Origin of the sequence: Adhaeribacter aquaticus DSM 16391, assembly GCF_000473365.1 — a bacterium.
Lineage (GTDB): Bacteria > Bacteroidota > Bacteroidia > Cytophagales > Hymenobacteraceae > Adhaeribacter > Adhaeribacter aquaticus.
In genome coordinates this window covers 4747162-4804832 of record NZ_KI421517.1, presented here as the reverse complement: position 1 = coordinate 4804832, position 57671 = coordinate 4747162, and the positions used below count along the sequence as shown (strand labels likewise).

Here is a 57671-nt window from a genome sequence, read left to right as displayed (position 1 = left end):
GGCTTTAAGCGGCCTCTTATAAAACAGTTTTGGTAGGATATTAATTTCTTTTTATTCAAATTTCTCTTTTGTTAAAAAAAGTAATTATAAGTAAGCACGAAACAAGTAAATTTCTTGTTAGCAAGTTATATTAATAAAACCAGGAATATTTAAAACAACTAATGAAGGTATTCTTTACCTACGTAGTTGCTTTAGTAACAGGAAGGTCGTAGTTTTGAGAATAAAACAAGTAAATACTTGGAAAATATTGCTAATAATTTGGAGGTAACTTCTGACAAAATTTTAAATTTGTTAAAAGCCCAGGGGGCGAAAACGGTTGCTGATCTTGCAAAAATCTTAGGATTAAGCAGTGAAGGCGTGCGGTTGCACCTGGTTAAGATGGCCGAAACGGGGCTGGTGAAATCTATTTCTGAATCAAAAGGAGTTGGCCGGCCTATACTTAAATGGAGCTTAACCGAAGGTGGCAATGCCCGTTTTCCTAATGCGCACGATGATTTGTCTATTCAGTTGCTTCAGACCATAAAATCTGAGTTAGGTGATTTTATGCTGGAGAAAATAGTGGAAAAACGAGGTGAGGAAATTCTCCACCGTTACCTGGAAGCGCTTAAAACCTGTACTACCTTAGAAGAACGCATTTCCGGGTTTGCCCTTATTCGTCGGCAGGAAGGTTATATTGCCGATTGGGAAAAAGAGGAGTCAGGCTACTTGTTTATAGAAAACCATTGTCCTATTTGTGCTGCTGCTACAGCCTCGCCGGTCTTATGTAAATCAGAACAAAATATTTTAAAACAGGTGTTAGGTAATGGGGTAGAAGTAAATAGAGTTGACCATATTTTGAACGGTGACCGGCGCTGTGCCTACCGAATTACCCACTTAAATAAAGCTAATTGAAGTAATACTTAATTAGCTCCAGCTCCTTCAGCAAAGCTCATTGCCTCACGCAACTTATTTTTCAACCTGTCAAAAAGTTTCTAAAAATTTAAATTCCAGTGTTTTTTGGGTAACATTTATCTGTTCCTGAATTATTTTTTTGAAATCCATATTAGTTTCCCGAACTAAGTATTTCCAGATTTATTCCAACCATTTTGATCATCCAGGTTGGTGAATGCAGGGATTTTATTTTCCTTCAAGAGCCAGTTGAAATTCTTCTGATCAAACTGAATTACGAGCCATACACTAGTTTTGTAATTGCCCGGCCAGGCAGCATTCTGCTTTACTTCATATTGTGGCGGTAATATTAGCTTATTATATTGTTGAAAAACTTCTAGCCGATTGTGTTCAATAATTTTATTGAAAGTAATAATGGAAAGCAAAACCAGCAGGCTTACCAGCACAAGTGCTTTGGTAATATGAATATTTAAGCCCATAGCTTTTATTTTTTATTGTAAAACCTTACCTCTTGGTTGCTTAACTCATCATACACCAGGTTCCATGGGTGGTACGCAACTCAAAAATGAATAGGGGAATGATTCAATTATATTAATTAATCCAAGAAGATTTTAAGCAGTTAATCCAATGGGTTTTAGATGAATAATTATTAATTGGTCTGGTTCTTTGTTTCCCTTTCCTCTTACAGAAGAGAAGTTTCACTAGTAAATATTGTTTAAACTATACTAAGAACTTTTTTTTACCTCCAAAATTTTGAATGGTTTATATCTAATATATACTAATGTATAAATTACTATTCTATATATTAAGTTAATCCAAATTTGCTTATAATCTTTTGGTGTAAATTAGGATTGTCGGCTTGAGTCATGACTGTTAAAACAGTATAAAAACTTGATCAAATACTTCGTTTTTGTCCAAGTTTTCAATTAATTTATAATTATTTATTATCCAATCTAAAGTATAGTTATCAATATTTTTATAAATCAACATTCCTGTTTTAATCTTTAAAAAGTTATATTTAACTTTATGTTTTATACCTGTTAAATTTATAACCCTTTTACTGTTTACTATTTGTAAAAATTTTACATGCTCTTTAAAATTAAAAATTTGTTTGCCCTTATAATAGGGTTGTTATTTCTTTTTATCCTATTTAATAGCCAGGCCCAAACAATAAATACTGTTGCCGGGAATGGATCTTCCCAATATAGTGGAAATGGTGGTTTGGCCACAAATGCCTCTTTAACGTTACCGGTTAGCGTTGCCTTAGATGAAAAAGGTAACATTTTTATTGCCGATCATTATGCTAATGTTATTCGGAAGGTAAATGCCAGTGATGGGGTTATCCATACGGTGGCCGGAACCGGTTCGGCTGATGCGCATAGCGTAGGTGGGGGATTAGCGACAATGGCCGGGTTAAATGGCCCAACTGATGTGGCGGTGGATGCAGATGGCAATCTGTATATCCTTGATGTTGGTAACTATTGTGTCTGGAAGGTGAATGCCAGTGATCAGAAAATAAATAAATTATATTCTTACCCGGGCCCCTTTAGTATGGAAGGAGACATAACGGTAGATGCAGTTGGAAATGTTTACCTGGCTAAAAATAATAGGGTTATAAAAATTAATCCGCAAACTGGAACAAGTATTACTGTAGCAGGAAATGGAACCGCAGGCTTTAGTGGTGACGGAGGATTGGCTACGCATGCCTTGTTACGGAGCTTAAGTGGCGTAGCCATTGATGCTATTGGAAATATTTATGTAGCTGGTGATTTTCGCATTCGGAAAATAAATGCCAGCGACGGGAAAATTAATACAATAGCTGGAGATGGAAGTGAAGGGTATAGTGGAGATTTAAGTCTAGCTACAAGTGCAACGATCCATAATGGCACTTTGGCGGTAGATGGTGAAGGAAATATTTACCTTACAGTTGCAAGAGGAAATCGTATCCGAAAAATAAGTGGCAAAGATGGCAGAATGTTCAGATATGCTGGAAATGGAATTGCCGGCTTTTGGGGAGATGGTAGTCATGCTTTTGATGCTTATTTAAATGTACCTGCAAATGTGGCCGTAGACTTAAATGGTAATGTTTATGTGGCCGATGTTTATAATTACAGAATTCGTAAGATATTCAATCATACGGGGCCATCTATTACTCAGCATCCAGCCTCAGAAATAGTTGAGGTGGGTGAAAAGGCAATGTTTCAGGTAACCGCTGAGGGAACTAACTTAACTTATCAGTGGCAGGAGTTTACCGGTTCCGGAGGTTACGCTAATATAACAGATGGAGGAAGTTATGCTGGAGCAACAACAGCCATTTTAGAAATGAAAGGCTTGGGAGCGAACTTCACCGGGAACCGGTATCGGGTTTTAGTTAGTGAGAATGGCCATACTACTATTTCGGCAAGTGCCAAGCTTACGGTTAATGCCCCATTACCTGATTTGGGAGTCTGGAAAATTTTAGGCGAAGAAGGATTCACGGCTGATGCAGTTAGTTATAATTCTTTTGCTGTTAGTTCTAATGGTATTCCTTTTATTGCATACTCCGATAAAACCTACCAACATAAGGCTACGGTTATGACATTTAATGGTACTGCCTGGGATTTTGTTGGAAAACCTGGCTTTTCAGAAGGAAATGTAGCTTTCACTGCTTTAGTTCTTGATTCCCGCGGTACACCTTATGTAGCATTTGCAGATGGAGTCTATACCAATAGAATTTCCGTAATGAAGTATAATGGAACGGATTGGGTAAAAGTAGGAATGGCTGGCTTTTCGCCAGGTTCTGTTTTTGATCTTTCGCTGACTTTAGATAGTAATGACATACCTTATGTAGCTTTTGGGGGTGGTTTAAATAAAGCTACTGTCATGAAGTTTAATGGTACTAATTGGGTAAATGTGGGCAATGTTGGTTTTTCAGCCGGTGCTGCTGCTAATCTTTCGCTGGCACTGGACAAAAATTCAGTGCCTTATGTAGCCTATAATGATGGGGCCAATGCTAATAAAATAACCACTATGAAATTTACCGGTAACCAATGGGAGAATGTGGGAATTGCCGGTTTTACTGCCGACTATGGTAAACTTTCTTTGGCAATTAGTCCGGATGGAGCTCCTTATGTTGCTTTTGGGCATTTAAACTATAATGCAACAGATGATATTGGCAAAGCAACTGTTATGAAATATGATGGTATTAATTGGATAACAGTTGGTGCTTCCGCATTCTCTGTGGGTAAAGCCTATAATTGTTCGTTAATGATTTCGCCTAACGGAACTCCTTATGTTGCCTACCCTGATGAAGGATTAGCGGGCAAAATCGCAGTCAAAAAATTTAATGGCAGAACTTGGGTTTATGTGGGAGATCCCGGATTCTCAACCGCAAAAGCCCTAGACGTGTACCTTAGTGTAAGCAAAAATGGTACTTTGTTTGTGTCTTACAAAGATGGTGCTTATAACAGCCAAGGTACAGTTAGAAAGTTCTCTGTAATTCCTCCCACGGTTACAAATGCGGTACATTGTGGACCAGGAATTGTTAATTTAACGGCAGCAGGTGGAACAGATGGTAATTACCGGTGGTATACTACGCTAGCAGGCGAGGAGCCAATTGCAGGTGCTACAAACTCCAGCTTGAGTACACCAACTTTAAATGCAACAACTACCTATTACGTTTCTATTATGAGTGGTGCTTATGAAAGCGACCGTATAGCAGTAACAGCTAACATCAATCCAATTCCTGCAGCACCGGTTGTAACGCCTGAAGTTTCTTTATGTTTGGGAGGCACTGCTTCCCGGCTCGAGGCCACCGGAGAAAACCTGCAATGGTATGCAACTGCTACGGGTGGCGCTCCTTTAGCAGAGGCTCCCACTCCTAATACAGGAACAGCAGGTACAACAGAATATTATGTTTCTCAAGCTGTAAACGGATGTGAAAGCAGCAGAGCTAAAATAATTGTTAGGGTTAATAATTTACCAAATGTTACGCTAAGCCCATTTCCAACTGATATCTGTACTTCAGTTACTAATTTTCAACTTACCGAAGGTTTACCAGCCGGGGGCGTATACTCGGGTAATGGGGTTAGTAATGGGTATTTTAATGCAGGTTTGGCTGGGCCTGGTAACCATCAAATTACCTACACTTACAGCTTAAATGGCTGTACTGTACAGGCTTCCCAAAATATAACTGTTAACACCTGCACCGGTATAAAAGAAAGTTCTTTATCAGCAGCGACTTTAGTATATCCTAATCCTTCTACCGGTAGAATAACCGTAACAGTGCCTTTTATAGGTAACAATCAGGTTTTGGTAAAAATTTACGACGCGCAGGGAAGGGTGGTTTATGAAGAATTATTTAAGGGAATCCAAGGAACATTCAGTAATACTTTTGACCTGTCATCAAAAGGCAAGGGTGTTTACTTATTACAAATATCTACTGAGAACAGCTCAATAATTAAAAAGCTACTACTTCAATAGATTTATAATAAAGAGCTTGGAATAATCTGGATTCTCGGATTATTCCAAGCTCTTTATGGTAAGGTTGAATCCCCTGTTTTGACTTTTATTCTTTTTTATATTCTATTGGATAATTGCCAAAAGCTTGGGCTGTTTTCAAGAAGTTCTGGTAAATAACCTGGTTGGGGCTTGCTTTGGTGGTAGTATGTTCCCAATTATTATAATCTACTTCTTTGGTTCCCGTAAACATGTTATCTGTTGCCTGCCATTGTAATTTAATAGCCATATCGCCGGTAGGTGTTACCGCTGTATGTATTAAATAAACGAACTTATTATTGCCAGATGCTTTTGGCACGGTTGATAGTGTTAGAACATCAATATAACTTCTGTCAATCTTATAACCATTTTGTTCCAGGTGTTTTTCCCATTTTTTAAAAGCATTTTCTCCGGTTTCACCTGTTTTAATTAAGATAATATTGGCTCCTACTAAAGGCTTGGCTTGTTGAGCTTGAGTTAGAAAAGCAAAAAACACGGCTAATAATAGAAATAAAAAACTTTTCATACGTCATTCAGAATAATGTTCAGCTTACAAGTTAAAGATATTATAAGGCAAAAACTAAACCTCTAAATGAACAATTATAAAATATAAAACCAGCAATTGAGCGGAAAACATTAATTATAATCAACAGAAAAATAAAAAGGAAAGGGTTTGGCCAGAATGTTATAGAAATAAATTTCCCTCTAGTTAATGCGCGTATCAGGGAATAATGCCCCATTTATTTCAGGTGGTATTAGGAAAGCAGGGCGTATTAAAGTCTTTAAATGCTGTTTAAATGCGGAAACTGGCTAAGTAAAATTCTATGAAACTGTAGGAGAGTTAGAAGGGGACTTTCCGGCGATAGCATTAGATACTTTATAATCAAAAAATAGATTATTGCTTAGGAGAAGGAATAGAATATGTATTCCTTGTTTTATAATTTAATGTATTTCCTGTATTTTTAATTGCGTAGCAGATTCTTCCATTATAAAATAACAGAATTCTATCAATAGGATCTTGTAAATAAGTTCTTTTTGCAGTTAATAAATCAGGCGATTTAAAGATTAAAAATGCTTTTGTTCTGGTCTGGAAAATTGCCTTGAAGAAAATTTAAATTATATTTTTTATAATTAATAAGCCTGTTCCAATAGGAGCAGGCTTATTTTTTATAATTAATAATTATTGTATTTTTGACAATATCTTTATTTGAATAGAAAAATAATATTGATATACTTGTATCAGATTATACACCACAACCTATATACAAAGTAAAATGATCAAATATTTTCCTTTAAAGGGATCTGTCCTAACTTTAGGAATTACAGCTATTTTAGCAGGAGCCTGTGAGAATAAACGACCAGAAGGACAAAATGCTGCTTCTGAAGACAACAAAAATGCAGTTGCCGATAGTACAGCAGCAAGCGGTTCTAAATTATCATCGGAGCCTTTAGTTACTGATATTTATACCGCCGACCCTTCGGCCCATGTTTTTAACAACAGAATCTATATTTATCCTTCCCACGATGTAGAATCTACTGTGCCGGAAGACGATTTAGGTAGTCATTTTGATATGAAGGATTACCATATCCTTTCTATGGATAGTGTAGGCGGAAAGGTTACCGATCATGGCGTAGGGCTTGATATAAAAGATATTCCGTGGGCAGGACGACAATTATGGGCACCGGATGCTGCTTTTAAAAACGGTAAATACTATTTGTATTTCCCGGTTAAAGATAAGCAGGATATTTTCCGGATGGGCGTGGCTACCAGTACTTCGCCAACTGGCCCATTCAAGGCTGAGCCGAAACCAATAGCCGGAAGCTTTAGCATTGACCCTGCTGTTTTCCGCGACGATGATGGTAACCATTACATGTATTTCGGTGGTATTTGGGGTGGTCAGTTGCAACGTTGGAAAAACGGGAAATACGACGCCAATGGTTCTAAAACGGATTTGAATAAGCCAGAGGATCCAGCTCTAACGGCCAAAGTGGTAAAACTTAGCAGTGATATGTTAAGCTTTGCAGAACCAGTGAAAGATGTGGTTATCCTAGACAATGCTGGTAAACCTATTTTAGGAAAAGATCATGACCGCCGTTTCTTTGAAGCTTCCTGGATGCATAAATACAACGGTAAATATTATTTCTCTTATTCAACCGGCGATACGCATACCATTTCTTATGCTATTGGCAATAATCCATACGGTCCTTTTACTTATCAGGGAGTTGTTTTAAAACCAGTTACAGGTTGGACCAACCACCACTCTATTGTAGAGCATAAAGGCAAATGGTATATTTTCTACCACGACAGTAAGTTTTCCGGAGGCAAAACACATTTAAGAAGTGTAAAAGTAGCCGAGTTAAAATATAACCCGGACGGAACGATCCAGACCATCGACCCAGAAACTTTATAATTTCACCTACCACACAATGCCGCCCGGTTCCTGAAAAGGGGCCGGGCTTTTTTATTAGGTTATGCAAGGGAAAACAAGAAGTAATTAACCAAATTACCTGAATTCCGAATAACCTAAAGAAAGTGTAAGATAGTAGATACTTAAATTATCATGATCAAAGCTTATAAAATTTATACGGGCCCAGATGGCCATACTCATATTATAACAGGTACAGTAGCAGAAGACAAGGTTAATGCAGCCATTGGTATCCGCTTTAAAGTAACTGCAACGCATGGTGTTTATGATTGGCATCCGGCTCCCACCACCCAATACGTGGTAACACTTTCCGGAACCTTAGAATTTGAGACACACTCGGGAGAAACTTTTATTTTGAGACCAGGGGATGTTTTAATTGCAATGGATACCACCGGTTCAGGACACAAATGGAAATTAATAGATGATAATCCCTGGGTTAGGGTTTATGTACCTTTTACAGATGAAGCTGATATCAATTTTATTCCAGATTAGTTTAAGTTTTTTATTGTTTAAATTATGTTAAATAAAGTAGTGCTGCAGATAGGTAATACTTTAAAATAATAGGCCGGTTGTATATGAAAGGTTGAGGAATTATATTGCATTTCTCTTTAAACCTAAAAATTATATGGCGCATTTTAAGAAAGCATTCCTGTTTGTTTTTATGTTTTGTGTCTTTGGTAATTTTACTTTTGCTCAGCGGCATAAACCCATTGATGCCAAAGCCACAAAAGAAACAAAAGCGCTATACCATAACCTGAGAAAAGTAGCTAAAAAGCACACACTGTTCGGGCACCAGCATGCCACCGAGTATGGTCATGGCTGGACCGGAGAGGAAAATAAATCGGATGTTAAACTAGTCACAGGTTCTCATCCGGCTGTAATTGGCGTGGATTTTAGCGGTTTTTCCGGAAGATCACCAGACGCCATTGCCAGGGCTAAAGAAACGGTTCGTAAAAATGTTATAGATACATATAATAGGGGTGGGGTTACCACAGTGGCGTGGCATTTTGCTAACCCGGTTTCCAAAGGCGGTTTCAATTGGGTTGATTCGGTTTCGCTGCCAGCAGTTAAATATATAATTCCGGGCGGAGAGGCGCATGAGCAGTATAAAGAAATATTAAAAGGAATAGGTGATTGGGCTCAAACTGTTAAAGGTGCAGATGGCAAGTTGGTCCCTATGATATTTCGTCCTTACCACGAATTTGATGGTGGCTGGTTCTGGTGGGGCAAACCTCATTGTACCACTGAAGAATTTGTAACGCTTTGGCAATTTACAATTTCTTACCTGCGAGATACCTTGCAAGTACATAACTTTATTTATGCTTTTTCACCGGATAATAAATTTACTACCGAAGCCGAATACCTGGAACGGTATCCGGGGGACGCTTGGGTAGATATGGTTGGGATGGACAACTACGGTGATTTGGGGCGGAATGGCCGGTATGATTTAGATGCGGCCATTCTTAAATTAAAAATTGTATCAGATTATGCCCGTAAGGCTGGGAAACTGGCTGCTTTTACCGAATCCGGCCTCGAATCTATTCCCAATACGACCTGGTGGACGGAATCCTTGCTGAAAGTCATGAAAGCACAAGACCTGCGGCTATCGTATGTATTAGTGTGGCGCAATGATACCCGGAGTCCCACCCATTATTATGCACCTTTTCCGGGCCAGGTAAGTGTACCGGATTTTATTAAATTTTATGACGATCCTTATACCTTATTTGAGAACGACCTGAAAAATATGTATCGGCGAAAGTTTTTAGGTCTTTTCTAAAGCGCAATCAAATCTCTCCTTTTGTACCAAATGGTTGATGCATAAATAATTACTGCCTGTTTAGGTTAATCAGCGACAATAAAATCAGATTAAATATAGTTATTCTATATATTCTGATTTTGCCACCTTTTAACGCTAAACGTATGAAATTAAACTTCAGGGGTAACAGAAAGGCCGGAAGCCTGCCTGGGCCTAAGAAATCCTGGATCAGGGAATGGGCAGATGCCGTTATGTTTGCGGTAGTTTTTGCCACTATTATTCGGTGGGCCACTTTGGAAGCTTTTGCCATTCCCAGTTCTTCCATGGAGAATTCTTTGCTGACCGGGGACTATCTTTTTGTAAGTAAAATGCATTATGGATCGCGTACACCCATTACGCCTTTGCAGGTGCCGCTCACGCATCAATCTATTTGGGGTACGCAAATCCAGTCTTATTCTGATGCGGTACAGCTTCCTTTCCTGCGTTTGCCGGGTTTTTCTAAAATTAAACGCTACGACCCAATAGTTTTCAATTATCCAGTAGAAGAAAACCGCCCCATCGACCTGAAAACAAATTACATTAAAAGATGTATGGGCCTGGCCGGAGATACTTTAGAAATAAAAATGGGCAAAGTATTCATCAATGGGCAGTTTATTCATCCTCCGGAAGAGTTGCAGTTCAGGTATTATGTAAAAACAGATCGTTTTTTAGAGGATAGTTATTTTCGCAATCAGGATATATCGGAATTTTATCCGGTAACGGGTGGCTATTTAATGAATACATTACCCAACAAAGCAGCCTATATACAATCGCTAAAATTTATTAAAGAGGTTCAGTTAATCCAGCAATTACCCAAGGTACCAGATCCTGATATTTTTCCGCACAATCCTACCTTATACCCCTGGAACCTAGATAATTTAGGACCGCTTTATATTCCCAAGGCAGGGGCTACCATTGCCATAACTCCTCAAACCCTACCATTATATGAGAAGGTAATTTTAACGTATGAGCATCAAAAGAATGCTTCTGTGCAGGATGGAAAACTTTTTATTAATGGTCAGGAGACGAAGCAGTATACATTTAAACAAAACTACTACTTCATGGTTGGCGATAATCGCCATAATTCAGAAGACTCCCGATACTGGGGTTTTGTACCAGAAGACCATATAGTAGGAAAAGCCGTATTGGTTTGGATGTCGGTAGATGCCAATGCCTCCCTTTATAACAAAATAAGATGGAACCGGCTTCTGCAACCAATAGATTAAGCATTTGGTAAAAAAGAAGCTTTTGAAATTTTATTTATTATTGGTACAATTATTTTAAAAGTAAGCACTCCCTTCCTTCTAGAAAGGAGCGACTATTCAATTTTTATTTATGGAGATACTAAAGTACCGCAGAATATTTCAGGTAATTGATGGGGTAGAGAAAAAAGTAGGCGATGGTTTTGAGGTTATTAGCCCGATGCCAGGATCGCGTATCCGGCAGTTAAGCCCTTTTCTGCTGATTGATCATACTGGTCCTATGGCGGTTCATCCCACTGATAAACCATTAGGAGCCGATCCTCATCCGCACCGGGGTTTTGAAACTGTTACGATTGTTTATCAGGGATACCTGGCCCACCGGGATACCGCTGGGTATAGTGGTAAAATAGGACCCGGCGATGTTCAATGGATGACTGCCGGTTCTGGCTTACTGCACGAAGAAAGGCACGAAAAAGAATTTTCTAAACAAGGAGGTATTCTGGAACTGGTACAGCTTTGGGTAAATGTACCGAAGAAAGATAAAATGGCTCTGCCCAGGTACCAGGAGTTACCTGCCAATACTATCCCGGTAATAGAAACCGGAGAAGGCAAAGGCAAAATAAGAGTTATTGCAGGCAAATATGAAGATCAGCTAGGCCCAGCAGAAACTTTCTCGGCCATAACCATGCTGGATGTTGAGCAGGCCCAAGGATCCGAATTAAAGTTGCATTTACCGGCGCATTACAACGTAGGTATTTATGTCGTAAAAGGAGCCTTAAACCTGAATGGGAACCGGGAAGCTAAAACAAAACAATGGGTAGTTTTCGGTTGGGACTTTCCGGATATCGTTTTGAAATTTACAGAAGATACCAAACTGCTAGTTTTATCAGGAGAACCCATTGAGGAGTCATTGGCTACTTATGGTCCTTTTGTAATGAATACCAACCAGGAATTAATTCAGGCCATAGAAGATTTTGAAAGTGGCCGAATGGGAAGTTTTAAAGATTAATGGAAAGAAAATTTCTGCTTTCTTAAAAGATTCTTATTTACTCAATAGGCCATAAAAGGCTGATCGGCTGGTAAGCTTTCTGACGTGTAGCTTTATAAAATTTATATAGGAAGATACCATAATTTGTTCCGCTCCGTAAACTTTTACCATTTGATATTAAAGGAACAAATAATGGCAAACGAAAAAAATGCAGCTTTTAATCCGCAGTTTAATTTAGCGGGGGAATTCTCCATTAACCGCATGGGCTACGGAGCCATGCGTATTACCGGCGACGGCATCTGGGGGCCACCTAAAGATCACGATGAATCTATTCGGGTATTAAAACGGGCAGTAGAGTTAGGAATAAGCTTTATTGATACGGCCGATAGTTATGGCCCGCATGTTTCCGAAGAATTAATTGCCGAAGCCTTGCATCCTTATCCGGCAGGTTTGGTGATTGCTACTAAGGGAGGTTTGTTAAGAACAGGCCCAAACCAATGGCCTGTTAATGCCCATCCTGATCATTTGAAAGAAGCTTTGGAGGGCAGCTTAAAACGCTTAAAACTGGATAGCATTGATTTGTACCAGTTGCACCGCGTGGATCCGGAAGTGCCGTTTGAGCAAACGCTGGAGTTTTTGCAAAAAGTACAACAAGAAGGAAAGATTAAACACATTGGTCTTTCAGAAGTTACCGTAGACCAGATTAAAAAAGCACAGGAATACGTAAAAATTGTTTCGGTGCAGAATATGTACAGCGTAGACAACCGCAAATGGGAGGAAGAGCTGCAATATTGTGAAGAACAAAATATGGCTTTTATTCCGTGGTACCCGCTGGGGGGAGGTAATGTGAAAGCCTTAGAAAAATTAGAGCAGATTGGTAAGAAATATGAGGCTACTGCGCACCAAATTGCCTTAAGCTGGTTATTACATCATTCCCCAAACATTTTGCTGATTCCGGGAACATCTAAAGTAAAACACCTGGAAGAGAATTTTGAAGCGGCTTCTATTGCATTATCACCGGAAGACTTAACGGAATTAGATAAAATAAACCAGGCGGAGGTATCAGGTTAAATTATTTTGTATTATTTACTATTTTAAAAAATTATTCTTAACCTGATCTATTAGCAAAACTATGGAATTTGTAAGATTTGGCAATACCGGCATGAAGGTATCCAAAATTTGTCTGGGTTGTATGACGTACGGAACCCCTACAGAACGTTGGCCTTGGGCCTTGAACGAAGAACAAAGTCGTCCTTTTATTCAAAAAGCCATAGAGCTAGGCATTAATTTCTTTGATACTGCTGATGTATATACGAATGGAGCCAGCGAGGAAGTAGTGGGTCGGGCCCTAAAGGATTTTGCTAAACGGGATGAAGTGGTGTTGGCTACTAAAGTATTTAATCCGATGGGGCCGGGGCCAAATGATAAAGGCTTATCCAGGAAACATATTATGAGTGCCATTGATACCAGCCTGAAACGGTTGGGCACCGATTATGTAGATTTGTACCAGATACACCGCTGGGATTACGAAACCCCACTGGAAGAAACCCTGGAAGCCTTGCACGATGTGGTAAAAGCCGGAAAGGCCCGTTACATTGGGGCGTCTTCTATGTATGCCTGGCAATTTGCCCAAGCTCTTTATACAGCCGATTTACACGGCTGGACCCGTTTTGTTTCCATGCAACCACAATACAACTTGGTTTATCGGGAGGAAGAACGGGAAATGCTGCCGCTTTGTGAAGACCAGAAGATTGCCGTAATACCTTGGTCGCCGTTAGCACGCGGGTTATTAACAGGTAAACGAACAAAGGGAGGCGGAGAAACCGAAAGGGCCCGTACCGATGCGTTTGGTAAAATGTTATATACCCGCGACGATGACTTTGAAATTTCTGGGTTAGTAAATGCTATTGCAGAGGAGCGGGGAGTACCCAATGCCCAAGTGGCTTTAGCCTGGTTGCTTTCTAAACCAGTGGTAACATCACCTATTATTGGGGCAAGCAAGTCCGGACATTTAGAAGATGCCGTGGCCGCTCTTGATCTGAAACTATCGGAAGATGAAATCAAGCGTTTGGAGGAGCCCTATCTGCCACATCCTGTTCTGGATCATAACTAGATTTATTAGCTATAAAAATACATAAACAAAAAGAGGAAGCCTAAGCTTCCTCTTTTTGTTTCAGGTTACCTGCTTTTATTATTTATCAGCGTTATAACCAGCTAATTTTATCATTTTGTTGTAATTACCTAATAAAAGGAAAGAAGGTGCCCACTGTCCAACAAACAAGGCTTCTTCGTCTTTTTTCATTATTTTTAAAGTGGCTGAAACAGCCATTGAGCCTAAAGCTGCCCATAAAAATAAATCTGATGGTAGTTTAGAAGTATAATTTTCAATTGCCGCCGCAACTGGTCCTTCTTTATGTTCCGGATTTGCTCTATCGGCTTTGTTTTTTAATTCTTGTGCGTCCATAGTTTTATTTAAGTTTAAGATTAGTTTCTTGGCTATGAAAACGTATTATTTAAATATATTGTTTACAAAATTTTACCTTTTGTCGTTATTTAAATCCGTTTTTACTTCCTGCCCAAGTAAATAAACCAGTAGGACTTAAAGAAAACTAACTGTTAAAATGATATAGAAAGGTAATAACACCGGTATAAGCCGGCTTTTTAACTTCAGCAATTTCCAGGGTAACATCTATCTGAGCTTTGGCAATACCCCGAAGATTTTTTAATGAAAGTAATTTAGCACGTAACCTTACCTGGTTATTTACCAGCACAGCCTGGTTAAAACGCAGGCTTTCTATTTCATAGTTTACCTGCATTTTTAGATTTTCAACTTTTATTATCTGGCCCCAGAGGTAAGGCAGCAGCGAAACGGTTAAATACCCATGCGCAATGGTACTGCCAAAAGGCGATTCAGTTTTAGCTCGTTCAGCATCTAAGTGTATCCATTGGTAATCCAGCGTAGCTTCGGCAAATTTTGTTATTTGCTCCTGCGTAATGGTATGGTAGTCCGAAACGCCAAGTTCCTGGCCTTCATGTTGTTGAAATTCTTCAAAGTTTGTTATGGTAATAATGCTCATAAGGAGATATTTTTATCGCTGAAGTACATATCTTAAATATGCCAATTAAGCTTAAAATTGGTTCTAAAAAAAGAAAATACCGAACTGATTTTAAACGGTTATGGTTTAGTTATTGCTAATTAATTAAAAAAATTAGAAGGAGAAACAGTGTTAGAATATTCTATGTTTAATCAGCTTCCTGCCGGAAGCCAGGTGTCGTTATTATCCAAACAAGGCATTGCCCTTGCCCAGCGCGAGCATAAGGGTTATGTAATTACCTTATATGCTTTAAATAATTATTTTGTAGAGCTTTGGAAAAAGCACGATTTTGAAATTATTGGTACTTTCCACAAATCAGTCAATTCTATGGCCATATTAGAACCCTATATGGACAGCATAGATCTGCAAAATTTCCTGAAATAATAACTTTTAAGTTTCTTTTAAGATCTGATTTTATCAGGTAAAGATAAAAGTGGTATAGTGGTACGAAAGGTTAAGTGGTCGGTAATGCTTTCATGAAAAAGAGAACTGAAAAAGCCTTGTTTGTAATGTCCGATAGCCAAAACGTCTGTTTTATAAGTTATTACAAAATTTTCCAGGCCTTCAGCCACTGTTTTGCCTCTTAGTTCAATAATTTCCTGCTTCAGGTGAGGGTACCGTTGGTTAATAGCGGCTATGTATTCTTGGGAGATATTCGTTTCATTTGCTGCTTCGCTTCTAATGTGTACTAAGGTTACCTGGGCATTAAAGGCTTGGGCAAAAGGTATTAGCTGGTCTAAAAACAGGAAATCGTTTTCTACCACTTCGGCAGCATAGGTTATATGGCTAATAGAGTTGAATTTTGCCGCTGCCGGTATAATTAATACCGGACATGGAATATCATTAATTACCGAACCCGTATCTGTGCCTGCCAGTCGGTCGAGAAAAGAATTGGTGTTATTATTATCAATTAAAATTAAATCAATCTGCGCCTCCTTTACGACATTACTTATATTTTCATTTAAGGAACCCCATTTAAAAAGAGCCTCAATTGGAGTAGCGTTGCCATAGCTTTTTTGCAAATTTGCAGCAATTGTTTGTAGCTTATCTTTTTGCACTTGTTCTAGTTCAGTAAGCGGAACGGTAGAGCCAGGAAAGGCAGGAATGGCACCTAAAGCCACATCTCCGGTCATAAAAAGGTTAGAGCCAGCATAGGTACTGGAGTAATCAAGGGGGAGATCGGCATTATGAAATAGAAAAACTTTTCCCTGAACAGCCTGTCCTAGATTCATCGCATAATGGAGCACATAAGCCGAATCATCATTAAAATCAGTAAGAATCAATAAGTTTTTCATAACCAGCTACGTAAATAAGCAAAAAAGGAATATAGTGTTTTTGTATTATATACGGGTGGTTGGTAAAGTAGTTCCTGCTCGTTGCCTTTTCTGATGCTCCGTAATCTTAATTTGAAATAGCCCAGCTTTTACACCAATCAATAAGGTTAATGTAATCCAAATTCCGCCAGCAGAGATTCTTTACTTGGTTACCTAAGTTGGCTTTTCAGTTGTTTGCTTAACTCCATAAATAATTATTTACTTTTGCGGAAATAAATTATGAGCAAGACACAAAGCATCTCCGCTAATCCTGAATTAACAAAGGTAAATCTTTGGGTAATGGCATTAGCCACCGGTTTGGTAGTCGCTAATATTTATTATAATCAGCCTTTATTAGGGCAAATTTCTGAAGATTTTCAGATTTCAGAAGCTCGGGCCGGTATTATTGCTATGCTTACCCAAATCGGGTATGCTACCGGAATGCTGTTTATCGTACCCCTAGCCGATATGCTGAAGCGGAAAAGACTAATCATGACTGATTTTGTTCTGATTATTATTGCTTTGCTTTTGGCGGCCTATGCTCCTACTATTCATTTCTTAATGCTGGCTAGTTTCCTGATTGGGGCTACGTCTGTTATTCCTCAGTTGCTGGTGCCTATGGCTGCACACCTGGCTAAGCCAAAAGCAAGGGGACAGGCTGTTGGGTTTGTCATGAGTGGCCTCCTGATTGGTATTTTATTATCCCGGACTTTAAGTGGTTTTGTTGGTGCCCATTGGGGCTGGCGAGCCATGTTTCTGATTGCAGCGGGATTAATGGCTTTATTATGGATTGTTTTATACTTGTTACTTCCGGAAGTTTATCCAGATTACAAAGGTTCTTATAAAAGTTTAATGGTATCCCTAATTCATTTAATAAAGGAAGAACCAATATTACGCATTGTTACTTTACGCGGAGCCCTATGCTGCGCCTGTTTTGGCGGCTTCTGGACTACCTTGGTTTTTTTGCTACGAGAACCACCTTTTAATGCCGGGAGCGATGTGGCTGGCTCTTTCGGTTTAGTAGGAGCCGTTGGCGCCATTGCAGTTCCGTTTATGGGTAAAATAGCCGACAAAGGAAATGCGCAGAAATTTACCACCATTAATATTATTTTAATTATTGTTTCTTATTTCATTTTCGGGTTGTCAACGGCTAGTATTATTGGCCTCGTAATTGGCGTAATTTTATTGGATATGGGTGTTCAGGCAACCCATGTGAGCAACCAGACTTTAATTTTTAGCTTACGTCCCGAAGCACGTAACAGGTTAAATACGGTATACATGGTTATTTATTTTACGGGTAATGCTCTGGGAACCCTGTTATCTACCCGGGCCTGGTACTATTGGAAATGGTACGGTGTAGTAGGAGTGGGCTTTATTTTATCAACCTTAGCATTGGTTGTTCACCTTGCTAATCTGTCCACACTTTCTAAAGAAAAAACTAAATAACCCATATTCTCTGCTTCTTCTTTAAGTTTAGGTAAACTACTTAGTAAGGAATCGTATATAAATGTATTCTATAGAAAACCTAAAGCAGAGGCTATGGCTTCTTTATATACCCCACTTACTATCACCAGAATTAAAGAGGAAGTGGAAGGCGTTAAACTTTTTTTTTCGAAGGGGAAGACGCAGCCAGCCTGACCTTTCAATCTGGTCAATATTTAACGTTGGTACACCAGTCCCAACAGGAGGAAATCAGGAGGTCGTATTCTATTATTTCCAGTCCGGAACTGGGAGAGCTGCTAGCTGTTGGCGTAAAACGAATAGAAAATGGAATTCTCTCCCGTTTATTAATAGATCGGGCCAAGGTTGGCGATCAAGTACTCACTTCCGGGGCAGCTGGTTTTTTTACTTTGCCCAAGAATGTAGCTAATTACCGCCAGGTTTTTATGCTGGCGGCAGGCAATGGCATAACGCCTATTTTTTCTTTATTAAAAACCCTTCTGACCTTAAACCCAACTATAGCCATTGTTTTAATTTACAGCAATAGTTCTTTAGAAAGAACTATGTTTAAAGAAGAGTTGGATAATCTACAGGCAAGTTTTCCGGAAAGGTTTAAAATTGAATACTTGTTTAGTAATGCTACTAATTTAAGCCGGGCCCGTTTACATAAAGACTTACTAAAATTATTAATAGCGCAATATGCTGTAGCCCCTTATGCAGAAATCTTATTTTATATTTGTGGTCCTTTAAATTACATGCGCATGGCAAATTACGCCTTGCATGAGGTAGGAGTACCTCCCGACAATATTAAACGCGAGAATTTTAATACTGAGAAACCAATCATTAAAGCAGAACCCCCTGATAAAGGCCTTCATCAGGCAATTATCTATTTTAAAAAACAGCAGTTTGAAGTAGAAGTACAATACCCAGGTTCTATATTAAAAGCTGCTAAGAAAGCAGGTGCTGTTTTGCCTTATAGTTGCGAAGCCGGTGTCTGTGGAAATTGCGTGGCTACTTGTACTAATGGTCAGGTTTGGATGGCTTATAACGAAGTATTAACTGACAAGGAAGTAGCTCAGGGCCTAACATTAACCTGTGTTGGGTTTCCGGTAGGAGGTAATGTGGAGTTGATATTTCTCGGTTAAACTTAAAATAAAAAAGCCCGGAAGGTTATTCCGGGCTTTTAATAGAGGGCTATTTATTAAGAAACAGTTTTAAATACTTCTTCGTCAATAAAAGGCTGATTCTTTACTCGTTTGCCAGTTGCTTTAAAAATTGCATTGGCTACGGCACCACCAGTAGGCGGTAAGGCCGGTTCGCCTAAACCAGTTGGATCAATACCATTATCTACAAAGTGGCATTCAATTTCCGGAATTTCATTCATCCGGATTAAACGGTAATTGTTGAAGTTGTTTTCCTGAGCTAAACCATCTTTAAAAGTAAGCTTACTGTACATGGCATGACCTAAACCATCTACAATACCGCCCATCATTTGCTGCCGGGCACCACTTGGGTTAATAACAATACCACAATCGCCGGCTGCGTAAATTTTCTTTAATACCGGTTTGCCTTTTACCATGGCTACTTCACCAACCTGAGCTACGTAAGAAGCGTGGGAGAAATAAACACTGAAGCCCTGAAAAACGCCTTGTTTTTTACCCCAACCTGATTTTTCAGCTGCTAACTCAATAACGCCCCGCATACGGTCAATATCGTATTTAATGGCACCAGTTGGTTTGGCTTTAGCTTTTGTCAATAAATCCAGCCGGAATTTCACCGGGTCTTTTCCGGCGGCCTGGGCTACTTCGTCCAGGAACGATTGCTCAGCAAACGCCAAAAAGTTAGTAATTGGAGCACGCCAAGGTCCGGTTGTAATTGGAGATTTATGCTCAACCGAATCAATTAATAAGTTTTCTACGGCACCAGATGGGAAGTTATCTTCCCGGGTTGGATTACCGGAGTTTATGCCTACCCCGCGTAATTTATAACCAATCAGGTTGTTTTGTGCATCCAGCGCAGCTTCAAACCGGTAGCGTACAGCCGGACGGTAGCTTCCGCCAGTCATGTCATCTTCCCGGGTCCAGATTACTTTTACCGGAGCCTTTACCAAACTCGATAGTTCAGCAGCTTCCAATACATAGTCAGCCTGTAACCGACGACCGAAACCACCACCTAAACGGGTAATTTCAAGCGTGATTTTTTCAGGTGCCACACCTAATAACTTAGCTGTTTCGGTACGGGCACGTTCCGGCGTTTGCGTAGGACCAACCAATTCTACACCGTCCGGACGAACGTGTGCAAAAAAGTTCATTGGTTCCATTGGGCTATGCGACAGGAACGGACACTGGTATTCGCTCTTAATTACTTTAGCTGCACTTTTGAATGCCGCCTCTACATCACCATCTTTCCGACGAACCACAACCTCGTTACTGGTATCCAGTAATTGTTTAAATAAACGATCGTGGTCGGGGGTACTTTCTATATTATCAGCTTTTTCGTAAGCTATTTTAACTGCCTGACGCGCTTTTTTAACTTGCCAGGTAGATTTACCTACGATTGCCACATTGTTCTTGAAAGTAACAACATCAACAATGCCTGGCATTGCTTTCGCTGCTGCGGCATCTACTGATTTTACTTTCATGCCAAAAGCCGGGCGCTGAATCATGGCATGCAGCATACCTTCGCGGTATACATCAAGACCAAATAAAGGCTTACCGGTTACAATATTTTTTTGCTCTACGTTTCTAACCGGCTTACCAATTATTTTAAAATCCTTGCGGTCTTTTAACTGAACATCAGTAGGCACCGGCAGTTTAGAAGCATCCATTGCTAACTCGCCGTACGATAATTTACGACCAGAAGCTTTATGAATAACAGTACTATTTTCAGTAGTTAAATCATTTACGGAAACATTCCAGCGTTTAGCAGCAGCTTCTTTCAGCATTTGCTTGGCCGTGGCACCAGCTGTGCGTAAACGTTTCCAAGAATGAGGTACCGCGCCGCTACCACCGGTTAACTGGCGATCGAATTTTTTAGCGTCTAACGGAGCCTGAACTACTTTTACTTTTTTCCAATCTACATCCAATTCCTCGGCTACAACCATAGGGAAGGATGTTTTAATATTTTGACCTAGTTCCGGGTTAGGAGAAAAGATGGTTACGATGCCATCAGATCCAATGGATAGATAACTGTTAAATTCTACTCCACCGGCAGCTGCTCCGGCAGCTTCACCTAAAACAGAAATGGAATCAGCGGCCGCACTGGTCCAGCCGAAACCTAATAAAAGGCCTCCACCAGCGGTAGCGGCCAATTTCATGAAATCGCGTCTGCTTTTATCTGTTGTGGTCGCCATAATTAACTTTTCTTAGTGGTGGTTGAAGCTGTTTTGGTAGAAGCTAGTTTTACGGCTTCGCGGATGCGGTGATAAGTACCGCAACGGCAAATGTTGCCCGTCATGCCAGATTCAATTTCTTCTGCAGTAGGCTTCGGATTCTTTTTCAGCAGGGCTGCTGCTGTCATAATCTGCCCAGCCTGGCAATAGCCACACTGCGATACGTCAACTTCATCCCAGGCTAATTGCAGCGGATGGTCGCCGTTGGCAGACAGTCCTTCAATGGTTACTACTTTGGAAGTACCAATGGCAGAGACTGGGTAAACACAGGAGCGGGTTGCTTCGCCGTTAATGTGGACGGTACACGCCCCACACTGGGCTATTCCGCAGCCGTACTTTGTTCCGACCAGCCCCAGGTGGTCGCGCAGTACCCATAATAGTGGGGTATCCGGCTCTACGTCGGCCTGGTAGCTCCGGCCGTTAATTTGCAGCTTAAAAATGGCCATATGTTTAAGGTGTTTGGTTTCTCGCCAAATTACAAAAATTTATTCAAAATACCCCTTTTAAATCCTTTTTTTTCGGTAAAAGAGTTATAATTACAAATTTTTAAATAACTTTTACAATTGGTATGGTTTAGGCTACAGAAACTAGTTTAATTTGGAGATTAATCTACCAGAACCACCACTTTACCCCGCGTTTTAGCAGTTTCTACTTGTTGATGCGCTTCCCCTATATTTTCAAAAGGATATTCCTGGTAAACATGTGCCTTTATCTCGCCTGATTGTAATAATTGAGCCAGTTGTTCCATATCAGACCCGGAAGATTGAACCAGGTAATTAGCTGCAGAAATTCCTTTTTGCTCCGCCAGGTTTTTTATTTCTTCTGTAACGCCGCCTACAATAGAAATCAAATAACCGCCTGCTTTTAAAACCTCTAAAGATTTACGTGTATTGTCTCCTCCTAACGGATCCAGTACAATATCAATATTATGGGCAGCCGTTTCAAAATTGGTTTGTGTATAATCCAGGTGCTCATCAACTCCTATGTTTTTTAAGAAATCAGCATTGGCTGCAGAAGCAGTACCTATAACAGTAGCTCCATAATGTTTGGCAATTTGTACAGCAAAATGGCCTACCCCGCCAGCCGCCGCATGAATAAGCACCCGTTGCCCGGTTTTAAGATGCGCTTGTTGTACCAGTACCTGCCAGGCAGTTAAATTAGCTAAAGTTGCCGCGGCCGCTTCAGCATGGGAAATCTTGGTTGGTTTTATAGCTAAATGATTGGCAGGTGCGGCAACATATTCGGCATAAGCTTTTCCGTGACCTGGAAAATTGACCATGCCAAAAACTTCATCACCGGGTTTAAAAGAAGTAACGTCTTCGCCTACCTGGGTTACTTCTCCGGAAATGTCCCAACCTAAAATCAGTGGCTTTCCCTCTTTAATACGCCCATACACGCCCTTGCCGGACCGAGACTTAACATCAACCGGGTTTAAGCTGATAGCCTTCACTTTTACCAGTACTTCATCCTTTTGGATGGCAGGTCTTTCTATTTCGGTGATGGTTAAATTCTCTATGCCACCTGGTTCTGTTAAAACAATTGCTTTCATAGTTGTAAGGTTTATAGTTTTTATCGCAAATCAATTAAATTTGGATACAATGGTTAATTAGTAGTATTGAGGGGTAATAATTCTTTAATCGCTTTTGTGCCATCTTTTGCTTTTGTTAATTCAAAGGCATCAATAAGAGCATCGGATACCGAGTAAGACTTGTATAGCAATTTGTTTTCCTCGAAAGAAATAACCTGAAATAACTGACCTTGTTGGCTGGTTCGGGTTGGCCATGGTTTCTGAACATTCCTCCGATACGCTTTAGGGCCACTTATGGATACCACGTATACAGGACTCGTATTTACATATTGTTTTTCTCCTTTACTGGTTAGGCCAAAGCCGCGGGCATAGGTATGATCATGCCCCTGTAATACCAAATCTACTTTATACTTATCAAACAAAGGTTTCCAATATTTTATCAGGCTTTTGGTATCCTTTGCCCGCGAAGCAGAAAAAACCGGATAGTGGCAGGCGACAATAGTCCATTTTTTAGTGTTGCTTCTTAAGACCTCTTCCAGCCAGTGGGCCTGGCCATATATAAACCAGTAAGAGTTTAAAGTAATTATTCGAACATCCTGGTAATCGGTATAATAGGCTACGTCTTTAAATCCTTTAGGTCCGTTTTTAGGAAAATTAAACTGGGGGTTCCAGAACCTGGTTAGCTTAGGGAGCCCCAATTTACGGGCATATTCATGGTTACCAGGAATAACCAGATGTGATTTGGTGGTAAAAATAGCTGCTCCGGCTGTAAACCAATCCTGCCACTCCGTTTCCGATTCGGGACTATTCACCTGATCGCCAATGTGGAGTACAAATTTTGCTTGCGGAGCTTTAGTATGAGTGGCCTGTACCGTTTTAGCCCAACTGGTAGCTAACTCATTCTGGGCATCGCCTAAATAAATAAAGCTGAAAGGTTCTGGTTGGTCATTGGCCGTTTCGAACCTAAACCAATTGCTCCAGTTAGTGCCGTCGCCAACGCGGTATTGGTACTGGGTATTAGGCTGCAGATTAGTAAAATTAACAGCATGAAAAAGTGTTCCGCTATTTTCTGATTTTAGCTTTTGGGTTTTAGCCTTAAAGGTTTTGGTAGCCGATGAAGAACCGATAGGTAATATCTCTGCCACAGGAGTTTTTACAACTGTGGATGTTCGCCAGGTAACGGTTTGGGAGGTGGAAGGATCGGTTTGCCAGGTTAAAATAATGCGGTCTGGTTTAAGACCTGGAGCTACCTCTGTTGGAGCAATAAAGTTAGTTAAGTCTTGTTTCTGAGCATTGAGTGCTTGTGTTTTGAACAGAAAACAAATAAAGCTTATTGTAATAACTTTAATAAATAAACGAGAGACTTTAACCATAGAACTGGTGCCAGTAATACCGTAATGTGGTAGTTAAACGGTCTGGAGCTGTTACCGTTTTTGTTTGTTTTGAATGAAGAATTTATAGTGTTCAATTTGTTATTTCGCTTAATAAATAAAGGCCCCTTTTGTGGAGGAGCCTTTATTTATTATAGTTCGCGTAACCAGATATTCCGGTAGCTTATAGGTTTGCTTGGGTCGCCGTGATCTTGTAAAGTAATAGGGGCTTTGCTATGCGCTTTATAAGAAGGTAAACCAATGTATTCGGTAGGGCCTTTTATCTCAGAATTGTTCTGTACCAGTACTCCGTTATGTAAAACAGTTATACGGGCTGGGGTAAATACAGAACCATCTTCTTTGAAACGGGGAGCTGTATATATTACATCATACACGTTCCAATCTCCGGGCTTACGCATGGCGTTTACCAACGGAGGGTGTTGCTTATAAATACTTCCTGCCTGACCATTTGAATAGGTCCGGTTATTATAAGAATCTAACACCTGAAGCTCGTAACGGCTTTGCATAAAAATACCGCTATTGCCACGGGCCTGGCTTTTTCCCTGAATGTCCGTTGGAATCTGCCATTCTATGTGTAACTGATAATCGCCAAATTCCCGTTTGGTAGAAATATCACCGGTTCCTTTCGCCACCGTAAAGGTGCCGTTTTGTACTTTCCACTTCGCTTCGCCATCCTTTCCTTTCCATTCTGCTAAATCTTTTCCTCCAAATAAAATAATGGCGTCGGAAGGAGCAGTCGTGGTACCGTTACCCGGAGTTATTACTTTGATTTCTGGTTCCCAGAATTCTGTCATTTCCGGACGCATTTTGGGAGGAGTAGGCACGGTTTCCTGTGTTTGGGCATTTGCTTCAGAACATAAAACTAAACCTGTTACTAAAGCCGCAGCCGATAATTTTTTTAGAAATGAAGTAGAAATGGTGGTGTGCATTTTTTGCTTTAATTAAAATTAATCTGTGTCTTGGTCTTTGGTATTCTTGTAGAATACACAATAATATTAATAATAAAGTATACTGCAATAACAATCTTTAAGAAGATTAAAGCCTGCTGGTATCAGTGCCGGAGTTAAATTTGTCTAAATCCGTCGCCAATAAATTTTAGCCCGTTGATAATGCCGGTTCGCCAATAGGTCCAAGTATGGGCACCATCCCGTACTCTAAACTCATGCGGAATACTATATTTTGTCATTTCAGCGTGCAGTAGGGCGTTACCGATAGTTAAAAAATCATCGTCTCCACAATCTAAATAATACTTAACTTTTTTAAGTTCTTCTACTGGTTTGGTTTTTATTATATCCAGAATACTGTACTGGCGGTAGTGGGGGGTAAGGCGGGCTTCTTTTTGCAGGGCTTCGCCAAATAATTTACCTAAACCCGTTTCGTACCGGTTAGCTTCCATAGAGGCTATTTCTTCATCCGTGCGAACAGCAGCACTAAAAGCGGCACAGCTGGAAAACAGTTCGGGGTGGCGCATGGAGTACATTAAAGCACCATAGCCGCCCATGCTTAAACCCGAAATACCGCGGTATCTTTTTTCCGGACGGGTTCGATATTTAGAATCTATGAAAGGTATTAGTTCTTGTACAAACATATCTTCGTACCGGACTTTACCCTGATAATCGTTAATGTAGTAGGTGCGTTTGGCATCAGGGGTTATAATAATCATCGGTGGAATTTCCCCGGATGCAATGGCCTGATCTGCATAACGCTGGATTTCGCCAAACTGAACCCAGCCTGTATCGTCATCGCCGCCGCCATGTAATAAATATACCACCGGGTAATTACGCTGAGACGTATTATAATCGGCAGGTAAATAAATAGTGTACTTTACTTCTGTACCTAAAAGTTTGCTTTTCATTTTGAGACTTTCCTGTACCAGGCCTGCTGGTACCTGGGCCTGGACGGCAAGGAGAAAACAAAAGAAAACGCCTGTTAGAAGTAGTTTTAGTGGGTGCATAAGAATTATATACTTGGTGAATAATAAACCAAATATATTTATTCTGATTCAGATTGCGGTACCGGCTACTTACATGTTTTGGCTAATAAGCTGGCGGCCTGGTTGGAGCCAAGTTGCTGGGCTTTTTGTAAATCAGCACAGGCCGTTGCGCCCTGGTTTAGTAATACTTTGCTGTGCCCCCTTCCGTAGTAGGCATTAGCTAACTTAGGATTAAGGGTAATGGCTTGGGAAAAATCGGCAATAGCTCCCGTATAATCTTTTAAATCCATTTTTATGCCGCCTCTTTCTACCAGGTTAGCAGCATCATTGGGCTTTAAGGAGAGAGCTTTGTTATAATCAGTTAAGGCTTCTTTGGTTTTGCCTAGCTGGCTTTGCGCCATGGCCCGGTTGGCATAAGCCTCTGCCATCCGAGGGTTTATACTAATAACTTTATTCAGGTCTTGTACACAGCCAGCGTAATCGCGTTGGTTAAATCGTAACAAGCTACGGTTAAAATAGGCACCAACAGAGTTGCTGGCTAAGCCAATGGCATTATTGTAATCGGCTAAGGCTTCAGTAGGCTTTCCCATTTTTTCATAAGCCTGAGCCCGGAATAAATAAACTTCTGAGGTGGGAGCTTTTTTGGTTACCATTGAATAATCGGCGATGGCACCAGCGGCATCGTTGGCGGCTAATCTTAAATGAGCCCGTTCTAAATAAGAATCAGGAGCATCCGGATTAAACTTAATACTTTTCTCGAAATCGGCTAAAGCCTCCTTTGGCCGGTTTAAATTTAATTTAGCGACTCCCCGGTTGTAATACATGTCTGCATCCGAAGGGCTTAAAGTTAATCCCTTATCGTAGTCAGTTAAAGCGCCGGCAAAATCGTTCTGGCGTATTTTCAGGGTGGCCCGGTTTCGGTAGGCTTCAGCATTTTTAGGATCTAAACTTAATACTTTATTAAAATCAGTTAAGGCTCCTTTAATATCGTTCAACTCCAGTTTAGCTAAGCCCCGGTTGTTATAAGCCTGCGCAAAAGAAGGTTCTATGTAAATAGATTTGGAATAAGCGGTTATGGCTTCTTTGTAATTGCCCGCATCAAAATGTCTATTTCCCTGGTTAAAATCGGCGTTAGCTAAGCTTTGGGCAAAAATAGATAAGGAAGAAAAAAGGAAAAGTAAGGTAAATAATATCTTTTTCATCTGCTCGTAAGCAATAAAGGTGTTTTTTCAGGTTTTAAACCGAAATTATCTGATTCCGTTCAGGTAGCTTTCATTAAAACGTAAAAATAAGGTTTTATAGTATTTACCTGTTTTAAATTGAAAATATTAAGGAGATTGGTAAAAAAATTAGGGGCACCGACTACAAAAAAAAAGCGCCTGCTAATGAGGCGCTTTTTAAAGTTCTAAGTAAGAAGATTATTTCTCTACTATTAATCTGGTTACTACTTGATTGTCGGCAAACTTAGCTACTACCAGGTAGATACCATTCGGTAAAGATTCTGTATTTACACTTACTTCCAGGTTTTCCTTCAGCGAATTCGTTTGCTGTAAAACAACTTTGCCAGCTAAGTCACGCAATTCAATCTGAACCATATCCTGGTCAACATTTAAGAATTTAATTGTAACCTTATCTTTAGCAGGGTTTGGATAGGTAATTAAATATTCTTCTATGATTTTACTAGAAGGCTTAACTGCTATAACCTTACTATATTCAATTTTACCTGAAAAATCCACCTGTTTTAACCTGTAATACAAGTTAGAATTGTTGGTATTTACTTGGTCTATATAATCATACTTTAACAATACCTTGCTTGTACCAGCTCCTTTTATTTTAGCTACCGTATTAAATTTCGTTCCGTCAAAACTTCTTTCAACATTGAAGTATTCATTGTTTTCTTCAGAAGCGGTTGCCCATGTTAATTTTACTTGTCCTGATCCAGAATTAAAAACCGATGCTTTAAAATATACCAAAGTTACCGGAAGAACTGTAACTGGTGCTGTTCTGGTATTTCCTTCGCCGTTAGTTGCATCATTTACTGAATAAGTCATGTAAGAAGTTCTGGTAGTTCCGGTGTTATCTTTTGCCAGAATTCTTAAATTTCTAGTTCCAGATAAAAGGGTGGTAGTATTCGAAACATAGATTTGTCCAGATTTTAAATCTAAAGAAGTACCTGATAAAGGTTCTCCTTCTAATATCTCATAGGTTAATGGACCGGTATAATTCCAACCCGACAATTCAGGCGTCGCAATTATTTCATTTGTAACATAAGAATCCTTCATGTAGGGAGGCTGTACCGTATAAGTTAGCCCACAGGAATTGTCTGCGGTTATAGTAGTTGTCCCTATATCTATAGGACCACATTCTTTAGACCCTGTTACTTTTAATGTATAAGTACCACTTGGAATTGAGCCGGTGGATAAAAATATCTCACTTCCATTTCCAAGAATTGGGTCGCCTATTGGTGTATTCCCATTATATAACCTGTAAGTTACTCCAGATTCAGAGCCTGCCAGCGATATTGTGGCAGAAGAACCGCTACAGATTATTTGGCTGCTTGGTGATGTTAAGGCAAAGGTAGCTGGAGGCGTTGAAGCAGTTACTGCAACGACCTGAGTTAATTCAGAGCGGCTGCAGCCGTTAGTAACAACTACCTTCAGGTTATTGGTGCCGGTTGTGTTCAGGGTACCGGTTGTTAAAGTAATAGAGGTTGTATTTTCAGTTACTCGAACGGCATTACCGCTATAGGCATTGGTTGTAATATTATATAAGCTGTAAGTAACCCCTATTTGAGGGGAAGAAACAGAAACGGAGGCCGTGCTGCCGCTACATACGGTTTGGGTAGCTGGTGATACCGCTAAAGATACGTTGATCTCCGGATTGACCGTTACCACAACTTTCTGAGTAAGTGCAGTACTATTACATCCATCAGAAGCAATCACCCGGAAAGTATAAGTACCGGCAGCCAGCGCATAGGTATTCAGGGTAATAGTACTGCCGTTGCCAGTAACTGGTGTACCCTGGTTAGCATACGTAAAGTTAGGCGAAGTGCCGGATTCCAGTTGTAACTGGTAGATAATATCCTGCTGAGATGCGGCCACTGTTATAGCGGCGGTATTGCCAACGCAAACTGTAGTCGTGGTAGTCGATACGGTTAAACTTGCTGAAGGCGCGGTTGCGGGTACCGTAATACTAAATGCGTTTGTATAGTTCTGTATACAGCCCGCCGCCGTAGTGGCCCGGATAGTAAAAGAGCCGGAAGCAGTTAAGGCAGCCGTAGTTAAGGTAATATCGCCGCCGGTGCCGGTAACGGCTGCTCCGGAAGCCGTAGTGCCATTAAATATTTGGTAACTCACGCCGCTTTGCGAAGAGAACAAGGTAACGCTGGCAGTTTGATTGGCACAAACTAATTTAGTAACCGGAGTAGCGGTAATAGTAGCCGGCAATACACTGACATAAACCGGTTCTCCCATATCCGTGGTACAGGAACCATTAGTGGCCACTACTTTAAAATAACTATTTGTAGATAAGGCAGGAGTAGTAAAGGTCAAGGCATTGCCAGTAGCCGTAGGAGTAAAAGAAGTGCCCGTTCCGGTAACATTTACATAACTGCCGTTCACTAACCGCTGTAGCTGGTACGTATTACCGGCTTCTGAATTTGATAAAATAATGCTGGCGCTGGTATTGGGACAAACTGTTTGCGTTACCGGGCTTAAGTTATTAGCGGTAGGCCGGTTGTTTACAGTTAGCGATGCCGTTTGGGTTAAAGGTGTACTGCTGCAACTGTTGGTAGCCAGAACTCTTAAATTATAAGTACCGGAGGTAAGGGCATTAGTAGTTAAAGTAATGGTGCTGCCATTACCCGGTACGGCAGAACCTACATTTATATAGTTTGTGCCCGATATTAACTGCACCTGGTACGAAACGCCTGATTCTGTATTACCTACTGTTACCGTGGCAACACTGCCGCTACAAATTGGGCTAACCACCGATACCGTTGGCGTTGCTAAAGGAGCTCCGCCGGCAACGGTAACGGTAAAGGTTTGGGTTAAACTGGTGGGAGAGCAATCAGCCGGGCTCACCGGAGTGGCTTGTATTCCGAAGTTAATAGTAGAACCTACGGTGCCGGTCAGAGGAGCAGAGGTTAAAGTTATTTCACCGCCGGTACCCGTAACTGCTGTGCCGCTTATTGCCCCTGTAATTACGTTAAAAATCTGATATTGTACGCCTACCTGCGAACCCAATACTTTAACATTAACAGTATTCGCAGTTCCGCAAATGGTCTGGCTGGTTGGGGTTACCGCTAAGTTGGTTCTGACAGGGGTAACGTTAATATCTACCGGATCACCCATATCAATCGAGCAGTTGCCGTTATTAGCTACTATCTTAAAAGTGGAGGTAGTTGATAAAGCTGGCGTGGTAAAAGATAAAGCATTACCGGTACCCGCTATTGCCGTGCCACTGTTTACATAAGTGTAGGGATAAGTACTTTTATTTAAAATCTGTAACTGGTAATTAACACCCGTTTGCGAACCGGATAAATTAATGGTAGCCGTACTGTTGGTACAAGCCGCGGCCGCCAATGAACTTACAGTATAATTGGTGAGGCCTTCACTAATAGTTACACTGGAGCTTCCGTTCAATGTTATTTCACAAGAACCATCACTCCTGTAGGCTCTTACCTTTAAGTTTACGGTAGTACCCACACCGGTTAAGATTGCGGAGCGTAACACAATAGTGCCGCCGTTACCCAATACCGATGCTCCACTGGCCGAAGTGCCATTGTAAATCTGGTAAATAACACCATCTTCGGAATTAGCTACCGAAATAAGAGCGGTATTGCCGCTACAAACAATCTGGCTTAACGGAGAAATAGTAGGATTGGTAGAAGGCGGGTTACACGATACTAAAACAGCGGCCGTTTGTCCGCTCTCGCCGCAACCTGTACCGGTAGTAATAGAGGCCGTTACTGGAACGCCCGTTGCCAAGTTTAGTTGATTAGCAGGAGTAATATTTATAGTCCAGGGAACCGGGGTAGTGCTGGTTGCTCCTGTTACCGTGGCAGTACCGCCTATTTTTATGCCGTCTATATATACAAAAACAGTCCCGTTGGTAGTGCTGGTGCCCGATATAGTAGTAGCCCCTTGCTGGATGGGTGACGTAAGCTTTAAACCTAAAATGGCAGCTGTAGCCGGAGTAGAAACTGTGACGGTAGCCGATGCTGCGCTTGGTAACTTCCCGCCAGTTGCCTGGGCAACAGCATAAAGTACGTTGCCACCTTGTAAATTGGCACTTCCCAGAACCAGTGCAGACCAGTCACCATTGGTAACGGTAGCGGCATCGGTAATGCGGGTATCGGTAGCTGGATTGGGAGCCGGATTGTCGGGATCAGTACTGTCTCTTCTGTATACCGTAACCAAGGTGCCGTTTGCTTCGGTAGAGGTACCCGAAATGGTAGTGCTGGTTGGGCAATAAATAACTGGGACGGAATTTTTGGTAGTAGGAATGGTAGGAGTAGCCGTTGTACAATTTGTACCTACTGTTATTTCAGTTGTTGGAGCTGAGAGTCCTTCAAAACCACTTGGGTAATTTGATCTACTGCCACTTCCAATTGAATTATTTGGAACAATAGCCCTGAAACTAATCTTTTCGCCACCAGTAAGCCCATACAAGGAAAGATCTACGGACCAGGCTGCGTTATTTGTAATATCAGTGGTTGAGTTTAATGGAGCACCGGCAGCAATAGCATCAGGGGTGATGAAATTTATAGTTGCATTGTTTACGTCTGCATTTGCTGTCCCTATCCCGCCATCTGCTAATTTTTTTACAGGTACTCCATTCACATATAAGAATATAAGAGCTCCTGGTTCTGACGTTCCAGAAATAGTACTGGTAGAAGTACAAATGAAACTGGTGGCTATTGTTGGTGTTTGAGTAGTTTGAGCCGAACCAGTTGTTGCAGGAGTTCCAGTATCTGTATTTACATATAAACTATTCGATCTTCCAGACTCACAACTATTAACCGGAGTTACGGAAGCATTAATAGTAGCATAATCTTTTGAAGTAGCGCCAGTGCCATTTCTTGGATATGCTAAATCTCGGGCATAGGTTGTATTATTATATGTCCAGCTATAAGTATTTCCTGTTAGAGTGGTACTGGAGGTAGTAGTTCCAAAGAAAACACCATCTTTATATATTCTAATGGTAGCACCAGGATAAATAGTAGTACCATTAACAGCATCTTTATTAGTTTTAGACGAAACAATTGGTGGTGTGGAGGTAGTACATGTTCCAACCTGAACCGTTCCTACAGATACTGTGTTGGACGAAACTGATATGAGCTCCGGACAGGAGCCGTTTGCAGCGAGCACAACTTTTGTCGTAATTTTATCTCCGGCTATTAAGGATGTACCTGTAGGCAAGTTAAAAGACCAGCTGCCGTTACTAACTATTACAGGCGAAGCCGAGTTTATTTCAACCCCATTTCTGTAAAGCTTAACAGTTCCTCCATTTTCTGTGGAAGTACCAGTAATGGTTGTGGTGGTAGTTCTAATTGGGGTATTGGTATTGATAACCGGAGCGCTTGGAGCCAATGATTGGCAAAAATCACCATTTTCTAATTGATTAAGCGAAGTAGGAGGGAATTTAGGAACAATTTCCTTCCAAATCCTAATTTTATCATTGGCAAATTTTTTATCATCTACACCACCAATATCTGAAATAGTTCCTTCTAAACCGGTTTGGGCGCTTGTAACCGTTGAGCCACTCATACGCATAGGTGTATCTGGATTTATTCCAGGTCCGCCGTCGGCACTAAATGCTGATAGTGGTACATAGAAGTCAAAGAAATAATCAGCATCGCCACCAGCACGTGTAGCAGCAACTGATTTCTGAAAATACCTGTTATACCCACCGTTGGCACTACCCCGCCAGATTATATTGCTGGACATGGGGTCGCTTTGATCCCCGCTACCTCTGTGTCGGTATATATTTACATCAAAGTTTAAAGCCAGAACAACTTCAAACTCAAAACCTAAATTTATTACTTTGGATGGTGTTGCGTAATCTATTAGAGTACCATTAGCTAATTTAAGTTTGTTAAAAACCCCATCTGTATCTAATAAAAAACTATAACCTTTGGAGGCAGTAGAATTACCGCCTAATCTCACTCGGAACAAAACAGATTGAGTAGAACTTACATAATACATTGCTAAAGGTACATTAGCAAGGTCTGTATGTCCTCCATTAGATCCGGTTGTTAAATCAGCTAAGGGTTCAGGTCCATTAGGAGAAGGCATTTGAGGGAAAAACCGGTATGGGATTTCACTATTGGTTCCCATATCAGGATTATATCCGCTTACGGTTGTTCCATTAGCAGCAGGAAACCCAGTGGCTGATTTAGATACATAGCCATCACCGTTGGGGTCGAGAACTGTTGGCCCTGGGCTAAGTGCTTTCTGAAGAATAAATCCTGGGGTTTGCGCTAATGCTTCATTATTTAATAATAATAAAAAGAAAAAAGCCATTAAAAGAAAACTAAAACAGGAAAGTAATGAAAAACGCCTGTTTTTGGATCGGGTAAAATTTGTTTTCATTAATTATGGGTAAATTTTTAACAATAATAATTTTTATATGGTTTTTAAATGATTCTTTTCGGTGAACCAATCTTTCGGCTCGTTAAATGCTTTGTAACAGGTTAATAAAATTGAATTATAATAATGATTATTCTAGTTTATATTATTTATATAAAATTATAATAAATAAAAAATATATTTGAAACTTTTTTATCAAATATTCTATTAAATGATTTTTTTTTATTGATAAGCAATATTCTCTCAAAAAAGTTTAAAAAACACCTAGGATACTTTATTAAAATATAAAATTTACCAGTTGGTTTTAATTAATATTTAATATGAATTTTCAAATGATTTTCATGTTAAACCAGCAAAAGTCACTTTTGTTTAACCTTCGATAAATGACTGTTTTTAAAGTGGAAAAAGGTTGAGGCGGTACTAAAGTAAAGTTGGATGTTTATATAGTTGGAAATCTGTTAGTTAAGAATTTAATTAAGGTTTAAGGACTTTACTAAAGTAGAAATATTAAAAAGGCTTTAGGTTAAAAGGATTTGCGGCTAATAATTAAGCTTACTGCATTACCTCCAAACCCAGCGGCATTTAACATGATCCGCTTTATTGGTTTTATGTTTTTTTGCTGAATAATAGTCGGATAGGGAAGTGGCAAGTAAGTCTGGCATTCGAGTATAGCAATGGCATATTCCAGGCTTAAGGCAGCAGAAGCACCTAAGGTATGGCCAATCAGGAATTTATTGGAAGTAATAGTAGGTAATTGATCAGCGCCAAAAACGGCGGCTACGGCGTTTAGTTCTGCCGCATCACCGGCCACAGTGCCAGGGGCATGCATGATAATCAAATCAATATTTTCATTTTCCGGAAGTTTATGTAAGGCATCCTCCATGGCTAGTTTAAAATTAGTGCCTTCTTTCGAAATGCCGGACTTGCTTGGAATTGTCTCAAACCCAAACCCAATAGATTCCAAAATCAGGGAGGATTCAATCTCCTGATCCAGCTTTTCTTTAGTTACTAACTCCAGCGCAAAAACGGCAGCTCCTTCACCCAGGGTAAAAGTGTTTTTCTTTTCCAGGTTAAAAGGCCGGCAGGGAAAGATAGCATCTGATCCCGACGAATAAATACCAACCGCTTTCATTTGGGCCACTGTAAAGGGTGTTAGCGGGGCTTCGGAGCCCCCTGCCAAAAACTTGGTGGCCATGCCGGATTTCAACCAGGCGAAGCCATTTGCAATAGCCTGTAAGGCGGTGCTACAGGTAACCGAATGGCTGATTACCGGACCACTTGCTTGTAAATCATTGGCTACCCACGAAGAAATATTACCCAAAGTAGTAACCGGAGAAGTATGGGCTGGCAGGGTACCGGTGCTTAAAAACTCTTCCACAAACCCTTCAAACAAACCGGTTGCCCCGCGCGAAGAACCAATATTTACCGCAATGTTTTTTTCGTGGGTCCAGCCCGCGGCGGTTACAGCCTGGCGGGCCGCATACATAGCCATCAGCACTGTTTTATCCAAAGCCTGGTAGGTGCGCTTTTCGGCTTGCAGCTGGTTTAATTTTTCTGCAGTTTCAGGTTTTAAATTACCTACTGGTGTCGGGTGCCCATTATACTGCTGCACCTGAAAAGCAGGAGTACCCTGCTGATAAGCTTTAGCAATAGTTTTGGCATCCGACCCAAGCGGAGAAATAGAGCCGAATCCCCGGATAACAATAGATTCTTCCTGTGGCAACTTAATTTTTATTTTGTTCTAATAAATCTGCCATTTTCAGAATAACAGCATAAACTATTTGCAGCTGCTCTGTACTGATGCAATATGGAGGTAATACATAAATTATATTACCCAGCGGGCGGAGCAGGACTTGATTCTCCATTGCGAGGTTATAAAGAACATCCCGAATATTATTAAAATAAGAGGTTAGGCCGGTCTCGAACTCTATGGCAATTATGGTTCCTGTTTGCCTTACCTCTTTACAAAACGGATGATTTTTGATGATGGCTGAAAAAGCCTGGTGTTGCGCTATAATCCGGTTAATATTTTCTTTCGTTTCCGGAAATAAAAGAACTTCTAAACTGGCTATTGCGGTAGCACACGCTATGGGGTTAGCAGTAAAGGAGTGGCCATGAAAAAAAGTTTTTGATTTATCCTGACTTAGGAAGGCATTATAAATAAATTCAGCACATGATGTTACTCCTAATGCCATTGTGCCGCCTGTCAGTCCCTTTGATAAACAGAAAATATCAGGCTGATGCTGCAGGTAATATGAAGCAAAATATTCACCGGTGCGGCCAAAGCCCGTCATTACTTCATCGGCAATGGTAATAATCTGATTTTCCTTACAAATTTGTAAGAGCTCATCCAGTACCTTCGGCTTATACATAACCATACCGGCAGTACCCAATACCAGTGGTTCAAAAATAAAAGCGGCTACATCAGGTCGTTGGCTATATTCGGTAAGTTGCTTTAAACAATCTTCTTCTTTTCCAGGAATGGGTACATCAATAAATAAAACATCAAACAAGTACTGGAAAAAGGGCTGGGTAAATGCACTGCGACTACTAACTGACATGGCCCCAAAGGTATCGCCGTGGTAACTTTCCCGGAAAGCAATTATTTTATCTTTTTTAAAACCTTGATTAGCCCAAAACTGAAAAGCCATTTTTAAAGCTACCTCAACAGCCGTAGAGCCATTATCCGAATAAAATATACGCTTTTGGTTATCCGGTAATATTTGGAGTAGGTTTTCAGCTAATTCTACTGCTGGGCTATGGGTAAATCCTGCAAAAATAACATGATCTAGCTTTTGCAACTGCTGGTTTATCCGTTGCATAATGTGCGGGTGGCAATGCCCATGCGTATTTACCCACCATGACGATACGGCATCTATATAGGTGTTACCCGCTTCATCATATAAAAGAGCCCCTTCTCCTTTTACAATAGGCAAAGGCGGGCTAGCTGTTTGCATTTGGGTGTACGGATGCCAGATAACAGCCTGGTCGCGTTGCGCTAAATTTAACATGTTAAATAAGATTAGGTTTTACCAGTGCCGCATATTTTTGTACTACTGCCGGTGTAAGTGTAGCCTCCGGGCTTATATGTAATAACGGCCGCAGTCCTGTGTACCTTAAAATTAAGTCCTCGGTCTGATTATTTTTATCACCATTAAAAATAATACCGGCAATCGGAATCTGGCGGGCATTTAAAGCTTCAATGGTCAATAACGTATGGTTTATACTACCTAAATAATTTTTAGAAACCACCACCACCTCAGCCTGTAGCTGCTGAATCAGATCCACGATCAGATAATTATTATTCAGGGGAACGAATAAACCTCCGGCACCTTCTATAACCAGGTGATTATCTGTTTCTGGAAGGTGAATCTGGTTAGGATCAATGGTTATGTTTTCTAACTCGGCTGCGGCATGCGGCGAGAGGGGAGCTTTTAGCAAATAACTTTCCGGGTGAAAAACCGAAGAGGTATTGGAAATTAAGCTTTTTACGGTGCCGGCATCGCTGTCGGTTTCGCTACCCGATTGCACGGGCTTCCAATAATCAGCTTGCAAAGCTTCGGTTAAAATGGCGGCAGAAACAGTTTTACCTATTTCAGTTCCTATACCGGTTACAAATAATTTTTTCATAAAGTATCGGCTATGGTTTGGGCCAGTTTATCTATCTCCGCCTCTGAATTATAGGCATGTACTATAATTCGCAAGCGTTCTTTGCCTTCGGGCACCGTTGGGCTAAAAACAGGCCGTACATCAAATCCGGCTTTTTGTGCCTGGTTTGCTATATTTTTTAATTGGGCTATAGATTTGGTCTGCACCGCATGAATCGGGCTATCTTCCGGGTTTATAGTAAATTCCGGGAAAGGAGCAATACAGCTTTTCAGGTAATTAGATAAATGTTTTACTTTCACCCGTTCCGTATGTAAAGACGGTAAAAGCTGGTAGGCACATTTTATAGTTAAAACAGCATGCAGGGGAAGGGCTGTGGTATAAATAAACGGTCGGCTAAAATTTACCAGGAATTGCTTGAGGGCTGCCGAACCCACAATTACGGCACCATGGCATCCCAATGCTTTGCCAAAAGTCATAACCCGGGCAAACACCCGATCCTGTAGGTTTAACTCCTGCACCAAGCCTTCTCCATTTTGGCCAAACAAACCATTGGAATGTGCTTCATCCACCACCAGGTAAGCTCCTTTTTCCTGACAGATTTCAGCTATTTCTACTAGAGGGGCATAATCGCCATCCATAGAATAAAGTGATTCTACGGCTACATAAACATTACCAGTAGCATGCGTAAATTTGGCTCTTAAATCATCCAGGGAGTTGTGCCGGAAAGAATAGGCTTTGGCAAAGCTTAACCGGATGCCATCTTTCATGGAGGCGTGGCTGGTATCATCGTACAGGATGGTATCGCCCCGTTGCGGAACGGCAGAAAAGAAACCGGTATTAGCCACAAAGCCAGAATTAAATAATAGAGCCGCTTCGGCTTGGTGAAATTGGGCTAAAAAGCTTTCCAGTTCTTCGGTATAAGCAAAGTTACCGGAAAGTAAGCGGGAACCGGTAGCTCCGGCCGGCACTTCTGCATATCGGGTTAGTTCTCCTTCTACTGCTTTTTTCAAAGCTTCGGAACGGGCTAATCCCAGGTAATCATTTGAGCAAAAATCAATGGTATGCGCGGTAGTTTTTAACTGCCGGAGAATACCCTGATTCTGGCGTTCCGTTAATTTTCGCTGCAAGTTAAGGGGCAGCTCCATATTTTTAAGCAACTACTTCTTTTGCTTCTTTAAAAGCTTTACGAGGTGATAATCCTAATAACTGGAACATTAACTGATCGTCGTTAAGCCCAGGATTAGGAGTTGTTAATAATTTTTCGCCGGAGAAAATAGAGTTGGCACCTGCCATAAAACATAAAGCTTGTTCCGGTAAACTCATTTCGGTCCGGCCAGCTGATAAACGCACCATGGTGCGCGGCATCGTGATGCGGGCGGTAGCAATCATGCGAATCATTTCCCAAACCGATAGCCGGGGTTGATCTTCCAAGGGAGTGCCTTTTACTGGTACCAGGGCATTTACCGGAACCGATTCCGGATGCTCAGGCAAGTTAGAAAGTACATGCAGCATTTCTATCCGGTCCTGGTCCGTTTCGCCTAACCCAATAATGCCGCCGCTGCAAACCGAAATCCCGGCTTTGCGCACGTGCTCCAGGGTGTCTAACCGATCTTCGTATTTGCGGGTAGTAATAATGCTTTCGTAATGATCGCTGGAAGTATCCAGGTTGTGGTTGTAGGCATATAAGCCAGCTTCTTTCAGACGTTGGGCCTGGTATTCGTTTAGCATACCTAAAGTACAGCAAACTTCCAGACCTATATCGTTTACTTTGGTAACCATACCCAGTACCCGATCAAAATCGCGGTTATCGCGTACTTCGCGCCAGGCAGCTCCCATACAAAAACGGGTAGAACCGGAGTCTTTGGCTCTTTGGGCCGCCTGCAATACCGTTTCTTCCTGTAACAAAGCATGCGTTTTTACATCGGTATGGTAGCGGGCAGCCTGCGGGCAATAAGCACAATCTTCCGGGCAACCGCCAGTTTTAACCGAGAGTAAAGTGCAAACCTGAACTTCACTACCCGTATGGTATTTTCGATGCACGTTGGACGCTTCAAACACTAGTTCCAACAATGGCTTTTCGTAAATATCCTTTATTTCTCCAATGGTCCAGTTATTTCTAATATCCGTTTGCAAGCTTTCCAGGCTCATAATGTTAAACTTTCCTATTACGAAAGTACACAAGAATTTAATTTTGCCGAAAAATATTTTGGTGCTGTCGCCGGATAATTATTCAGTAGCCGAAGTAGTAGCCTTATTATCAGTGACAGTAAGGCCGTTGCGGTACACCTCTGATTTTACTGTTTTTCCCTCCTGATCCAAGTATTTCCAGGTGCCTGTTTGCTTGTTGTTGCGGAAGGAACCAGTAATCTCTGGCTTGCCATTTTCATAGTATTGACGATAAAAGCCAGCCTTTAACCCATTTTTATATTCTGTTTCGGCTTTTATTTTGCCAGACGGATAATACTGAACTACCTGACCTAAGATTTTACCGTTTGTGTAGGTGGCTTTTTCCTGGATTTGGCCATTATCATAGTAAACCAATCGTTCTCCTTCTAATTTGTTTGCCTTATAAGTTTCTTTTGTCTTTAAAGCCTTGGCAGGGGTGTCGAAATAAGATTTCCAATCATTAATTTTCTGGTTTTCTTTAAAGTATTGTTCTTCCTGTAAGTTTCCGGAAGGATAATAAGACGTGATTTTTCGGGTAGCGGCTCCATCCGAAAATTTAATTTCCTGTTTAAGTTTACCATCCTCATAAAAATACTGAGACAGTCCATCTTTTACGCCATTTTTATATTGGATGCTGCTGAGCAATTGCCCGTTTTCATAATACGTTTTGGCCACACCATCCATTTGGCTCGTAGTATATTTATTCTCAAAGGCTGGTCGGCCTAACACAATGCTGGTGCTAACCCGTTTAGCCTCTTTCGGACTTTCGATACCTACTGCTTTATAGGTAACCTCTGATTTTAGCTTACCAGATTTATAATACGTTTTGTATATTCCGGATCTTTTCCCATTCTGATTAAAGGATTCTGTTTCCAGCTGTCCATTATCATAATAAGTTTTAAACTGGCCATCCAGAACACCATTTTTAAATATTCCTTCAGTACGTTTGGTCCCGTTTGGGTAATAAGAAAGGGCCGGACCGTGTTGCTTATTTTGGCTATAAGCCACTGAAGATTTTAACGTGCCATTTTCGTGAAATTCCTTTACCAGCCCTTCAGGAGTACCTTTTACAAAAGAAGCTTCAATTTTAGGTTTGCCGTTTTCAAAGTAGGTGGTTAGCTTTCCGTTTTGCTGGTCATCTAAATAAGTGCCTTCCTGAAGTGTTTTACCAGTGGCATAATAGGTTTTAAAAGGGCCCTGCTTTAAATTATCTAAGTACCGTACTTCTACTTTCTTTTGACCATTCTCAAAAAATTCGGTATAGATGCTATCCTGCTTTCCTTTTACAAATTTGCCAATGGCCTCAATTTTGCCGCTTCTGTAAAATCGCTGGTACTTACCATGGGGCAAGGTATCGGGAGGCACAATAAAATAAACCTGTTTAACTTTAGTTCTAAGCGTATCGTGGTAAGTAACTATTTTTTTTAGCTGCTGCGCATAGCCTGGAAACTGGCTAACTAATACTAATACAACTACTATAGTTACTATCCGAATCAAAAATTTCATTCTATATTACCTTTCCTATTGTTGCAGGTTTAGTATGTTGCCTGTCTTTTACCGAACCGCTTACTTTTAAAAATATAAAAGGTGCAAACCTGGTAAGCAAACTGATTCCATTAATCTAATTAGATTCTCCTCATACATTAACGGTTTCTAAACCAGTACTTATGTAATCAGCGTTAACAAAATTTATACCGGTAATAGTTTATTTTATAAATGCTTAAAGTTTTTGAATAACTAAAGCCGAGGCGCCACCGCCGCCATTACAAATACCGGCTACACCAATTTGGCCATTTTTCTTTTCCAGTACATTGCAAAGCGTAGTAACAATGCGAGCCCCGGATGCGCCTAATGGATGCCCCAGCGAAACTGCTCCGCCAAAAATATTAACGTTGTGGTTTTCTAAATTTAATTTCTGGTTATTCGCCAGCGATACTACCGCAAAGGCCTCATTTATTTCATAATAATCTACTGCATCGGGTGTAATGCCAGCGTGCTTCAGGGCTTTAGGAATGGCCAGGGCAGGGGAGGTGGTAAACCATTTCGGTTCCTGTTCAGCATCGGCAAAACCTATTATGCGGGCAACAGGCTTTACTCCCAGGGCTTCTGCTTTTTCCCGGCTCATTAATAAAACAGCCGCTGCACCATCGTTTAAGGTAGAAGCATTGGCAGCCGTAATTGTGCCTTCTTTATCAAAAACTGGTTTTAAGGAAGCTATCTTATCAAAATCTACCTTCGCGTATTCTTCATCTTCGGTTATCAGCAAAGGGGCTTTACCACGTTGCGGAATTTCTACCGGTATAATTTCATCTTTTAAATAGCCGGCTTGGGCTGCTGCGGCACTACGTCGGTAGGATTCAATAGCAAAAGCATCCTGCATCTCTCGGGTAATTCCCATCTCACGGGCCGTATTTTCGGCAGCGCTACCCATATGAAAATCATTATACACATCCCAAAGCCCATCCTTTAATAAGCCATCAATCATCTGGCCATGACCTAATTTGTTTCCAAACCGGGCTTTGTCCAGGTAAAAAGGTACGTTGCTCATGCTTTCCATGCCGCCGGCCACAATTACCTCTTTATGGCCTAACATTATGGCTTGGGCGGCAAACATAATGGCTTTCGTACCCGAAGCACATACTTTATTAACGGTAGTACATTCAACCTCGTAACCTAGACCGGCATAAATGGCTGCCTGGCGGGCTGGTGCCTGCCCCAGGTTGGCTGATAATACGTTACCCATTATTATTTCATCAACTTCGGCAGGGGCAACGCTTACTTTTTCCAGTGCTCCTTTAATGGCAATAGCTCCTAATTGGGTGGCTGATAAACTAGCTAAAGCACCTCCAAAACTTCCGATTGGTGTGCGTACCGCAGAAATTATATAAACTTCTTTCATTAAAGTTTTTAATTAACAGGTTAAACGGTTTTGATAGTCTCCTTTCAAATAAGGAGGGCGCTTGTATTCTTCAACCATCCACAAAGGTTCACGATGCAATCTCCACTATTACTAAAACTACATACTGCTGGGGTGACTAAATAAGCTGGTTTTAAATCAGCTATATAAGGTTTACTTCTCCGTAATAAAAATCAAACTTACCAATCAGGACCTGAATTAGAAGCTGTTTTGGTTTGTTTTTTAGGGAGTTGCTGTAAGTACTGTAATTCCATATTACGCATGGCCTCCAGTAACATAGTTGCTTTTTCCGGTGAAATATTACTGTCACGCAACCTCAACCTTAATGTTTGCATCTGCCTTTCCCTCTCTGATGCCTCTTCGGCGCCTCCTTTTCCTGGGTTTCTGAAGTTGTTTAGCCTGTTGCTAGTCTCATTTTCTTTTGAAGATATACCTTTGTCTTGGCCAAGATTTGCACCGCTACCAATTGGTTTTTTTTCTCCGTTAGCACCCGAAGGGCCTGACTCAAGGTTATTTTTTTCGCTGTTTTTGTTATTGGTTGTTCCGTCTGGTTTTTGCGTTTCAGCATTATCGCCGGCATTTTCCAGGTCATTTGTGGTGCCTTCGTTTCCAGTTTCGTTGGGGCTGGTTGCTCCCTGACTAGTTTCATTTTCAGGACTTTTTGGGTTGTTGGGTACTTTTTTCCGGTTATTCCGATTGTTACCAGAAAAGGAAGGGGACGGGCTTTGATCCAGGTACTTTCGGGTAAGCTCGTAATTATAGCGGGCTACCTCATTAGTAGGAGAAAGTATCAAAGCTTTTTTAAAATAATAAAGTGCTTTTTCCGGGTTGTTTTTCTTGAAAAATAGTACGCCCAGTTGCGTAATAGCAGCAGACTGTATTTCTGGTTTTTTACTTTTAGTTAATATCGTATAATATTTTTGGGCCTGCAAAAAGTTGTTGCTCTGGAAAGTGGCATGGGCCAGGTTTAATAAAAGTGGTTCATCAGGCACCCCTAAAGAATCTCGGATAGATTTATAGAATAAAGCGGCTTCCTCATAATTCTTTTGATTATAAAGTTTATTTGCCCGGATTACCGCATTATTTATCCGCGAGGCTTTTTTTAAATTGTCTCCCAATAAAGTTAGCAGAAAAAACAGGGCCAGGTAAATCTTCATATTTTTATCACTGCAACAGTAATTAAAACATCTGCCACTATTAATAGTAACGCTAAAAGCAACGGGTACATATATTTATTGGCTGTTATGTCTATGGAGCGGGTTTCGCGGTGAGTACCTAGCAGGTTATTGATTTCCTGAAGTAGTTTTTCCGTTTGATTAACTTTTTCGTTTACTTCATAATATTGGCCTCCGGCAATTCGGGCAATATCTTTTAACCTATCAGGCTGTAAGTGGCTAATTACTAAATTGCCATTGTCGTCTTTTTTATAACTTTTGCCTACTGGTATAGAACTGCCATTTTGGGTACCCACTCCTAAAGTAAATACCTGAATATTGTTATTTACCATGCGTTGTAACAGCGGGCCCAGGTTCGGACTAAAATCTTCCCCATCACTTATTAACAAAACTACCCGAGCTTTATTTTGTTCCAGTGGGTTTTTTATCCGGTTCTGAAACCTTTGCAAAGCCATTTCCAACGGGAGGAAGTAATTAGCGCCACCAACCGGGAGTTGCTGTGTATTTAAGATACGCGTAAATAAAAGTAGTGCACTTTCATCATAGGTGAGCGGGCATTGCAAATAAGCTTCCGAAGTAAACGTAATCAAACCTATCCGGTCGGCATTTAAGGCGGGTATTAGCTGGTTTAATTCAAACTTTATTTTCTCTAGGCGGGAAGGGGATACATCATTCGCATCCATAGAAGCTGATAGGTCAACGAGAATGAAAATATCTTTCCCAAGTGTTTTTATTTCTTTTGTCATGGCTCCAAAAGACGGACCCAAAAGTGCTACCAGCAGCAAAATAAAATAAAAGGAGCGAAGCCCCAGTTTAAAATAAACTGTATTGGCTTTTTGTTTAAAATATAGGGCAAGCTTTTTTATTCTTATAATGTAGCCTACATACAAAAGAATAAAAATAGTAACGAAAATAATTTCTAACCAGGAAAGGGTTTGATACCAACTCATGTAATTATTCTCAAAACGTAATTTTGCCAGGAACAAATATACAGAAAGGAAACTGATAGCGGTTTTAATTCTGATAAATTGGTGGTAGAACAGGTAACGGAGAAAAAAAATCAAAAAACTTTATAAAGATTTCCATTCTGAAATAGTTCGTTATCAATAATTAACAAGTTCGGTTATGAAAAATACCGAAAAATATTGTTGAATTGCGTAAAAAAGGTTGTAGAAATGGAATTTGTGTTTGTATATTTGCACACTCTTTAACCGAAAGAGGTACCTCTGGAGAGGTGGGTGAGTGGCTGAAACCAACAGTTTGCTAAACTGTCGTACCTCTAAAGGGTACCGGGGGTTCGAATCCCCCCCCCTCCGCCATTAAGGCAAAAATTTTTTTTGAAATAAATTTTGTTTCTAAAAAAAAGCTAGTAAGTTTGCACCGCGATTAAGAAACAAACGAAAGTTTAAAACTTAATCCGGAAGTTCGGGGTGTAGCGTAGCCCGGTATCGCGCCACATTTGGGATGTGGAGGTCGTAGGTTCGAATCCTGCCACCCCGACGAAAATTGAATTACGAATTAGAATTAGAATTACGATACTTCTCTCAAGATATTCCTAATTTCTAAATTCCGGTTCGTAATTTTTTTTTGATGGTCTCGTAGCTCAGCTGGATAGAGCAACTGCCTTCTAAGCAGTAGGTCTTTGGTTCGAATCCAAACGGGATCACTTAGTAATTAAATTTAAACCCTCTTTACGATGCGTATAGAGGGTTTTTTGTTTTATAAAATATGACATGTAGAACAATTTGTTCTACATGTGTTTGCCTTTGTTCTACACGTCTTCTTGCCTATTCTTTTAAAATTTTATATTAATATTTTATCTAATTATAAAAAGCTTTAACTCTTAAAGGTGAATATTTCTCATTTTACCAGGACGATTTCAGATCAGACAATACTTTACCTTCATGTTGGTTATAGCAGTAAATACACCAAATATTAATACAGTGAATCCTTCGTGAGCTACATACAGAATAACAGTAGATGCCATCGAAACTGCAACTGGCTATAATTTGCTTGCTGAACTACCAGATAATATTGAGAATGCTTTAGAAAGTAAAGTAGATACAGGACCAACCTAATAATAGGATAGAACTTAACTTAATTACTGTTCGCCTGATTTAACTAAAAATTTAAACTACTGCCAGTATATAGTTTGTTGGGTATTTATATCCTGGTTGTTTATTAAACTTTGCAAATCAATAGCTAATTCAGAACTTAATTTTCTGATGAAAAAAGATGTGCTACCTTTTATTTCAGTGATTTTAGAAATATTCTCTAATTGCTCCACTAGAGGTAAGTGATGGTGGGTTTTTAAATATTTTACAATATCTATTTTCAACCAGAATAATTCATCGTACCCTGCTTCATAAGCATTTATGGTATTAATTAAGCGGTTAATAATAATATCAAAACTTACTTTTAAAAGTTGGTCAGCATTTTGACTAATGGTTCCCATAGGTAAATAAAGCAGGAAATTTGGGTTTTAAAAAAATAAAAAGACCTATATTAAAGTAGTTTTATATTGTAAGATGTTTTGGGAAGTACATTTATCTAGGGCAGGAGAGGGTTCAGAAGCGTATTATTCTATTTCAGCTACAGATAAATCCGAAGAGGTTTCTTTCTGTTCTAACTTAGCTTTTTGTTTTTCTAACAGCTCGATGTACTGGATAAACTTTTCACTTTCAGTTACTTTTTGTTCACGTGCCAATAAATACCTGGTATATAAAAGGTTCTCTTCAATTTGCTTTTTGTTAAAAGAAAGAATCTCCTGTTCAGTTAAAGTGATCAAAATTAAAACTCCTATATATAGTTCTACGTATTTTAAGTAAGTATTAATACATTTACAAAGTTATAATAATCTGTATAAATACCTAACATAAGCTTTTGGAAAAAAGGGTAGCTGTTATAATAGCTACCCTTTTAGTCTCACCAATTTACATTATGTAATCTAAGAAATGTCTTTTAAAGTACCCCGTTTGAAAAAGACAGTTTACATACTTGCTATTACCGATTATTAACTATAAAGTTTCAGAAGTTAAATTGGATAATACTGCTATAGCTTTTTGTTAAAGTTTCCAGATAAATTGCTGTTTTAAGTGATTCGCCTTCCATAAAGCTAAAATAAAGCAATTTAAGCATTTTACGGTTTCAAGAGCTTCTGGTATTTCGAAATCAAGGATTTTTGATTATAGTATAATTTAGTTGTTAGCCTGGGGTAAAGCCATTGATATTTGATTTTAAATTTCTCAAGAATAAAGGTTTTACATGATTTACTATCTTGCTTTGACAGGTGCTGAACTTTTCTTTTTTCTTATTTGTAAAAAGGTGAGAATGGATTGAAAATCCTACTTAGGAAATGTTGAATAATAAGTTGCTTGCTACAAAGCAGGTTAACAGAAATTAAGATAGAAGATTACGGATAGCTATAAAATAGCTGTCCTGCCCTGGAAATAAGTATTTAAATATATAAATCTGCATAAATACTTAATTTTGAATATATTTCAATAAATAAATTACAAAATTTAGATAAAATTATTATCTTTAATTAAAGAGTATTGGTGGTCTTTGTTTACTAATATCAAGTATGATAATCCAAGAACCAATGTCATCTTCTTCCTCAAATCTTTTTAGCGAAAGCTCAATAATTGTTCTTGAACGATTATTGCACACCATTAATGCCTATTCCACAAGCTTCAGTGAGTTGCCTGCTCTAAGTAAAAATATTCAGTTGTTACTGGAAATGGAAAATAATTTACCACCATTAAAACGTCTGGACAGTATCTGTGATATACTGAAGGATTTGGGGTTGAATTCCTATATTATCAGAAAGCTGCACTTTGAATTTGCTAATGATGTAGCAGCCATAAAAAACAATACACCCCTAGATTCCCAACCAGAAATCTATTGGACCTGATTCAATTAATCTTCCTTTTTACTATTTCTATATTTAATGCTGCTTCTCCTTATGATATTTAACTAGAGCAGTTATAATCTTCTTTAGTAGTAATGCTTCTTTCGTGTTGGGTTTGGCATTCTTCAACTCTTCCACCTTCTCTGCCGCTTCTTTATACTTTAGTTGGTAGCGCATAATAATTAGATGATTTGGCTAGATTTATACGATTAACTAAAAAATGGTTTAACCATAAAATAAACATTACTTAAGTTTTAGAGTAATTAATCAAAGGATGGTTAATTAGAAAATCGTACCTCGTATTGGAAGATTTAAATTAATAATTAGATATATCATGTGGTATATTAATGAATACCTACAGCTTGATTACATCACCAAACTTCAACTATTGTTAATAGATGGAATTCCATTAGCGAATAAGAAAGAATGCAATGGTTTAAAAACCATCTTTAAGTTATATGATTTCTATGTAGAGATGTCACGCCCTGAACGTTATACAACCATTAGAAACATTTGTATAACGGAAGATTCGTCTATTCTGGATAACTATTTAGATGATATTGATATTGATAGTATTCTTTAATTCTATGCATTTCATCTTTTAATCAAAATGGATATTAGTAGTTTATTTAAATTTTAGCTCAAGATCCTTTCACAACTGCCTTTTCAACGGTATTAAAGTTGTTGTTTTTTAAAAAATATTTAATTTTAGGCGTAAGCCTGTCTTTTAAATATAGATTTTAAACGGAAAAATGATAGAATCTCTTCCGTTTTTCATTTCTAAAAAGTGTAAAAATCAGCAGTATTGGTCTGCCATTTCTGCCATTAAGATATCAAATAACTTCCTGTTCTAATTATTTATTACCTCCTTTCAACAATCAAATAATAAAAATTAACAGCAAAGTAGCTGTATATTCTTAACCAGTAAAAGTTGCTCACGTAAATAGTTTCTATACAAATAGAATAAATTAATTCTTAAGATTATAGTATGGGAGTCTTTACCTTGTTCGCTTTACTTTTAATTTGTGGTTACCAACATCGTAGTGATAAATCAGAAATCATGGATAACAAAAAAGGGTAGAAAAATCTACCCTTTTTTGTTTACTAAAAATACAAAAAGCTATTAGAACAAAGTATTCATATTTATAAATACTAATTTTGCATAATCAAAAGGTTATACAAGGAAGCTGAAAAACGGATTAATTATATGAATTAATATTTATAATAAACCAGAATTGCAAGTTAAACCATTTTCTTAATTAAAAAATTGGGAATGTAGTATAACCCGTAAATTTTCAATTGTTTTCCCAGAAAGGAAAATTATATCTTAATTACCCTTTCTGGGAAAACAAAGAAACCATAATTGTATAAACTACTTAATTACTTTATTGGTTTGTATACTTTCAAATTCTACTTGGTTTAATCTGTTCTTTGGGATTATCCTTGATTCCAATATAATTAATAATATTTTGGTTTTTAAATAAACTATCTTTAAAAATTTTTAATATTAAGAATTTATTATTGTTTAATAAAGCTTTACTAAAAGGGCATTGTTTTTGAATATGTCACACTATCTGGTTTTAATACATAATAACATATCTAAATAATGTTATCCCTTTAATCAATATTTAATGAAAGAATACTTAGCTAAGGTTTTTGAACGAAATGGCTTAATTGAGTTAGCTCCTGAACTGGGATTTAAGAGATTTATGAATCCACTCTCCCCATCCGACTATGTGACTTTGAAAGATGATTCTTTAGAATGTTCACTGCTGAAACCAGAACCATTTCCAATTTCAGATGGTAGTTTAAAAGTAATTATTGCTTTTCATAAATTACATCCGACTAAACAGGAAGAGGTATTAGACATAACCGAGAATAGTGTAGAAGGTATTATCAGCTTTATGAAACAGGGTCACAGACCTGATACAATTATAGCAATTTTTAAAAAAGATTTAATCAAATTAATGGATGAACTAATTGGTTCTGTTAAGTTGAACTGATAAATTTTCAGAAGCATCTAAAAAATTAAAATAAAGTAAATTTTGCTTTCTTAATGCTAATAATAATTATATTTACTTGAAAATTGTAATTGCAATTTTTCTATCGTAAATCTTTATAAGGTTCCTCAAATAAGGGTTATCATTTCAAAAGGATTTAGGAATAATCTACTTGCATCTAAGAATAATTAAATTTTAATGATTTTATTTAATAACTCAATCATAAAGTTGGAATACAACCCTGCAAATGATATAGGAGTAATGGTTTACCCAAATTTATTTGCCTACCAGCTACCAGAAATTCAAAACAGTATAGATATTTTAATTGGTACAGTTCGGAATTATGATATAAAAAAACTTTTATTTGATTCTTCAAGCTCCAAATTAACAGTTGGAGATAAAGAAAGTGAAGCTATTATTACTTACTTAGTAAAAGGGTTGCAGAATACACGTGTTCAAAAAGTTGCCAGACTGGCAAACCCTAATATAAGCATCGAGAATCATGCTCAAACTAAACTCAACGGCTTACAAGCAGTAGGTCTTATTCACTTTGAACTAAAAAACTTTACTGATAAAGAACAAGCTTTGGATTGGCTAATGAACAAATTAAAATAGCTGGAACTAGTGTTCGTTTATTTGCTCTTTTACATTCAAAAATATAATGAACTCGATATTTAGGAGTATAGCTAATTTAATTACCGAGATAATCATAAGCTTACCTATTTAGTTAGTCCTTTAGGTATTTATACTATTAGGTTGTACATCCTTCAATACGTCTATTTTAACCGAAGCTTCTTTATAACTTAATTTACTTTTCATAAAAACCATATGTTAGAAGGACAATCTTACAAAATAAAATGTTAAAGTTTGTGTCCTAACTACTACTTTTTACGTAAGTATAATATCCTATAAAAGACTTTAAATACGTATTAATACCTATACAGTGGTTTGTATTGAAGAATATATTGAATTTGATAACATCAATAAATTAAAAATTTTATTGACAGAAGGAGTTCATTTAGCTACTGTGGACGAAGGCAACATAACAAAGTCAATTTTTCAGATAAATAAATTCTTTGTAGAGGTTTGGCGTTCTACAAGTTTAACTCATATCCGCCAAATAATTGTATCCGAGGATTTAGATATTTTAAATAAATACCTTAGCTATATTGATATAGGTCCTCTTTTTGATGAATGTTAAACCTATCTGATATTGATAAGGATGAGCATAACAATATTTGTGTTAGCAATATTTTGTTGTAATAAACTTTTTATGGCTAAAATGATTAAAGTATAATAACAGGAGTTAGGCGTTGTTTATCTGATCTATATCAGCTTGGCTCTTAACTTCTTTGGTGTTGATGAACTCTCTGATTCTATTACACACAGTTCAGCTATTACATTATCATAGGCTTTATCTTCTACTTATAATTGAATCTGATAACTATTAGAAACGGGTGGAAAGTAGTTGATGCTACTGGTTTTTGGCTTTAGTACTTCCAGAAAAGAGTTACTTTCTACTGTTATTTTACTTTCATCAAAACATCTGCTCAATGTTCCTGCTATAAAATCAGCTAATTGAATCATCACACTGTCTGGACTACTCTTAAAGCTAAATTCAGAAGAATCAAATAACGTAGGAACATGGTATCGGTGAACATACCTTTTAAAACCACGCATGAAGTCGTTGGTGCCATGTTCATCTACTACTAATTCCAGGTTGGGAAATGTTTTATAGAGTTCCCGATAAACCAAGCCATTGCAATACTTATAGAAAGAGCCTTTATATTTAAAGCCTTCGCCATATAATTGTTTTTTATTGACTACCACAGCATAAATATTAAAGTCCAGTTGTGTTAATTCATGCAGCACAATTAATCGTCTTTTATGGTTGTTGGCTACACCACTAGATTTTATTTCACCTTTTTGAAAATATTTCTGCCGAATCTTCTCTACTGATGATTCAATATCATTTAATTTATCTTTAGGAACAATCACGCTCGCTACAATGAAGTGGGTACCTTGTTCTTCAAAGTTGAAAGAATTGTTACCGTACTCGTCAGCAAAGGCGATGATGTTCTTCATATCAAATAGATTAGGTCAGTCTAAGATAAGATTATTTTATTCTTTTTAAAATGATCCGTAGTGAAGTACAATCTACAGCATCTCAAATTAACTATTTTTTAGTCGCACAGATTTTTTCTAAATGATAAATGAAGTTAAATGCAAGGTGGTTTAGCTATATTGAAATAATGTTGGTACTTTAGTTAATCTAATGTAAATAGTTGAAAACCTGGATGTTATATGGGTATTTTCTAGTTAATTATGTTGATTTTGTGTAATTTTACTTTTCAAGAATTTATAGCTAATCAACTTTAATTGTTAATTCTACTCTATGCATAAAACAATTACTGATTTTTCTAAAAATGACTATTTAGAATTAAGCGTTATTTTAAAAGAGCGTTTAATAAATGGTCGTAATTTAATCTATTATGCTTCTGGTACAAAGATTAAAAAGCAATATGCTGACCTTCCTTTTGATAATATAGTACTTGTGGATAGGTGTTTCAAAGATATATTATCAATTAATGGTAAGGTAATTTCTGTTGGTCTTAATGCAATTCAAGCTACAGCTTTTTTCAAAAATATAGGAATTAAATTTGATGCCTTTGTTTGTATCAATGAAGGACTTTCAGAAGGGGCGGGTTGGTACTCAATTCATGGGAATTGGAGCTTTAGTAATATTTTACCTATCATAAAAGACGAGTACCTGCATATTGCTTGCCCAAATTCTTACGGACGAAGAAAATGGAAAAAATTGTTCAACCTTCCACAGCAGGCAGTTCTTTTAGGTGAAGAAGATAGTAGTTATATAGACCCTAACGTATTTTCAGACTATTATAAGGTAAAAGGAAAGGAGTTTTGCGTGTGGAAGGTAACCAAATCATCTGGTGTACCTGTATCATTTAATTGTGGAAGAAGAAAAATATCTGTTCAGCATATGAACATCTGGGAAGATTATGAAGTTTTAGATGTTTTATTCGTTAGGTGTTCCCCACTAGAAACTGAAAACTTAAAAAGTGTAGCTCCGAAAGTGGAGTTTCTAAAAAATTATAGTTTTGATCAGATACTTCAATTCTGTAGAAATAAAAAAGTCAACGCTTTAGGTCTTTCTCCTTGGTTGGCGCATAATTATGATGATTTTTTAACCTTTTTGGAAGAAAATGAAGGTAAGTATCCATATCCGCAACAGATTACCTTCTACCATCTTCATAAAAACGATTTTAAACAGTTGTATGCAAAAGCTGAGCAGCACCAAATAGCTTTAACTGCAAATTAATCTTTGATTTTACAACCATGGGTATTCTAATATTAAATGAAGCTGTTAGGTGGTTCAAACAAAAAATGTAAAAATGTCTTGTTTGAACCCACCAAATTAGTTGTATACCTTTTTGTTATTCATCACCATTCGATACCATACTCAATATAAGCTTTACGTTTTTTTACATAAAAATCGGTTTCAGGCACTCTACGCTCAATATTTTTATTATATGCAGTTGATGCAAACAGTGTTTCAAAACGCTGCTGTAGCTCCGCTAATGGCGTTGTGTCAGGTAATTCAGAATAGGTATCAACCTCTTTCCTTACCTTCAAAACATTAACCTTTTCTGGCGATTTAATATGTGGTGGTATACCTACTACACTAGTAAAAGATTCTAGCATCAGTTGGCGTACTTCATCCGCTAATTCCATCGGACACAAAATCGCATCATGTATACTGCCGAACCACACCGTAGTGCCATATTTATCTTTCAGTAAACTTACTGAGGTGTCCAGAATAGCCTTACTTTCAACACGTTGCATTTGTATGCTTAATTGCTTGTAAGCATTTTTCTTGGCTAATTTAAGTTTATGTTCAAATAAAGCTTCGTTTGAGGTCGTAGAACTGTCAACCATTTGCATTTGATTAACCCATTTATTGTAATCAAACATTTTCTCATGCATGATAATTTGGTAAACCGTTGGAAAAAAGTTGCGGAATGTTTCTGCTGCTTTAGTATCGTAGCCTTCCTCATTTGCGCAATAAAATATTTTCTCAAACATCTGTACCTTGAACTCAGTTATCTCTTCTGGGTCGGTAATGCTCAACTTTTGACACATGAAAGAGTAAAGCTTTCCTGTAGTTACTAGTTCGATATAAAGCAGAGTGTCCTCGTATTCGCCAGAATATAAGTCTAACCCATTAAAATACTCTAATAGTATTTTCACCAAGGTATATGGCTGAGAGTTGCTACAATCCAAAGAAACCAGTTGAATAGCAGGATTAGATTTCACATATAAGAACTGACGTAGCTCTTTCCATGCATTACTTAGATAGGTATGGATTCTTAAGCCTTTATCATCTCGTTTTGGGAGCCATGTTTTTTCATCTATAGCTTTGATCTGGAATAAATAGCTATCACGCATGATTTCCAGTAACTGGTAATAGGTAAGAACTAAATGTTTTATAGCTTGATTATTAACTTTTGCTTTATTCTCCCTTTTTCTTCGTTTTTTGTTCAGCTTGGCTAATTTCATTACCAGTTTGGGGTTTTCTACCAGATAATTCTGATGATACCAATCTTCGACATATTTCTCGGCTTCTTCTCGGTAAATACCAATATTATTTAACTGATCATAAGTGTACCTGGTGATTTCATCCATTTTAGTAATTTGTTTCTGATGGAATGTTTTTAGGTTTTTAATAAAGGTGCTATCATCATCTTGTAATAATTTAATATGACGAACCTGATATTCAGGAGTTAATCTAAAGCCTAAACATTTGTTGTCTATCTCATAGTCTCCATCACTTTCAATAATTCCCTGGCTCAAAAAAAACTTTTTAATATGGACTATGTATCTGGAGCCTAGTAGTTCCCCCAACTTTTTGTGGTTTATTGGTATGAAATCACCAGTACTATACCTTTTATTCACAATACTTCTTTTATATAAAGCATCCAAAAACCAGTGATACTTATCTATTTGGCAATCAATGTAGCGTAGTCCTTTACCTTCTTTTTTTAAAAGGTCTCTTATATTTATATTATGTGGTATATAAAATTCTAAATCATTATTATTCACTTTATTAGATATTCATTTTTATCTTAATCTATCTGGATAGACTAAGTATATATTATATAATGAATCTCTTTAAAGTTTAATTATTCTTTGATATTTCTTTATAATTATCTATTTAAATTATATTTATTTAATATTTTATTATTTTATATTATTCAATTAACTATTAAAAGTAAGAAGTAGTAAAATAGTAGAAATGCTCTCTTATGTGAGTACACTAATTTAATTTTATGATAGAGGAAGATTAGGTAATTGATGATCAATTCTAATCAGGTAACCTATTTATTATAGTAATTAAATCTATTATATATCATTATCTTGTATAAAATTGAAGTACCAGGTAAGAGTTGTAGATGCTGATGTAGGTAAATGCTGTAGCTATTGAGGTATGGATAAAATCTGAATATATCGTAGAAATTAATATTCAGTTATGAAAAACATACCAAAAAAGAAAATCCAGATAACTACTGATAGCATGTTTAAAAACCCATATGATAGCTTTCGATTCTCTACCATTGGTTCATTAATCTTAGATCCCTTTATATGTATCAGTAATAGTTCTGAAGAAGAAGACTGGTTTGACCGAGAGGTTAAAGCATTTGCAAGAAAAAAGAAGATAAATAATATTCTTAAAGATATTTAGGTACACAGGTTATCCCAATGTATTTATCGGCATCTGTTTAATACCACGAAAGCTGAGGCTACTAATACTAAGTTTTGCTAAGGCAGCCTTTCAAACAATTGTGGTTAGATTGAAGCACCAGTTACAATTGTTGGATACCCTATAAAATATTCAAGTTTTAGTTGAGGAAATAAAAATGGTAAAATCACAATGTTCTACAAAGCCGACCTTAGATGTTGAGGTGATAACAAACCAGAATAGTAATGGAGTTTGTACTAAAATGGCAGCATAGTAAAGAAATAAAATTTAAATTATATTATTTAAAACTTATTGGAATTCCATTGTATAATAGATATAAATATAAATTAAATAATATAATGGAAAATAATTTACAAATTGATAATCAGGGAAATAGCTTAGAAGTTTTAGATTCTAAAAATACAAACTTAGAAATAATAGCAAACCAAAAAGAAGACCAATATTGCCAATGTATTGGTGAATGTACCTGTGGTAAGCCTAAAAAGAGATGCCAATGTACTGGAAAATGTGAGTGCGATAATTTAGACAGGCAATAATTATTTTAAATAGTTGAAGTAATAGTATTTATTTAAAGTAAATGGGAATATGGAATTTAGTATGTAGTTTATGTAAGTATCCCTAAAATCGAGACAGTTTAAAAGTAGACAAAAAGTGTTTATTTTTAAACTAGAAAAGATGAAAAAGAGCAGAATTAGTGAAAGTCAGATAGTAAAATCTATCAAAGAAAATGAAGCTGGTCGGAAGACCGAGGACATTTGTCGTGAGCTGGAAATAAGTCGGGCGACGTTTTACAAATGGAAGAGCCGGTATGGGGGATTAGAAGCCTCGGATGTAAAGCGGCTGAAAGAACTGGAAGAAGAGAATGCCCGGCTAAAGAAAATGTTTGCTGATTTAAGCCTGGACCACAGCATTTTGAAAGAGGTTATCACAAAAAAAGGCTGGGGCCCTGGGGGAAAAAGCAACTAGCTGAAGAATTAATTTCGGACTATGGCTTACCTGTTACCAGGGCTTGCGGGTTAAGCAGCCTGGCCCGTTCCCAGTTTTATTATCAGAGCTGTAAAGATGATACCGAGGTCATCAGTGCATTACAAGCATTAGCCGATAAGCATCCGGTTTATGGGTTTCGTAAGCTGCTAGCCTACCTGAAAAGGGCAGGCAAGACGTGGAATCACAAGCGGGTGTACCGGGTTTATAAACTCTTAAAGCTAAACAAAAAGAAAAGGGGGAAAAGAAGATTGCCGGCCCGGGTCAAGCAGCCATTGCAAGCGCAAGCAGTGCTGAATAGTAGCTGGAGTATGGATTTCATGAGTGACAGCTTAGCTTCGGGTAATAAATTCAGGACACTGAACATTATAGATGATTGTAATAGAGAAGCATTAGTTATCGAAATTGCCACTTCTATTACAGCTAAAAGAGTGGTACGCACCTTGGAGCAACTAATTGACTGGCGCGGCAAGCCAGCGACAATCCGGGTAGATAATGGCCCGGAATTTACCAGTGCTGATTTCAGTAGTTGGTGTAAAAAGGAGGAAATTCAAATACAATATACCCAGCCCGGAAAACCGATGCAGAATGGATATATTGAACGCTTTAACGGCAGTTATCGCCGGGAGATACTCGATGCTTATCTGTTTTTTGACCTGGAAGAAGTCCGGCAATTAACGGGGCAGTGGGTAGAAGAATATAATACCAGAAGGCCGCATGAAGCATTAGGCAACTTAACTCCCAGCCAATGGCCAGCAAAAAATGAAAGTGGAAATATGGAAAACTTACCCCGGTACCTTATCCCACCGCCGAAAGTTTACCACATTCCTACTTCCTGATTATAGTAGTAGTTAAGATAGAAAAGTCTACTTTAGGCTGTCCGAAAAAGGGGGTACTTACATTTATATTCTCATTTACTTTAAATTATATCTTATTCTAGCTATTAAAAGTTTTGATCTATTGAGGTAGCAGTATAGAATTAATATATAATTAAAATATTAATTATTATGTCTAATTCATCTCCCAAAAGCTTATACGAAAGGTTTGTTGATAAATATTGCTGTATGAAAGGATATACAGGAGTTCAGCTTTATCTTAATAAATCTTTGTTATTAATCCAGGATAATAGTGGCAGTTTAGCTGATAACAATCCAGATATTAAGAAGTTGTATGATGAATTTAATAATTGGAAAGTCATGCAAAAATTAAATACTATACAGAGCTTTCTTAAGTCTGATGATTAAAATAATAAATATGTTATCTTAATTGTTAAATAATACAACTTAAGGATGAGCTAAACGTCCATAAAAAATAAAAATTTGACTATGCCAAAATTTACGGAAGAAACAGTTGGTAAATACCTAGATGATTTTTTTGAATCTTTACCCAATAACGATCAATACCAAGAGCGAGAAGTTGGTGGTGTATATTATGCACTATTAGATGACAGTTTTAGAGAAGAGATTGCCAATGGTATGGAGGATGTAAAGCAGCTTATTGAAGAAGCCGAAATTTATATTCAGCAAAGGCTTAAAAAATCTATATAATTTATCAGTCTTTCTTCATATACTTAAGAACTTGCCAATCATAAGATTTTTCCATACTTAGACATTTAAAGATGTGAAAGCCATATTCTGCGACTAATTGCATTTGCTTTTTAGCTTCTTCTTCTG

Annotated in this window: 49 protein-coding genes and 3 tRNA genes (1 of these 52 running past the window's edge); 24 read left to right on the top strand and 28 right to left on the bottom strand. The window is 38.5% G+C overall.

Going from position 1 to position 57671, the window contains the following annotated elements; all coding sequences use genetic code 11:
* The first annotated feature begins 237 nt into the window (after window positions 1-237).
* Window positions 238-891, top strand: a complete 654-nt coding sequence (locus tag ADHAQ_RS0123770) for a helix-turn-helix transcriptional regulator (RefSeq protein WP_026465050.1) — start codon at window positions 238-240, stop codon at window positions 889-891.
* 164 nt (window positions 892-1055) lie between these two features.
* Here the strand turns inward: ADHAQ_RS0123770 and ADHAQ_RS0123760 are convergent, their stop codons facing one another.
* Window positions 1056-1367, bottom strand: a complete 312-nt coding sequence (locus tag ADHAQ_RS0123760) for a hypothetical protein (protein ID WP_026465049.1) — start codon at window positions 1365-1367, stop codon at window positions 1056-1058.
* 607 nt (window positions 1368-1974) lie between these two features.
* On the opposite strand from ADHAQ_RS0123760, the gene ADHAQ_RS27500 reads away from it, so the two are divergent.
* Window positions 1975-5349, top strand: a complete 3375-nt coding sequence (locus tag ADHAQ_RS27500; RefSeq protein ID WP_026465048.1) for an Ig-like domain-containing protein — start codon at window positions 1975-1977, stop codon at window positions 5347-5349.
* An 85-nt stretch (window positions 5350-5434) separates the two neighbouring features.
* Here ADHAQ_RS27500 and ADHAQ_RS0123745 read toward each other — a convergent pair whose 3' ends face one another.
* Entirely contained in the window at window positions 5435-5890 is a 456-nt protein-coding gene (locus ADHAQ_RS0123745; RefSeq protein ID WP_026465047.1) for a hypothetical protein, read from the bottom strand.
* A gap of 748 nt (window positions 5891-6638) precedes the next feature.
* On the opposite strand from ADHAQ_RS0123745, the gene ADHAQ_RS26940 reads away from it, so the two are divergent.
* The 7 genes from ADHAQ_RS26940 to ADHAQ_RS0123710 all read left to right on the top strand — a co-directional run bounded on the left by ADHAQ_RS26940 (window position 6639) and on the right by ADHAQ_RS0123710 (window position 13888).
* A complete protein-coding gene (locus ADHAQ_RS26940; protein WP_034257050.1) occupies window positions 6639-7775 on the top strand; it encodes a glycoside hydrolase family 43 protein in 1137 nt (378 codons plus the stop codon).
* 150 nt (window positions 7776-7925) lie between these two features.
* Window positions 7926-8282, top strand: coding sequence for a cupin domain-containing protein (locus ADHAQ_RS0123735; protein WP_026465046.1), 357 nt, complete (start codon window positions 7926-7928; stop codon window positions 8280-8282).
* 169 nt (window positions 8283-8451) lie between these two features.
* Window positions 8452-9567: a glycoside hydrolase family 26 protein gene (locus ADHAQ_RS0123730; protein ID WP_026465045.1), complete on the top strand. Its 1116-nt coding sequence runs from the start codon at window positions 8452-8454 to the stop codon at window positions 9565-9567.
* Between the two features lie 143 nt (window positions 9568-9710).
* The gene (gene lepB / locus ADHAQ_RS0123725; RefSeq protein ID WP_026465044.1) at window positions 9711-10811 is read left to right on the top strand and encodes a signal peptidase I; all 1101 of its coding nucleotides are present in this window, start codon (window positions 9711-9713) and stop codon (window positions 10809-10811) included.
* 109 nt (window positions 10812-10920) lie between these two features.
* Window positions 10921-11796 (top strand): pirin family protein, encoded by an 876-nt coding sequence (locus tag ADHAQ_RS0123720; RefSeq protein ID WP_051360130.1) that lies wholly within the window; start codon window positions 10921-10923, stop codon window positions 11794-11796.
* 171 nt (window positions 11797-11967) lie between these two features.
* Window positions 11968-12846, top strand: a complete 879-nt coding sequence (locus ADHAQ_RS0123715; protein ID WP_026465042.1) for an aldo/keto reductase — start codon at window positions 11968-11970, stop codon at window positions 12844-12846.
* Between the two features lie 61 nt (window positions 12847-12907).
* Complete coding sequence (locus tag ADHAQ_RS0123710) at window positions 12908-13888, top strand: aldo/keto reductase (RefSeq protein WP_026465041.1); 981 nt, start codon at window positions 12908-12910, stop codon at window positions 13886-13888.
* A 78-nt stretch (window positions 13889-13966) separates the two neighbouring features.
* Here ADHAQ_RS0123710 and ADHAQ_RS0123705 read toward each other — a convergent pair whose 3' ends face one another.
* Entirely contained in the window at window positions 13967-14239 is a 273-nt protein-coding gene (locus ADHAQ_RS0123705) for a hypothetical protein (protein ID WP_026465040.1), read from the bottom strand.
* 145 nt (window positions 14240-14384) lie between these two features.
* Window positions 14385-14852, bottom strand: coding sequence for a MaoC family dehydratase (locus ADHAQ_RS0123700; protein WP_026465039.1), 468 nt, complete (start codon window positions 14850-14852; stop codon window positions 14385-14387).
* Window positions 14853-15014: 162 nt separating this feature from the next.
* Here ADHAQ_RS0123700 and ADHAQ_RS0123695 point away from each other — a divergent pair, with 162 nt between their 5' ends.
* The gene (locus ADHAQ_RS0123695) at window positions 15015-15254 is read left to right on the top strand and encodes a hypothetical protein (RefSeq protein WP_051360129.1); all 240 of its coding nucleotides are present in this window, start codon (window positions 15015-15017) and stop codon (window positions 15252-15254) included.
* Window positions 15255-15271: 17 nt separating this feature from the next.
* Here ADHAQ_RS0123695 and ADHAQ_RS0123690 read toward each other — a convergent pair whose 3' ends face one another.
* The gene (locus ADHAQ_RS0123690) at window positions 15272-16165 is read right to left on the bottom strand and encodes a universal stress protein (protein ID WP_026465037.1); all 894 of its coding nucleotides are present in this window, start codon (window positions 16163-16165) and stop codon (window positions 15272-15274) included.
* A 258-nt stretch (window positions 16166-16423) separates the two neighbouring features.
* Between ADHAQ_RS0123690 and ADHAQ_RS0123685 the strand changes: the two genes are divergently transcribed.
* Window positions 16424-17629 (top strand): MFS transporter, encoded by a 1206-nt coding sequence (locus ADHAQ_RS0123685; protein WP_026465036.1) that lies wholly within the window; start codon window positions 16424-16426, stop codon window positions 17627-17629.
* Window positions 17630-17847: 218 nt separating this feature from the next.
* Entirely contained in the window at window positions 17848-18768 is a 921-nt protein-coding gene (locus ADHAQ_RS26935) for a flavin reductase family protein (protein ID WP_245590654.1), read from the top strand.
* A gap of 56 nt (window positions 18769-18824) precedes the next feature.
* Here the strand turns inward: ADHAQ_RS26935 and ADHAQ_RS0123670 are convergent, their stop codons facing one another.
* The 17 genes from ADHAQ_RS0123670 to ADHAQ_RS0123580 all read right to left on the bottom strand — a co-directional run bounded on the left by ADHAQ_RS0123670 (window position 18825) and on the right by ADHAQ_RS0123580 (window position 44275).
* On the bottom strand, window positions 18825-20975 hold the full coding sequence (locus ADHAQ_RS0123670) for a xanthine dehydrogenase family protein molybdopterin-binding subunit (protein ID WP_026465035.1): 2151 nt from the start codon (window positions 20973-20975) through the stop codon (window positions 18825-18827).
* Between the two features lie 2 nt (window positions 20976-20977).
* A complete protein-coding gene (locus ADHAQ_RS0123665) occupies window positions 20978-21460 on the bottom strand; it encodes a (2Fe-2S)-binding protein (protein WP_026465034.1) in 483 nt (160 codons plus the stop codon).
* A gap of 158 nt (window positions 21461-21618) precedes the next feature.
* Window positions 21619-22563, bottom strand: a complete 945-nt coding sequence (locus ADHAQ_RS0123655; RefSeq protein WP_026465033.1) for an NADP-dependent oxidoreductase — start codon at window positions 22561-22563, stop codon at window positions 21619-21621.
* A gap of 53 nt (window positions 22564-22616) precedes the next feature.
* A complete protein-coding gene (locus ADHAQ_RS26930) occupies window positions 22617-23915 on the bottom strand; it encodes a purple acid phosphatase family protein (protein WP_051360128.1) in 1299 nt (432 codons plus the stop codon).
* Window positions 23916-24064: 149 nt separating this feature from the next.
* Window positions 24065-24862 (bottom strand): 3-keto-disaccharide hydrolase, encoded by a 798-nt coding sequence (locus ADHAQ_RS0123645; protein ID WP_034257049.1) that lies wholly within the window; start codon window positions 24860-24862, stop codon window positions 24065-24067.
* Between the two features lie 134 nt (window positions 24863-24996).
* Window positions 24997-25788 carry an alpha/beta hydrolase gene (locus tag ADHAQ_RS0123640; RefSeq protein ID WP_034257606.1) on the bottom strand — a complete coding sequence of 264 codons (792 nt, stop codon included), beginning with the start codon at window positions 25786-25788 and terminating at the stop codon, window positions 24997-24999.
* Between the two features lie 164 nt (window positions 25789-25952).
* Window positions 25953-27068: a tetratricopeptide repeat protein gene (locus tag ADHAQ_RS26925; RefSeq protein ID WP_051360127.1), complete on the bottom strand. Its 1116-nt coding sequence runs from the start codon at window positions 27066-27068 to the stop codon at window positions 25953-25955.
* A 216-nt stretch (window positions 27069-27284) separates the two neighbouring features.
* Window positions 27285-33461: a T9SS type A sorting domain-containing protein gene (locus ADHAQ_RS0123630; RefSeq protein WP_084523968.1), complete on the bottom strand. Its 6177-nt coding sequence runs from the start codon at window positions 33459-33461 to the stop codon at window positions 27285-27287.
* A gap of 520 nt (window positions 33462-33981) precedes the next feature.
* Window positions 33982-35181 (bottom strand): beta-ketoacyl synthase N-terminal-like domain-containing protein, encoded by a 1200-nt coding sequence (locus ADHAQ_RS0123620; RefSeq protein WP_051360126.1) that lies wholly within the window; start codon window positions 35179-35181, stop codon window positions 33982-33984.
* Between the two features lies 1 nt (window position 35182).
* Window positions 35183-36469: an adenosylmethionine--8-amino-7-oxononanoate transaminase gene (gene bioA / locus ADHAQ_RS26920; protein ID WP_034257047.1), complete on the bottom strand. Its 1287-nt coding sequence runs from the start codon at window positions 36467-36469 to the stop codon at window positions 35183-35185.
* Between the two features lies 1 nt (window position 36470).
* Complete coding sequence (bioD, locus tag ADHAQ_RS0123610) at window positions 36471-37088, bottom strand: dethiobiotin synthase (protein ID WP_026465028.1); 618 nt, start codon at window positions 37086-37088, stop codon at window positions 36471-36473.
* Window positions 37085-38212, bottom strand: a complete 1128-nt coding sequence (locus tag ADHAQ_RS0123605; protein WP_026465027.1) for an aminotransferase class I/II-fold pyridoxal phosphate-dependent enzyme — start codon at window positions 38210-38212, stop codon at window positions 37085-37087. The genes bioD and ADHAQ_RS0123605 overlap by 4 nt, the downstream gene beginning before the upstream one ends.
* 4 nt (window positions 38213-38216) lie before the next feature.
* Entirely contained in the window at window positions 38217-39215 is a 999-nt protein-coding gene (gene bioB / locus ADHAQ_RS0123600; RefSeq protein ID WP_026465026.1) for a biotin synthase BioB, read from the bottom strand.
* A gap of 78 nt (window positions 39216-39293) precedes the next feature.
* Window positions 39294-40739: a toxin-antitoxin system YwqK family antitoxin gene (locus ADHAQ_RS0123595; RefSeq protein WP_051360125.1), complete on the bottom strand. Its 1446-nt coding sequence runs from the start codon at window positions 40737-40739 to the stop codon at window positions 39294-39296.
* A gap of 214 nt (window positions 40740-40953) precedes the next feature.
* Entirely contained in the window at window positions 40954-42132 is a 1179-nt protein-coding gene (locus ADHAQ_RS0123590; protein WP_026465024.1) for an acetyl-CoA C-acyltransferase, read from the bottom strand.
* 197 nt (window positions 42133-42329) lie between these two features.
* Window positions 42330-43307: a tetratricopeptide repeat protein gene (locus ADHAQ_RS0123585; protein WP_026465023.1), complete on the bottom strand. Its 978-nt coding sequence runs from the start codon at window positions 43305-43307 to the stop codon at window positions 42330-42332.
* Complete coding sequence (locus ADHAQ_RS0123580; protein WP_026465022.1) at window positions 43304-44275, bottom strand: vWA domain-containing protein; 972 nt, start codon at window positions 44273-44275, stop codon at window positions 43304-43306. Before ADHAQ_RS0123580 ends, ADHAQ_RS0123585 begins: the two co-directional genes overlap by 4 nt.
* Window positions 44276-44553: 278 nt before the next feature.
* On the opposite strand from ADHAQ_RS0123580, the gene ADHAQ_RS0123575 reads away from it, so the two are divergent.
* The 3 genes from ADHAQ_RS0123575 (at window position 44554) to ADHAQ_RS0123565 (ending at window position 44991) form a co-directional block, all read left to right on the top strand.
* A tRNA-Ser gene (locus ADHAQ_RS0123575) sits at window positions 44554-44644 on the top strand.
* Between the two features lie 107 nt (window positions 44645-44751).
* Window positions 44752-44825: transfer RNA gene (locus ADHAQ_RS0123570), tRNA-Pro, on the top strand.
* 92 nt (window positions 44826-44917) lie between these two features.
* Window positions 44918-44991, top strand: a tRNA-Arg gene (locus ADHAQ_RS0123565).
* A 468-nt stretch (window positions 44992-45459) separates the two neighbouring features.
* Here ADHAQ_RS0123565 and ADHAQ_RS0123560 read toward each other — a convergent pair.
* The gene (locus ADHAQ_RS0123560) at window positions 45460-45780 is read right to left on the bottom strand and encodes a hypothetical protein (RefSeq protein WP_026465021.1); all 321 of its coding nucleotides are present in this window, start codon (window positions 45778-45780) and stop codon (window positions 45460-45462) included.
* A 123-nt stretch (window positions 45781-45903) separates the two neighbouring features.
* Window positions 45904-46113, bottom strand: a complete 210-nt coding sequence (locus tag ADHAQ_RS0123555; protein WP_026465020.1) for a hypothetical protein — start codon at window positions 46111-46113, stop codon at window positions 45904-45906.
* An 813-nt stretch (window positions 46114-46926) separates the two neighbouring features.
* Between ADHAQ_RS0123555 and ADHAQ_RS0123545 the strand changes: the two genes are divergently transcribed.
* Window positions 46927-47238, top strand: coding sequence for a hypothetical protein (locus ADHAQ_RS0123545; RefSeq protein WP_157433501.1), 312 nt, complete (start codon window positions 46927-46929; stop codon window positions 47236-47238).
* A 33-nt stretch (window positions 47239-47271) separates the two neighbouring features.
* Here ADHAQ_RS0123545 and ADHAQ_RS28440 read toward each other — a convergent pair whose 3' ends face one another.
* Window positions 47272-47412, bottom strand: coding sequence for a hypothetical protein (locus ADHAQ_RS28440; RefSeq protein WP_169728031.1), 141 nt, complete (start codon window positions 47410-47412; stop codon window positions 47272-47274).
* A gap of 1454 nt (window positions 47413-48866) precedes the next feature.
* Between ADHAQ_RS28440 and ADHAQ_RS0123530 the strand changes: the two genes are divergently transcribed.
* A complete protein-coding gene (locus ADHAQ_RS0123530) occupies window positions 48867-49238 on the top strand; it encodes a hypothetical protein (RefSeq protein WP_026465017.1) in 372 nt (123 codons plus the stop codon).
* A 195-nt stretch (window positions 49239-49433) separates the two neighbouring features.
* A complete protein-coding gene (locus tag ADHAQ_RS0123525) occupies window positions 49434-49850 on the top strand; it encodes a hypothetical protein (protein ID WP_026465016.1) in 417 nt (138 codons plus the stop codon).
* An 810-nt stretch (window positions 49851-50660) separates the two neighbouring features.
* Here the strand turns inward: ADHAQ_RS0123525 and ADHAQ_RS26915 are convergent.
* Window positions 50661-51320, bottom strand: a complete 660-nt coding sequence (locus ADHAQ_RS26915; protein ID WP_051360124.1) for a DUF3800 domain-containing protein — start codon at window positions 51318-51320, stop codon at window positions 50661-50663.
* Between the two features lie 310 nt (window positions 51321-51630).
* On the opposite strand from ADHAQ_RS26915, the gene ADHAQ_RS0123510 reads away from it, so the two are divergent.
* A complete protein-coding gene (locus tag ADHAQ_RS0123510) occupies window positions 51631-52575 on the top strand; it encodes a hypothetical protein (protein WP_026465014.1) in 945 nt (314 codons plus the stop codon).
* 122 nt (window positions 52576-52697) lie between these two features.
* Here the strand turns inward: ADHAQ_RS0123510 and ADHAQ_RS0123505 are convergent, their stop codons facing one another.
* Window positions 52698-54356 carry a hypothetical protein gene (locus tag ADHAQ_RS0123505; RefSeq protein WP_026465013.1) on the bottom strand — a complete coding sequence of 553 codons (1659 nt, stop codon included), beginning with the start codon at window positions 54354-54356 and terminating at the stop codon, window positions 52698-52700.
* 427 nt (window positions 54357-54783) lie between these two features.
* Between ADHAQ_RS0123505 and ADHAQ_RS0123500 the strand changes: the two genes are divergently transcribed.
* The 5 genes from ADHAQ_RS0123500 (at window position 54784) to ADHAQ_RS0123475 (ending at window position 57545) form a co-directional block, all read left to right on the top strand.
* On the top strand, window positions 54784-54996 hold the full coding sequence (locus tag ADHAQ_RS0123500) for a hypothetical protein (protein WP_026465012.1): 213 nt from the start codon (window positions 54784-54786) through the stop codon (window positions 54994-54996).
* 242 nt (window positions 54997-55238) lie between these two features.
* On the top strand, window positions 55239-55550 hold the full coding sequence (locus tag ADHAQ_RS0123495) for a hypothetical protein (RefSeq protein ID WP_026465011.1): 312 nt from the start codon (window positions 55239-55241) through the stop codon (window positions 55548-55550).
* 139 nt (window positions 55551-55689) lie between these two features.
* A protein-coding gene (locus ADHAQ_RS27900) for an IS3 family transposase (RefSeq protein ID WP_157433295.1) occupies window positions 55690-56837 on the top strand; the annotation gives its coding sequence in 2 pieces (ribosomal slippage) (window positions 55690-55942 and window positions 55942-56837; 1149 coding nt in all).
* Between the two features lie 225 nt (window positions 56838-57062).
* Complete coding sequence (locus ADHAQ_RS0123480) at window positions 57063-57242, top strand: hypothetical protein (RefSeq protein ID WP_026465010.1); 180 nt, start codon at window positions 57063-57065, stop codon at window positions 57240-57242.
* Window positions 57243-57323: 81 nt separating this feature from the next.
* A complete protein-coding gene (locus ADHAQ_RS0123475; protein ID WP_026465009.1) occupies window positions 57324-57545 on the top strand; it encodes a hypothetical protein in 222 nt (73 codons plus the stop codon).
* A 4-nt stretch (window positions 57546-57549) separates the two neighbouring features.
* On the opposite strand, the gene ADHAQ_RS0123470 is transcribed toward ADHAQ_RS0123475, so the two are convergent.
* A protein-coding gene (locus ADHAQ_RS0123470) for a hypothetical protein (RefSeq protein WP_026465008.1) crosses the window boundary here: on the bottom strand, window positions 57550-57671 show its final stretch. Its footprint extends 709 nt past the window's final position; the window shows 122 of its 831 coding nt (coding positions 710-831); its start codon lies off the right edge, out of view; its stop codon occupies window positions 57550-57552.

Bases quoted from the DNA above. Each gene is read 5' to 3' on its own strand.
- ADHAQ_RS0123760 (WP_026465049.1), bottom strand. From the start codon at position 1,367: ATGGGCTTAAATATTCATATTACCAAAGCACTTGTGCTGGTAAGCCTG.
- ADHAQ_RS27500 (WP_026465048.1), top strand. From the start codon at position 1,975: ATGCTCTTTAAAATTAAAAATTTGTTTGCCCTTATAATAGGGTTGTTA.
- ADHAQ_RS0123745 (WP_026465047.1), bottom strand. From the start codon at position 5,890: ATGAAAAGTTTTTTATTTCTATTATTAGCCGTGTTTTTTGCTTTTCTA.
- ADHAQ_RS26940 (WP_034257050.1), top strand. From the start codon at position 6,639: ATGATCAAATATTTTCCTTTAAAGGGATCTGTCCTAACTTTAGGAATT.
- ADHAQ_RS0123735 (WP_026465046.1), top strand. From the start codon at position 7,926: ATGATCAAAGCTTATAAAATTTATACGGGCCCAGATGGCCATACTCAT.
- ADHAQ_RS0123730 (WP_026465045.1), top strand. From the start codon at position 8,452: ATGTTTTGTGTCTTTGGTAATTTTACTTTTGCTCAGCGGCATAAACCC.
- lepB (WP_026465044.1), top strand. From the start codon at position 9,711: ATGAAATTAAACTTCAGGGGTAACAGAAAGGCCGGAAGCCTGCCTGGG.
- ADHAQ_RS0123720 (WP_051360130.1), top strand. From the start codon at position 10,921: ATGGAGATACTAAAGTACCGCAGAATATTTCAGGTAATTGATGGGGTA.
- ADHAQ_RS0123715 (WP_026465042.1), top strand. From the start codon at position 11,968: ATGGCAAACGAAAAAAATGCAGCTTTTAATCCGCAGTTTAATTTAGCG.
- ADHAQ_RS0123710 (WP_026465041.1), top strand. From the start codon at position 12,908: ATGGAATTTGTAAGATTTGGCAATACCGGCATGAAGGTATCCAAAATT.
- ADHAQ_RS0123705 (WP_026465040.1), bottom strand. From the start codon at position 14,239: ATGGACGCACAAGAATTAAAAAACAAAGCCGATAGAGCAAATCCGGAA.
- ADHAQ_RS0123700 (WP_026465039.1), bottom strand. From the start codon at position 14,852: ATGAGCATTATTACCATAACAAACTTTGAAGAATTTCAACAACATGAA.
- ADHAQ_RS0123695 (WP_051360129.1), top strand. From the start codon at position 15,015: ATGTTTAATCAGCTTCCTGCCGGAAGCCAGGTGTCGTTATTATCCAAA.
- ADHAQ_RS0123690 (WP_026465037.1), bottom strand. From the start codon at position 16,165: ATGAAAAACTTATTGATTCTTACTGATTTTAATGATGATTCGGCTTAT.
- ADHAQ_RS0123685 (WP_026465036.1), top strand. From the start codon at position 16,424: ATGAGCAAGACACAAAGCATCTCCGCTAATCCTGAATTAACAAAGGTA.
- ADHAQ_RS0123670 (WP_026465035.1), bottom strand. From the start codon at position 20,975: ATGGCGACCACAACAGATAAAAGCAGACGCGATTTCATGAAATTGGCC.
- ADHAQ_RS0123665 (WP_026465034.1), bottom strand. From the start codon at position 21,460: ATGGCCATTTTTAAGCTGCAAATTAACGGCCGGAGCTACCAGGCCGAC.
- ADHAQ_RS0123655 (WP_026465033.1), bottom strand. From the start codon at position 22,563: ATGAAAGCAATTGTTTTAACAGAACCAGGTGGCATAGAGAATTTAACC.
- ADHAQ_RS26930 (WP_051360128.1), bottom strand. From the start codon at position 23,915: ATGGTTAAAGTCTCTCGTTTATTTATTAAAGTTATTACAATAAGCTTT.
- ADHAQ_RS0123645 (WP_034257049.1), bottom strand. From the start codon at position 24,862: ATGCACACCACCATTTCTACTTCATTTCTAAAAAAATTATCGGCTGCG.
- ADHAQ_RS0123640 (WP_034257606.1), bottom strand. From the start codon at position 25,788: ATGAAAAGCAAACTTTTAGGTACAGAAGTAAAGTACACTATTTATTTA.
- ADHAQ_RS26925 (WP_051360127.1), bottom strand. From the start codon at position 27,068: ATGAAAAAGATATTATTTACCTTACTTTTCCTTTTTTCTTCCTTATCT.
- ADHAQ_RS0123630 (WP_084523968.1), bottom strand. From the start codon at position 33,461: ATGAAAACAAATTTTACCCGATCCAAAAACAGGCGTTTTTCATTACTT.
- bioA (WP_034257047.1), bottom strand. From the start codon at position 36,469: ATGTTAAATTTAGCGCAACGCGACCAGGCTGTTATCTGGCATCCGTAC.
- bioD (WP_026465028.1), bottom strand. From the start codon at position 37,088: ATGAAAAAATTATTTGTAACCGGTATAGGAACTGAAATAGGTAAAACT.
- ADHAQ_RS0123605 (WP_026465027.1), bottom strand. From the start codon at position 38,212: ATGGAGCTGCCCCTTAACTTGCAGCGAAAATTAACGGAACGCCAGAAT.
- bioB (WP_026465026.1), bottom strand. From the start codon at position 39,215: ATGAGCCTGGAAAGCTTGCAAACGGATATTAGAAATAACTGGACCATT.
- ADHAQ_RS0123595 (WP_051360125.1), bottom strand. From the start codon at position 40,739: ATGAAATTTTTGATTCGGATAGTAACTATAGTAGTTGTATTAGTATTA.
- ADHAQ_RS0123590 (WP_026465024.1), bottom strand. From the start codon at position 42,132: ATGAAAGAAGTTTATATAATTTCTGCGGTACGCACACCAATCGGAAGT.
- ADHAQ_RS0123585 (WP_026465023.1), bottom strand. From the start codon at position 43,307: ATGAAGATTTACCTGGCCCTGTTTTTTCTGCTAACTTTATTGGGAGAC.
- ADHAQ_RS0123580 (WP_026465022.1), bottom strand. From the start codon at position 44,275: ATGAGTTGGTATCAAACCCTTTCCTGGTTAGAAATTATTTTCGTTACT.
- ADHAQ_RS0123560 (WP_026465021.1), bottom strand. From the start codon at position 45,780: ATGGGAACCATTAGTCAAAATGCTGACCAACTTTTAAAAGTAAGTTTT.
- ADHAQ_RS0123545 (WP_157433501.1), top strand. From the start codon at position 46,927: ATGTCATCTTCTTCCTCAAATCTTTTTAGCGAAAGCTCAATAATTGTT.
- ADHAQ_RS28440 (WP_169728031.1), bottom strand. From the start codon at position 47,412: ATGCGCTACCAACTAAAGTATAAAGAAGCGGCAGAGAAGGTGGAAGAG.
- ADHAQ_RS0123530 (WP_026465017.1), top strand. From the start codon at position 48,867: ATGAAAGAATACTTAGCTAAGGTTTTTGAACGAAATGGCTTAATTGAG.
- ADHAQ_RS0123525 (WP_026465016.1), top strand. From the start codon at position 49,434: ATGATTTTATTTAATAACTCAATCATAAAGTTGGAATACAACCCTGCA.
- ADHAQ_RS26915 (WP_051360124.1), bottom strand. From the start codon at position 51,320: ATGAAGAACATCATCGCCTTTGCTGACGAGTACGGTAACAATTCTTTC.
- ADHAQ_RS0123510 (WP_026465014.1), top strand. From the start codon at position 51,631: ATGCATAAAACAATTACTGATTTTTCTAAAAATGACTATTTAGAATTA.
- ADHAQ_RS0123500 (WP_026465012.1), top strand. From the start codon at position 54,784: ATGAAAAACATACCAAAAAAGAAAATCCAGATAACTACTGATAGCATG.
- ADHAQ_RS0123495 (WP_026465011.1), top strand. From the start codon at position 55,239: ATGGAGTTTGTACTAAAATGGCAGCATAGTAAAGAAATAAAATTTAAA.
- ADHAQ_RS0123480 (WP_026465010.1), top strand. From the start codon at position 57,063: ATGAAAGGATATACAGGAGTTCAGCTTTATCTTAATAAATCTTTGTTA.
- ADHAQ_RS0123475 (WP_026465009.1), top strand. From the start codon at position 57,324: ATGCCAAAATTTACGGAAGAAACAGTTGGTAAATACCTAGATGATTTT.